56 protein-coding genes (2 of these 56 cut by a window edge) are annotated in these 54,700 nt (G+C 72.4%); 29 read left to right on the top strand and 27 right to left on the bottom strand.

Annotated elements, in window-relative coordinates; genetic code table 11:
• The 5 genes from ACGF1Z_RS19810 to ACGF1Z_RS19790 form a co-directional block, all read right to left on the bottom strand.
• On the bottom strand, positions 1 to 1,251 hold the 5' portion of the coding sequence (locus ACGF1Z_RS19810; protein WP_393005598.1) for an ATP-binding protein. 141 nt of this gene lie to the left of the window's left edge; the window shows 1,251 of its 1,392 coding nt (coding positions 1–1,251); its start codon is at positions 1,249 to 1,251; its stop codon lies off the left edge, out of view.
• A gap of 20 nt (positions 1,252 to 1,271) precedes the next feature.
• Positions 1,272 to 2,825: an SCO6880 family protein gene (locus ACGF1Z_RS19805; protein WP_393005596.1), complete on the bottom strand. Its 1,554-nt coding sequence runs from the start codon at positions 2,823 to 2,825 to the stop codon at positions 1,272 to 1,274.
• Positions 2,822 to 4,186, bottom strand: coding sequence for a hypothetical protein (locus ACGF1Z_RS19800; protein ID WP_393005594.1), 1,365 nt, complete (start codon positions 4,184 to 4,186; stop codon positions 2,822 to 2,824). Before ACGF1Z_RS19800 ends, ACGF1Z_RS19805 begins: the two co-directional genes overlap by 4 nt.
• Complete coding sequence (locus ACGF1Z_RS19795) at positions 4,176 to 4,982, bottom strand: hypothetical protein (protein WP_393005592.1); 807 nt, start codon at positions 4,980 to 4,982, stop codon at positions 4,176 to 4,178. Before ACGF1Z_RS19795 ends, ACGF1Z_RS19800 begins: the two co-directional genes overlap by 11 nt.
• Before the next feature lie 115 nt (positions 4,983 to 5,097).
• The gene (locus ACGF1Z_RS19790) at positions 5,098 to 5,406 is read right to left on the bottom strand and encodes a hypothetical protein (protein WP_046908545.1); all 309 of its coding nucleotides are present in this window, start codon (positions 5,404 to 5,406) and stop codon (positions 5,098 to 5,100) included.
• A gap of 341 nt (positions 5,407 to 5,747) precedes the next feature.
• On the opposite strand from ACGF1Z_RS19790, the gene ACGF1Z_RS19785 reads away from it, so the two are divergent.
• Both ACGF1Z_RS19785 and ACGF1Z_RS19780 read left to right on the top strand, forming a co-directional pair.
• Entirely contained in the window at positions 5,748 to 6,782 is a 1,035-nt protein-coding gene (locus tag ACGF1Z_RS19785; protein ID WP_393005590.1) for an NlpC/P60 family protein, read from the top strand.
• Between the two features lie 201 nt (positions 6,783 to 6,983).
• The gene (locus tag ACGF1Z_RS19780; RefSeq protein ID WP_393005588.1) at positions 6,984 to 7,691 is read left to right on the top strand and encodes a phosphatase PAP2 family protein; all 708 of its coding nucleotides are present in this window, start codon (positions 6,984 to 6,986) and stop codon (positions 7,689 to 7,691) included.
• A 21-nt stretch (positions 7,692 to 7,712) separates the two neighbouring features.
• On the opposite strand, the gene ACGF1Z_RS19775 is transcribed toward ACGF1Z_RS19780, so the two are convergent.
• Positions 7,713 to 7,850, bottom strand: a complete 138-nt coding sequence (locus ACGF1Z_RS19775) for a hypothetical protein (protein ID WP_393005586.1) — start codon at positions 7,848 to 7,850, stop codon at positions 7,713 to 7,715.
• A gap of 100 nt (positions 7,851 to 7,950) precedes the next feature.
• Here ACGF1Z_RS19775 and ACGF1Z_RS19770 point away from each other — a divergent pair, with 100 nt between their 5' ends.
• Together ACGF1Z_RS19770 and ACGF1Z_RS19765 are read left to right on the top strand one after the other, a co-directional pair.
• On the top strand, positions 7,951 to 8,769 hold the full coding sequence (locus tag ACGF1Z_RS19770; RefSeq protein ID WP_393005584.1) for a hypothetical protein: 819 nt from the start codon (positions 7,951 to 7,953) through the stop codon (positions 8,767 to 8,769).
• 144 nt (positions 8,770 to 8,913) lie between these two features.
• Entirely contained in the window at positions 8,914 to 9,081 is a 168-nt protein-coding gene (locus ACGF1Z_RS19765; protein ID WP_393005582.1) for a hypothetical protein, read from the top strand.
• 4 nt (positions 9,082 to 9,085) lie between these two features.
• On the opposite strand, the gene ACGF1Z_RS19760 is transcribed toward ACGF1Z_RS19765, so the two are convergent.
• The gene (locus ACGF1Z_RS19760) at positions 9,086 to 9,457 is read right to left on the bottom strand and encodes a metal-sensitive transcriptional regulator (protein ID WP_393005580.1); all 372 of its coding nucleotides are present in this window, start codon (positions 9,455 to 9,457) and stop codon (positions 9,086 to 9,088) included.
• Between the two features lie 193 nt (positions 9,458 to 9,650).
• On the opposite strand from ACGF1Z_RS19760, the gene ACGF1Z_RS19755 reads away from it, so the two are divergent.
• Positions 9,651 to 10,271 carry a DUF47 family protein gene (locus ACGF1Z_RS19755; protein ID WP_365320741.1) on the top strand — a complete coding sequence of 207 codons (621 nt, stop codon included), beginning with the start codon at positions 9,651 to 9,653 and terminating at the stop codon, positions 10,269 to 10,271.
• Positions 10,272 to 10,276: 5 nt separating this feature from the next.
• Positions 10,277 to 11,275, top strand: coding sequence for an anion permease (locus ACGF1Z_RS19750; protein WP_393005577.1), 999 nt, complete (start codon positions 10,277 to 10,279; stop codon positions 11,273 to 11,275).
• Positions 11,276 to 11,398: 123 nt separating this feature from the next.
• Here ACGF1Z_RS19750 and pstB read toward each other — a convergent pair whose 3' ends face one another.
• From pstB to mshD, 8 genes are all read right to left on the bottom strand, one after another.
• Positions 11,399 to 12,175 (bottom strand): phosphate ABC transporter ATP-binding protein PstB, encoded by a 777-nt coding sequence (pstB, locus tag ACGF1Z_RS19745; RefSeq protein WP_376632657.1) that lies wholly within the window; start codon positions 12,173 to 12,175, stop codon positions 11,399 to 11,401.
• A 25-nt stretch (positions 12,176 to 12,200) separates the two neighbouring features.
• Positions 12,201 to 13,271 (bottom strand): phosphate ABC transporter permease PstA, encoded by a 1,071-nt coding sequence (gene pstA, locus ACGF1Z_RS19740; RefSeq protein ID WP_393005575.1) that lies wholly within the window; start codon positions 13,269 to 13,271, stop codon positions 12,201 to 12,203.
• Positions 13,268 to 14,242 carry a phosphate ABC transporter permease subunit PstC gene (gene pstC, locus ACGF1Z_RS19735; protein WP_393005573.1) on the bottom strand — a complete coding sequence of 325 codons (975 nt, stop codon included), beginning with the start codon at positions 14,240 to 14,242 and terminating at the stop codon, positions 13,268 to 13,270. Before pstC ends, pstA begins: the two co-directional genes overlap by 4 nt.
• A gap of 120 nt (positions 14,243 to 14,362) precedes the next feature.
• Positions 14,363 to 15,496 carry a phosphate ABC transporter substrate-binding protein PstS gene (gene pstS, locus ACGF1Z_RS19730; RefSeq protein ID WP_393005571.1) on the bottom strand — a complete coding sequence of 378 codons (1,134 nt, stop codon included), beginning with the start codon at positions 15,494 to 15,496 and terminating at the stop codon, positions 14,363 to 14,365.
• Between the two features lie 217 nt (positions 15,497 to 15,713).
• Positions 15,714 to 16,184: an NUDIX hydrolase gene (locus ACGF1Z_RS19725; protein WP_393005569.1), complete on the bottom strand. Its 471-nt coding sequence runs from the start codon at positions 16,182 to 16,184 to the stop codon at positions 15,714 to 15,716.
• Positions 16,181 to 17,242: a CHAD domain-containing protein gene (locus ACGF1Z_RS19720; RefSeq protein WP_393005567.1), complete on the bottom strand. Its 1,062-nt coding sequence runs from the start codon at positions 17,240 to 17,242 to the stop codon at positions 16,181 to 16,183. The genes ACGF1Z_RS19725 and ACGF1Z_RS19720 overlap by 4 nt, the downstream gene beginning before the upstream one ends.
• A complete protein-coding gene (locus ACGF1Z_RS19715; protein WP_393005565.1) occupies positions 17,229 to 19,466 on the bottom strand; it encodes an RNA degradosome polyphosphate kinase in 2,238 nt (745 codons plus the stop codon). Before ACGF1Z_RS19715 ends, ACGF1Z_RS19720 begins: the two co-directional genes overlap by 14 nt.
• Before the next feature lie 486 nt (positions 19,467 to 19,952).
• Positions 19,953 to 20,879 carry a mycothiol synthase gene (gene mshD / locus ACGF1Z_RS19710; protein ID WP_393005563.1) on the bottom strand — a complete coding sequence of 309 codons (927 nt, stop codon included), beginning with the start codon at positions 20,877 to 20,879 and terminating at the stop codon, positions 19,953 to 19,955.
• A gap of 147 nt (positions 20,880 to 21,026) precedes the next feature.
• Between mshD and ACGF1Z_RS19705 the strand changes: the two genes are divergently transcribed.
• Both ACGF1Z_RS19705 and ACGF1Z_RS19700 read left to right on the top strand, forming a co-directional pair.
• A complete protein-coding gene (locus ACGF1Z_RS19705; protein WP_393005561.1) occupies positions 21,027 to 22,862 on the top strand; it encodes a bifunctional metallophosphatase/5'-nucleotidase in 1,836 nt (611 codons plus the stop codon).
• 375 nt (positions 22,863 to 23,237) lie between these two features.
• Entirely contained in the window at positions 23,238 to 24,098 is an 861-nt protein-coding gene (locus ACGF1Z_RS19700) for a phosphatidylinositol-specific phospholipase C (protein ID WP_393005559.1), read from the top strand.
• Here the strand turns inward: ACGF1Z_RS19700 and ACGF1Z_RS19695 are convergent.
• From ACGF1Z_RS19695 to ACGF1Z_RS19675, 5 genes are all read right to left on the bottom strand, one after another.
• A complete protein-coding gene (locus ACGF1Z_RS19695) occupies positions 24,063 to 25,496 on the bottom strand; it encodes a sensor histidine kinase (protein WP_393005557.1) in 1,434 nt (477 codons plus the stop codon). The genes ACGF1Z_RS19700 and ACGF1Z_RS19695 overlap by 36 nt on opposite strands.
• Positions 25,493 to 26,236, bottom strand: coding sequence for a response regulator transcription factor (locus ACGF1Z_RS19690; protein ID WP_393005555.1), 744 nt, complete (start codon positions 26,234 to 26,236; stop codon positions 25,493 to 25,495). Before ACGF1Z_RS19690 ends, ACGF1Z_RS19695 begins: the two co-directional genes overlap by 4 nt.
• A gap of 20 nt (positions 26,237 to 26,256) precedes the next feature.
• Complete coding sequence (locus ACGF1Z_RS19685; RefSeq protein ID WP_393005553.1) at positions 26,257 to 27,345, bottom strand: S1C family serine protease; 1,089 nt, start codon at positions 27,343 to 27,345, stop codon at positions 26,257 to 26,259.
• A 143-nt stretch (positions 27,346 to 27,488) separates the two neighbouring features.
• The gene (locus ACGF1Z_RS19680; protein ID WP_393005551.1) at positions 27,489 to 28,511 is read right to left on the bottom strand and encodes a LacI family DNA-binding transcriptional regulator; all 1,023 of its coding nucleotides are present in this window, start codon (positions 28,509 to 28,511) and stop codon (positions 27,489 to 27,491) included.
• Between the two features lie 61 nt (positions 28,512 to 28,572).
• Positions 28,573 to 29,334, bottom strand: a complete 762-nt coding sequence (locus ACGF1Z_RS19675; protein ID WP_393005548.1) for a response regulator transcription factor — start codon at positions 29,332 to 29,334, stop codon at positions 28,573 to 28,575.
• A 234-nt stretch (positions 29,335 to 29,568) separates the two neighbouring features.
• Between ACGF1Z_RS19675 and ACGF1Z_RS19670 the strand changes: the two genes are divergently transcribed.
• From ACGF1Z_RS19670 to ACGF1Z_RS19640, 7 genes are all read left to right on the top strand, one after another.
• Positions 29,569 to 30,387: an alpha/beta hydrolase gene (locus tag ACGF1Z_RS19670; RefSeq protein WP_393005546.1), complete on the top strand. Its 819-nt coding sequence runs from the start codon at positions 29,569 to 29,571 to the stop codon at positions 30,385 to 30,387.
• Positions 30,388 to 30,432: 45 nt separating this feature from the next.
• Positions 30,433 to 30,687 carry a MoaD/ThiS family protein gene (locus ACGF1Z_RS19665; RefSeq protein ID WP_393005544.1) on the top strand — a complete coding sequence of 85 codons (255 nt, stop codon included), beginning with the start codon at positions 30,433 to 30,435 and terminating at the stop codon, positions 30,685 to 30,687.
• Positions 30,623 to 32,008, top strand: a complete 1,386-nt coding sequence (locus ACGF1Z_RS19660) for a hypothetical protein (protein WP_393005542.1) — start codon at positions 30,623 to 30,625, stop codon at positions 32,006 to 32,008. Before ACGF1Z_RS19665 ends, ACGF1Z_RS19660 begins: the two co-directional genes overlap by 65 nt.
• Positions 32,009 to 32,100: 92 nt before the next feature.
• On the top strand, positions 32,101 to 32,793 hold the full coding sequence (locus tag ACGF1Z_RS19655; protein ID WP_393005540.1) for a DUF2993 domain-containing protein: 693 nt from the start codon (positions 32,101 to 32,103) through the stop codon (positions 32,791 to 32,793).
• A gap of 414 nt (positions 32,794 to 33,207) precedes the next feature.
• On the top strand, positions 33,208 to 34,053 hold the full coding sequence (locus tag ACGF1Z_RS19650) for a sulfurtransferase (RefSeq protein WP_393005538.1): 846 nt from the start codon (positions 33,208 to 33,210) through the stop codon (positions 34,051 to 34,053).
• A gap of 132 nt (positions 34,054 to 34,185) precedes the next feature.
• Positions 34,186 to 34,473 (top strand): DUF1416 domain-containing protein, encoded by a 288-nt coding sequence (locus ACGF1Z_RS19645; protein WP_376632701.1) that lies wholly within the window; start codon positions 34,186 to 34,188, stop codon positions 34,471 to 34,473.
• An 81-nt stretch (positions 34,474 to 34,554) separates the two neighbouring features.
• Positions 34,555 to 34,854: a DUF3099 domain-containing protein gene (locus ACGF1Z_RS19640; protein WP_393005684.1), complete on the top strand. Its 300-nt coding sequence runs from the start codon at positions 34,555 to 34,557 to the stop codon at positions 34,852 to 34,854.
• A gap of 65 nt (positions 34,855 to 34,919) precedes the next feature.
• Here the strand turns inward: ACGF1Z_RS19640 and ACGF1Z_RS19635 are convergent, their stop codons facing one another.
• On the bottom strand, positions 34,920 to 35,282 hold the full coding sequence (locus ACGF1Z_RS19635; RefSeq protein ID WP_365347484.1) for a DsrE family protein: 363 nt from the start codon (positions 35,280 to 35,282) through the stop codon (positions 34,920 to 34,922).
• 183 nt (positions 35,283 to 35,465) lie between these two features.
• Here ACGF1Z_RS19635 and ACGF1Z_RS19630 point away from each other — a divergent pair, with 183 nt between their 5' ends.
• The 6 genes from ACGF1Z_RS19630 (at position 35,466) to ACGF1Z_RS19605 (ending at position 40,347) form a co-directional block, all read left to right on the top strand.
• On the top strand, positions 35,466 to 36,248 hold the full coding sequence (locus ACGF1Z_RS19630) for a hypothetical protein (protein ID WP_393005535.1): 783 nt from the start codon (positions 35,466 to 35,468) through the stop codon (positions 36,246 to 36,248).
• A complete protein-coding gene (locus ACGF1Z_RS19625; RefSeq protein WP_393005533.1) occupies positions 36,245 to 37,120 on the top strand; it encodes a hypothetical protein in 876 nt (291 codons plus the stop codon). The genes ACGF1Z_RS19630 and ACGF1Z_RS19625 overlap by 4 nt, the downstream gene beginning before the upstream one ends.
• Complete coding sequence (locus ACGF1Z_RS19620; protein ID WP_393005531.1) at positions 37,117 to 38,034, top strand: hypothetical protein; 918 nt, start codon at positions 37,117 to 37,119, stop codon at positions 38,032 to 38,034. The genes ACGF1Z_RS19625 and ACGF1Z_RS19620 overlap by 4 nt, the downstream gene beginning before the upstream one ends.
• Before the next feature lie 268 nt (positions 38,035 to 38,302).
• Positions 38,303 to 38,875, top strand: coding sequence for an FABP family protein (locus tag ACGF1Z_RS19615; protein ID WP_393005529.1), 573 nt, complete (start codon positions 38,303 to 38,305; stop codon positions 38,873 to 38,875).
• Positions 38,876 to 38,934: 59 nt separating this feature from the next.
• A complete protein-coding gene (locus tag ACGF1Z_RS19610) occupies positions 38,935 to 39,372 on the top strand; it encodes a Fur family transcriptional regulator (protein ID WP_393005527.1) in 438 nt (145 codons plus the stop codon).
• A gap of 9 nt (positions 39,373 to 39,381) precedes the next feature.
• Entirely contained in the window at positions 39,382 to 40,347 is a 966-nt protein-coding gene (locus tag ACGF1Z_RS19605) for a YgfZ/GcvT domain-containing protein (RefSeq protein ID WP_393005525.1), read from the top strand.
• A gap of 157 nt (positions 40,348 to 40,504) precedes the next feature.
• On the opposite strand, the gene dtd is transcribed toward ACGF1Z_RS19605, so the two are convergent.
• Entirely contained in the window at positions 40,505 to 40,930 is a 426-nt protein-coding gene (dtd, locus tag ACGF1Z_RS19600; RefSeq protein WP_128977900.1) for a D-aminoacyl-tRNA deacylase, read from the bottom strand.
• A gap of 127 nt (positions 40,931 to 41,057) precedes the next feature.
• Here dtd and ACGF1Z_RS19595 point away from each other — a divergent pair, with 127 nt between their 5' ends.
• From ACGF1Z_RS19595 to ACGF1Z_RS19580, 4 genes are all read left to right on the top strand, one after another.
• Positions 41,058 to 41,675: an ABC transporter substrate-binding protein gene (locus ACGF1Z_RS19595; protein ID WP_393005522.1), complete on the top strand. Its 618-nt coding sequence runs from the start codon at positions 41,058 to 41,060 to the stop codon at positions 41,673 to 41,675.
• 62 nt (positions 41,676 to 41,737) lie between these two features.
• Entirely contained in the window at positions 41,738 to 42,988 is a 1,251-nt protein-coding gene (locus ACGF1Z_RS19590) for a GNAT family N-acetyltransferase (RefSeq protein ID WP_393005520.1), read from the top strand.
• A gap of 34 nt (positions 42,989 to 43,022) precedes the next feature.
• Positions 43,023 to 43,655, top strand: a complete 633-nt coding sequence (locus ACGF1Z_RS19585) for a TetR/AcrR family transcriptional regulator (protein ID WP_393005518.1) — start codon at positions 43,023 to 43,025, stop codon at positions 43,653 to 43,655.
• A 48-nt stretch (positions 43,656 to 43,703) separates the two neighbouring features.
• Complete coding sequence (locus tag ACGF1Z_RS19580; protein WP_393005516.1) at positions 43,704 to 45,863, top strand: HelD family protein; 2,160 nt, start codon at positions 43,704 to 43,706, stop codon at positions 45,861 to 45,863.
• On the opposite strand, the gene ACGF1Z_RS19575 is transcribed toward ACGF1Z_RS19580, so the two are convergent.
• From ACGF1Z_RS19575 to ACGF1Z_RS19565, 3 genes are all read right to left on the bottom strand, one after another.
• Positions 45,787 to 46,821, bottom strand: a complete 1,035-nt coding sequence (locus ACGF1Z_RS19575; RefSeq protein WP_393005514.1) for a helix-turn-helix transcriptional regulator — start codon at positions 46,819 to 46,821, stop codon at positions 45,787 to 45,789. The genes ACGF1Z_RS19580 and ACGF1Z_RS19575 overlap by 77 nt on opposite strands.
• Positions 46,818 to 48,236: an MFS transporter gene (locus ACGF1Z_RS19570; RefSeq protein WP_393005512.1), complete on the bottom strand. Its 1,419-nt coding sequence runs from the start codon at positions 48,234 to 48,236 to the stop codon at positions 46,818 to 46,820. Before ACGF1Z_RS19570 ends, ACGF1Z_RS19575 begins: the two co-directional genes overlap by 4 nt.
• Positions 48,237 to 48,413: 177 nt before the next feature.
• On the bottom strand, positions 48,414 to 48,902 hold the full coding sequence (locus ACGF1Z_RS19565; protein ID WP_393005510.1) for a MarR family winged helix-turn-helix transcriptional regulator: 489 nt from the start codon (positions 48,900 to 48,902) through the stop codon (positions 48,414 to 48,416).
• Positions 48,903 to 48,984: 82 nt separating this feature from the next.
• Between ACGF1Z_RS19565 and ACGF1Z_RS19560 the strand changes: the two genes are divergently transcribed.
• Complete coding sequence (locus ACGF1Z_RS19560; RefSeq protein ID WP_393005508.1) at positions 48,985 to 49,569, top strand: hypothetical protein; 585 nt, start codon at positions 48,985 to 48,987, stop codon at positions 49,567 to 49,569.
• Between the two features lie 79 nt (positions 49,570 to 49,648).
• Positions 49,649 to 50,014 (top strand): hypothetical protein, encoded by a 366-nt coding sequence (locus ACGF1Z_RS19555; protein WP_393005506.1) that lies wholly within the window; start codon positions 49,649 to 49,651, stop codon positions 50,012 to 50,014.
• A 21-nt stretch (positions 50,015 to 50,035) separates the two neighbouring features.
• Here the strand turns inward: ACGF1Z_RS19555 and ACGF1Z_RS19550 are convergent, their stop codons facing one another.
• Together ACGF1Z_RS19550 and ACGF1Z_RS19545 are read right to left on the bottom strand one after the other, a co-directional pair.
• The gene (locus tag ACGF1Z_RS19550) at positions 50,036 to 50,452 is read right to left on the bottom strand and encodes a VOC family protein (RefSeq protein ID WP_365347506.1); all 417 of its coding nucleotides are present in this window, start codon (positions 50,450 to 50,452) and stop codon (positions 50,036 to 50,038) included.
• 214 nt (positions 50,453 to 50,666) lie between these two features.
• Positions 50,667 to 51,047 (bottom strand): helix-turn-helix transcriptional regulator, encoded by a 381-nt coding sequence (locus ACGF1Z_RS19545; RefSeq protein ID WP_393005682.1) that lies wholly within the window; start codon positions 51,045 to 51,047, stop codon positions 50,667 to 50,669.
• Positions 51,048 to 51,299: 252 nt separating this feature from the next.
• Between ACGF1Z_RS19545 and ACGF1Z_RS19540 the strand changes: the two genes are divergently transcribed.
• Both ACGF1Z_RS19540 and ACGF1Z_RS19535 read left to right on the top strand, forming a co-directional pair.
• Entirely contained in the window at positions 51,300 to 53,660 is a 2,361-nt protein-coding gene (locus tag ACGF1Z_RS19540) for an ATP-binding cassette domain-containing protein (RefSeq protein ID WP_393005504.1), read from the top strand.
• A gap of 126 nt (positions 53,661 to 53,786) precedes the next feature.
• Positions 53,787 to 54,700, top strand: the 5' portion of a protein-coding gene (locus ACGF1Z_RS19535) for a saccharopine dehydrogenase family protein (RefSeq protein WP_393005502.1). The gene runs 118 nt beyond the window's last position; only the first 914 of its 1,032 coding nucleotides appear in the window; its start codon is at positions 53,787 to 53,789; the stop codon falls past the right edge of the window.

The following is a 54,700-nucleotide window of genomic DNA, read 5'->3' as shown; positions in this document are numbered from 1 at the left end:
GGTGATGAGGTGTTTGACGACCTGGACGTTGCCGTTGACGTCCCAGACAGCGATGCCGGGGGTCAGGGTCGGGATGATCTCGACCGCCCAGCGGGGCAGGCCGAGGACCCGGCCGGTGTTGCGGGCCTCGTCCGCCTTCTGGGCGTAGATGGTGCGGGTGGACGCCATCTTGAGGATGGCGGCGGCCTCCTTCGCCGCCGCTCCGTCGACCACGTCGGAGAGGTGGTGCACCACCGCCACGAAGGAGAGGCCGAGGCGCCGGCCGAACTTCAGCAGGCGCTGGAACAGCTGCGCCACGAAAGGACTGTTGATGATGTGCCAGGCCTCCTCGACCAGGAAGATGCGCTTCTTCCGGTCGGGGCGGATCCAGGTGTGCTCCAGCCACACGCCGACGATCGCCATGAGGATCGGCATGGCGATGGAGTTGCGGTCGATGTGGGAGAGGTCGAAGACGATGAGGGGCGCGTCGAGGTCGATGCCCACCGTCGTCGGGCCGTCGAACATGCCGCGCAGGTCGCCGTCGACCAGGCGGTCCAGGACGAGGGCGACGTCCAGACCCCAGGCCCGTACGTCGTCTATGTCGACGTTCATGGCCTCGGCGGACTCCGCCTCGGGGTGGCGCAGTTGCTCGACGATGTCGGTGAGGATCGGCTGCCGGTCGGTGATGTGCTCGTTGACGTAGGCGTGGGCGACCTTGAGCGCGAAGCCGGAGCGCTCGTCGAGGCCGTGGCCCATCGCCACCTCGATGATGGTGCGGAGCAGCGCGAGCTGGCCGGTCGTGGTGATCGAGGGGTCCAGCGGGTTGAGGCGGATCCCGGCGTCGTTGGCGACCATCGGGTCCAGGCGGATGGGGGTTATCCCCAGCTCCTGGGCGATGAGGTTCCACTCGCCGACGCCGTCCTCGCCCTGGGCGTCGAGGACGACGACCTGGCGGTCGCGGAAGCGCAGCTGGCGCAGGACGTAGGTCTTCTCCAGCGCCGACTTGCCGTTGCCGGACTCGCCCAGGACCAGCCAGTGCGGGGCCGGGAGCTGCTGCCCGTACAGCTGGAAGGGGTCGTAGATGTACCCCTTGCCGCTGTAGACCTCCCGGCCGATGATCACGCCGGAGTCGCCGAGGCCGGGGGCGGCGGTCGGCAGGTAGACGGCCTGGGCCTGGCCGGTGGAGGTGCGGACGGGCAGGCGGGTCGTCTCGACCTTCCCGAAGAGGAAGGCGGTGAAGGCTTCGGTGAGGACGGACAGCGGATCTCGCATCGGTCTGTGCCCCTTCGGCCCTAGCGGCGGATGCCGGTCGCGAACGGCAAGGTGTTCACAAAGGCCCGGTGGTGCTCGCGGTCGCACCACTCCAGCTTCAGGTACGACTTGCCGGCGGAGGCCCTGATCGTGCGTTTGTCCCGGGCCAGGGCCTCGGGCGAGCGCGCCGATACGGTGATGTACCCGACGAGGTTGACGCCTGCCGCGCCGCTGGCGAGATCTTCACCCCGCTGGTCGAGCCGTCCGTGGGCGGCGATGTCGCGCGGGTCGACGGTGCGGTTCATCTTGGCGGCGCGGCTGGCCTCCGCCTCGTCGTTGGTCTTCTCGGTGAGCATGCGCTCGATGGCGACCTCGGTGGGCTCCAGGTCCATGGTCACCGCGACGGTGCGGATGACGTCGGGGGTGTGGACGAGCAGCGGGGCGAGGAAGTTCACGCCGACCGGGGTCATCGGCCACTCCTTGATCCAGGCGGTGGCGTGGCACCAGGGGGCCCGGGTGGCGGACTCGCGGGTCTTCGCCTGGAGGTACGTCGGTTCCATCGCGTCGAGTTCGGCCGGCCACGCGTTGCGCTTCGTCATGGCCTGGATGTGGTCGATGGGGTGGTCCGGGTCGTACATGGAGTGGACGAGGGAGGCGAGCCGGGACTGGCCGAGGGGCTGGCGGACGCGGATGTCGGCCTCGGCGAGGCGGGCGCAGATGTCGGTGAGTTCGCGGGCCATGACGACGGCGAGGCCGGCGTCGCGGTCGAGCTTGCGGGCACCGGAGGCGTGGCGGGCCGCGCGGGCCATGGCGTTGGCCTCGGCGGCGAGCTCGCGGGTGTAGTGCATGCAGGCCACGAGATAGGCGCGGTGCTGCTCGCTGGAGGTGGAGACCATCGACTGGAGCTGGTCGTAGGACTCCTGGAGCCAGGGCGGGGCGTGGTGGTCGCCGCGCTGGGCGACGTCCTTGGCGTGGGCGTCGGGGTCGGCGGGGAGGGTGCGGGCGAGCATCTGGAGGCGGGTGACGAAGCCGTCTCCGTTGGCGACGTGCTTGAGGAGGGTGCCGAAGCGGTCGACGAGCGCTTCCTGGTCCTCGGAGTCGCGCAGGCCGACGCCGGGGCCCTCGATCTCGATGGCGGCGGTGACGGTGCGGCGGTCGGCGTGAAGGAGGACGGCGATCTCGTCGGGGCCGAAGGGGGCGGCGAGCCAGCTGATCCGGCCGATGCCGGGCGGCGGGCCGACCTCGACCTCGCGGCCGTCGATGCGGGTGCCGGCCTCGACGGCGGAGGAGCGGTAGGCGGTGCCGCGCTTCAGCATCCGCTTGTAACTGCGGTTGATCTCGAACCACTTGTAGAAGGTGCGGTGCTTGTACGGCACGTAGACCGCGGCCAGGGCGATCATCGGGAAGCCCATGAGGAGGACGATCCGCATGGACAGGACGGGGACGATCAGTCCGCTCATCATGCCGAGGAACGCGCCGGCGATGATGAGCGCGATCTCGCCGGTCTCGCGGTTCTTGCCGACGATCGCGTTCGGCCGGGCGCGGCCGATCAGATACGTGCGGCGGGGCGAGACCGGCTGGGACTGGGTCGTCAACGCCCTGCACCTCCTGTGTTCTTGCTGTTGTTGCTGCTACGGCTGGTGTGCGGGGTGCCTGCGGTGGGATTGGCGCTGCGGGGCGCGGGCGTGGCCGAGGGGCCGCTGCCGGAGGAGCCGCGGCTGCTGTGGGCGGCGACGCCGCCGGAGAGCGGGTTGGCGGGGCGCGGCGCGCTGCTCTGGCCGCCGCCCTGCCCGCCGCCGTCGCCCCGGGTGCTGTGGGTCTTGATGCCCTGGGAGACGAGGGAGGCGGGGGAGGAGATGACGGCGGCCGCGGTGTTCTCGCCGGCGCGGTGCAGGCGGTTGTTGCGGGAGGCGACGATCTCGTCGCCGAAGCCCGGCACGAAGCGGTAGATCATCGCGGAGGCGAAGATGGCGAGCAGGATGATCGCGAGGCCGGAGACGACGGCGGAGAAGGCGTCCGGGCCGGTCCCGGAGGACAGCGCGCCGGCCAGGCCGAGCACGATGACGATCACCGGCTTGACCAGGATCACCGCGATCATGATGCCCGCCCAGCGGCGGACGTGGCCCCACATGTTCTTGTCGACGAGGCCGGAGTAGACGACGACGCCGAGCAGCGCGCCGACATACAGCAGCACGGCGCGCAGCACGAGTTCCAGGTAGAGCACGCCGGCGGCGAGGACGGTCACCAGCGACACGATGATCAGCATGATGGGCCCGCCACCGATGCTGTCGCCCTTCTCCAGGGCCTGCTTGAAGCTGCCGAAGAAGACGTCGGTCTGCTGTCCGGTGCCGGAGGCGATGACCTCGGTGACGGCGTCGGTGGCGTTGACGACGGTGTAGAGGATCAACGGCGTGAACGCGGACGCGAGCACGGTCAGCCAGAGGAAGCCGACGGCCTCGGAGATGGCGGTCGTGAGGGGGACGCCGCGGATGGCGCGCTTGGCGACGGCCAGCAGCCAGAGGAGGAGGGTCAGGAAGGTGGCGGCGGCGAAGACGATGGCGTAGCGGCCGAGGAACTGCATGTTGGTGAAGTCGACGGCCGCGGTCTCCCGGACGGCGCCGGACAGCGTGTCGACGACCCAGGCGGCCGCCTTGGCGCAGCCGTTGGCGAGCGAGGAGAGGGGGTCGAGAGCGGTGGCGGGGTCGTTGAGCCCCGGGTTGCGTGCACCGGTGCCGGGCTGGCCGTTCTCGCAGTACTCCCGGGCCTGCCCCACGATGAGGTCGCAGGGGTTGTTGCTGGCGCTCGGCGACGGCGTGGCGCCCGTCGAGGGCGTGGCTCCCGGCGGGGTGGGTGTCGGGGCCGCGTACGCGCGCGAGGCGAGCAGCACGAGCATGGCGGGCAGAGTGGCCAGGCCGGCACCCAGGGCGCGCAGCGGGAGGCGTGGGCTAACGGGCATAGGTGAAGCCTCCGTATCCCTCGACGGCCTTGGCGATGTCGTCCGCGATGGAGGCGCGGTTGTCGCCGTTCACGGGCGTGGGGCCCTCGGCCTGTGCGGAGCTGACGACCTTCCAGTCGCCGCCGACCCACCTCAGCTTCTCGGTGATGGTGAACCACGTCGTGGTGACCGGCTTGGTCGAACCCTCGCCGGCCAGGCCCACGAGTCCGGTGCACCACACCTCCACGGTGGCGGTGTCGCCCGTGCTGTCCTTCACCTTGGTGCCGACGGGGATCGTCCGGGACACGAACGTCAGCCCCGCAGGGGCGGTTCCGTCGGGGTTGAGGCCGACGTCGGCGAGGAAGCCCGCCGAGTAGGAGTCGTCCAGGCTGCGGACGAGCCCGTCCGCGACCGCGGGGTCGTGGACCGCACGGACGATGGCCGCGCGCGGTCCGCGCTGGAACATGTCGACGGAACCCAACGCCACCGCGTAATTCGCCGCCGCGCTCTGCGCCCCCTGTTCGTCGTGGGCGAAGCCCGTCGGGATCAGGCCGTTCTTGCCCGGGACCGGGCGGACGCCCGTCGCGGCCGTGGGGGCCGCGGAGCGGGCGGGGGCGTCGGGGTTGGCGCCCGCGGACGGGGAGTCGGGGCTGCCGTCGCCGCGGTTGGCGAGGGCGATGGCGCCGACCAGGAGGACCACCACGCCGACGATCGCGATCAGCGAGCGGGAGCTCCGGGCCGGGGGGCGGCCGGCGCCCGGGCCCGGTTCCGGCAGGCGGGTGCGGGTCTGGCCGTCGTGCTCGTCGCCGAGGCTCATGCCGGGTACGCCCCCTCAAGCGTTCGCGGGTACGACGAATACCGTGCTGGTGTCCGCGCGGACGCGGCGTGGTGACTGGGCATCAGGGAACTCGACCTCGGTGGTGGGAAACGGGTTAGACGGCCATCCCGTACACGATGGTGAAGAGCGTCCCCAGAGACCCGATGATGAAGACGCCGGTCAGGCCGGCCACGATCAGGCCCTTGCCCTGCTCGGCGCTGAAGGTGTCCCGGAGGGCGGTGGCCCCGATGCGCTGCTTGGCGGCTCCCCAGATGGCGATGCCGAGACAGAGCAGGATGGCCACGGCCATCACCACCTCGATCATCACCTTGGCCTCAGCGCCCAGGCTCCCGAAAGGCCCCCAGTTCGGGGCGATTCCACCGATGATGGTGGTGATGTCGCCCTTCTCGGCCGCCAGGTACATGTAACTCACCGCCCGTGTTGGGTAGTTCGTCGCCCAGCCTGATGGCATGGGTCGTCGACCCTATCTTCGCTGATGAAACCGCTCGCGTGTGACGGCTTGACGGCTCTCTTTACCCGATCCCCGCACACTTGACCGATCTGACCGTCTTGACCTGGGACGGTGTGGCCGGTTTGTATGCGAGGAAGCGTATGGTCACTCTGTGTATCACGGAGGGTGACTCCGGGCAATGATTGTCGTTGTGGCACCTTTGGGGCGGCGCTCGGAGCCGTCGCGGGGGGCCGCCGAGGGGGGTCGCGCCTAGACTGGCGCGGCGGGGCGTACTGCCATGAGCCGAGGGGTGGTTGACGGTGCGTAAGGCGCGCGGGGCGTGGCTGGTGGCCGGCGGGGCGTTCGGGGTCTGCCTCAGCTTCGTCGCGCTGATCGTCGTCGGGACCTACTCCGCGGCCGCCGGACTCCTCGGCGGGGCCGGGAACGGCAAGAACGGCACGGTCGCGCTCGCCAAGGGCGCCGTGCCGGCCGCGTACCAGGGGCTGGTGCAGCAGTGGGGCAATCTCTGTCCCGCCATCAATCCCGCGCTGCTGGCCGCGCAGCTGTATCAGGAGAGTGGCTGGAACCCCACCATCGTCTCGCCGGCGAACGCCCGGGGCATCGCGCAGTTCATCCCGGGCACCTGGGCCGGCCACGGGATCGACGGGGACGGTGACGGGGACCGGGACGTCTGGGACCCCAAGGACGCGATCCCGTCGGCGGCCTCGTACGACTGCGAGCTCGCCGGGTACGTGAAGAAGGTGCCCGGGGACCCGACGGACAACATGCTCGCCGCCTACAACGCCGGTGCCTACCGGGTCATCAAGTCCGGCGGTGTGCCCCGGATCAGCGAGACGCAGAACTACGTGCGGATCATCCGTTCGCTGGAGAAGAGCTTCGCCCGGCCGGTCGGTCGGGTCGAGCCCTCGCGGCAGGCGGCCGGGGCGATCTACTACGCGCAGCAGAAGCTCGGCACGCCGTATCTGTGGGGCGGTACGGGCACGGCCGCGCAGGGCGGGCGCTTCGACTGCTCGGGGCTCACCCAGGCGGCGTACGACACGGTGGGGATCCAGCTGCCGCGCGTCGCCAACGACCAGTACAACGCCGGACCGCACCCGAGCCGGGACGAGCTGCTGCCGGGCGACCTGGTCTTCTTCTCCGACGACCTGACCAACTCGCGGGCGATCCGGCACGTGGGCATCTACGTCGGGGGCGGCTACATGATCGACGCACCCCGGACCGGGGCGGTCATCCGGTTCGACCGGATCGACACGCCCGACTACTTCGGTGCCACCCGCGTCACCGAGGACGGGGCGGCGGCGCTGCCCACGCATCTGCCGCCGCAGTAGCCGCGTCGACGGGTCCCCGGTGGCCGGAAACGCTCCCTGGGGCGGGGACCCTGAGCTGCGACGGCCCGTCACCTTTCGATAACGTCCTAGCGATCTTGGGTGGAGAGCGGAACGCCGTCCTCGAACGGATCGTTCTCCGATCCGACCACTCTGACCACGGGGGCTGGACACCACCGACACGACAGCAAGGGGCTGCGGCAGATGGCTGGACTCGCATCGGACGGCTCGAACCCCGATGTCAGCCTGCTCTACGACATCAACGGGCTGGCGAAGGCCGCCCCGCCGTGGTTCGACCGCGTCATGGAGTTCGTGGGCGAGTACGGCATCGTCCTGGGGCTCGTGTTCGTGGTGCTGGGCTGCTGGTGGAGCGTGCGCCGGCGCGACGCCGTCGGCGACTCGGTGTCGGGTGTCGTCGCGCTGATCTGGGCGCCGCTCGCGGCCGGCATCGCGCTCCTCGTCAACATCCCCATCCGCGGCTTCGTCGAACGGCCCCGGCCCTTCAGGGACCATCAGGGCCTGGAGGTCCTGGTCGCCGGCAAGACGGACTTCTCGTTCGTCAGCGACCACGCCACCATGGCGATGGCCGTCGCCGTCGGTGTCTTCGTCGCCCACCGCCGTTTCGGGCTCGCCGCCATCGGCCTCGCCCTCGCCGAGGCCTTCTGCCGGGTCTACATGGGCGTCCACTACCCGACGGACGTCGTCGGCGGCCTCGCCCTCGGCACCGCGGCCGCGCTGCTCCTCGCCCCGCTTGCGCTCGCCCTGCTCACCCCGGTGGTCTCCGCCGTCGCCCGCTCCCCGCGCGGCGCCCGCCTGGTGCGCTCGCGACGCCTCGCCCGGGAGCCCGTGGCAGGGACCGTCGGCATGGCCGAGCCCCGGCTCGGCACCGGGGAGAGCGACCTCGCCGCCTAGGGAGACGCCCGAAGCCGCGTTCTAGGCCTCGGGCGACGCCAGGTGCTCCGTCGCGTCCGTACGGGCCCGCTCACGTGATCTGCGGGCCGGCCCCGTCCAGCCGCAGCTGCACCGGGCTATCGCGAACGACCCGCGCTCCGTGGTCTCCGTCTGATGCACGCCCTCCACGGTACTGCGCGTGACGGCCCGTCCCGACCGTCGTTATCCGGTCGGGCGGGATCCGGTCAGGCAGCGGTACGGCGTTGGGGGTTGGCAGGCGATGGTGGTGCGGAGCGGACGCTGGGACACGGGCGCGTGGGCCGTCGCGGCCCTGATCGGGACGGTCGCGGCCGGCGGATGCGCGGCCCCGGGGGCCGGGGCCGAGCCGGGCGGTGATCCGGTGGGCAGCGTGCGAGGCGCGGCCGAGGCGCTCACCCGGGCCGGCTCGTCGAAGGCGAGCACCGCCATGGAGATGGCCTCGGGCGGCACCCGCGTGACCATCCGCGGCGAGGGGACGTACGACTTCCGCCGCCGCACCGGCAGCCTCCAGGTCGTGCTCCCGAAGGACGCGGCGGGGGAGAACGAGCACCGGCCCATCACCGAGCTGCTCGCCCCGGGCGCGCTCTACATGAAGAACCGGGGGGCCGGTGTGCCGGCCGACAAGTGGGTGCGGGTCGACACCACCACCCTCGACGACGGCAATCTGGTCACCGGCGGCGCCACCGACCCGGCCGCCGCCGCCGAGCTGCTGCGCGGTGCTCGCTCGGCGGCGTTCGTCGGGGAGCTCGACCTCGCGGGGGTCAGGGTGCGTCACTACCGGGGGATCGCGGACATCGCGGCGGCCGCCCGGCTGGCCTCGCCGCAGGTGCGGGGTGCGCTCGCCGCCGCGGCGAAAGGGTTCACCACCGACACCGTCCCCTTCGACGCGTACCTCGACCGGGAGGGACGGCTGCGCAAGGTCCGGCACCAGTTCAGCTTCAGCAACCAGGGCCGTACGGTCGCGGTCGCCTCGACCACCCTGCTGTACGGCTTCGGCGCGCGGGTCAGTGTGACGCTGCCGGAACGGGCCGACATCTACGCCGGGAGGATCAGGGCCTGAGGGACGCGGCCCGCCGATCCGGGCCGGAGCCTCCTGCGAGTCATGCGCAAATGGTCCGGACGTGTCATATGCGCTCCGTGCCCCGCTCCCTACGCTGGGAGACCGAAGGCGGGAGACCGACGTCGGCAGGAAGAGGTGAATCGCATGGCTCCGCCCGGTACCGCGACCGCGCCCGGCGACCCCGAGTGCATCGCCCTGGCCGAGATCGAACTGTGCGGGGAGCTGATCATCGCGGCGTCCGCGGCCGACGAGGAGCGGTTGAGCGCCGACCGCATCGACGAGGTGCTCCGGGTCGGCGCCGGACCGCGCTGAGGTCTCAGGTGCGCATCATGCGCGCGATGGCCTTCGTGGCCTCCTCGACCTTCGCCTCGATCTCGTCGCCGCCCTTGGTCGCCGCGTCGGCGACGCAGTGCCGCAGGTGTTCCTCCAGGAGTTGGAGGGCGAAGGACTGCAGCGCCTTGGTGGAGGCGGAGACCTGGGTCAGGATGTCGATGCAGTAGACGTCCTCGTCGACCATGCGCTGCAGGCCGCGGATCTGGCCCTCGATCCGGCGCAGTCGCTTGAGGTGCTCGTCCTTCTGCTTGTGGTAGCCGTGCACACCGTGGTCGTGCGCGGTGGCGGGAGCGTGCTCGGCCGCCGGCTCGACCGGGTCCCCGGAGGTGAGCTGGTCCGCCTCGGTGGTCGTCATCGCGTCCTCCCGTTGTCCATAAAGGGTGTGTATACCCCTCGTGGGTATATGGTATCGAACCCCGCGAACCGGGGCGGGGGCCCGTGCAGATCACTGTGCCTGATGGGCGACACTGAAGGGACGCCGGTTAGCCGTGGCCGGATGATGCGCCTAGCATCAGCCTGACCGAAACCCAGCACCCCGAGGACCCCACGTGCGATTTCGTCTGACCCCCAGGGAGACGAGCTTCTACGACATGTTCGCCGCGTCCGCGGACAACATCGTCACGGGCGCGAAGCTCCTGATGGAACTCCTCGGAGCGGACACCTCCGCCCGGGCCGAGATCGCGGAACGGATGCGGGCAGCGGAGCACGCCGGCGACGACGCGACCCATGCCATCTTCCACCAGCTGAACTCCTCCTTCATCACGCCGTTCGACCGCGAGGACATCTACTCCCTCGCGTCCTCCCTCGACGACATCATGGACTTCATGGAGGAGGCCGTCGATCTGGTCGTCCTCTACAACGTCGAGGAGCTGCCGAAGGGCGTCGAGCAGCAGATCGAGGTGCTGGCCCGGGCCGCCGAGCTCACCGCCGAGGCGATGCCCAACCTGCGCACGATGGCCAACCTCACCGAGTACTGGATCGAGGTCAACCGGCTCGAGAACCAGGCGGACCAGATCCACCGCAAGCTGCTCGCCCACCTCTTCAACGGCAAGTACGACGCCATCGAGGTGCTGAAGCTCAAGCAGATCGTGGATGTGCTGGAAGAGGCGGCCGACGCCTTCGAGCACGTGGCGAACACGGTGGAGACCATCGCCGTCAAGGAGTCCTGAGCTTCGTGGACACCTTCGCTCTGATCGTGACCATCGGTGTCGCGCTCGGTTTCACGTATACGAACGGATTCCACGACTCGGCCAACGCGATCGCCACCTCGGTGTCGACCCGGGCGCTGACCCCCCGGGCCGCGCTCGCGATGGCCGCCGTCATGAACCTGGCCGGTGCCTTCCTCGGCAGCGGGGTCGCCAAGACGGTCAGCGAGGGCCTGATCGCGACGCCGCAGGGCGACAAGGGGATGGGCATCCTCTTCGCCGCGCTGGTCGGCGCGATCCTCTGGAACCTCGTCACCTGGTACTTCGGTCTGCCGTCCTCCTCCTCGCACGCCCTCTTCGGCGGCATGGTGGGTGCGGCGCTCGCGGGCGGCACGGAGGTGATCTGGTCGGGCGTGCTCGACAAGGTCGTCATCCCGATGTTCGTCTCGCCGGTCGTGGGTCTCCTCGCCGGTTACCTGGTGATGTGCGTGATCCTGTGGCTCTTCCGGAAGGCCAACCCGCACAAGGCCAAGCGCGGTTTCCGCATCGCCCAGACCGTCTCGGCGGCCGGGATGGCGCTGGGCCACGGTCTGCAGGACGCCCAGAAGACGATGGGCATCGTGGTGATGGCCCTGGTCATCGCCGATGTGCAGCAGCAGGGCGACGAGATCCCGGTGTGGGTCAAGATCGCCTGTGCCGTGATGCTCTCGCTCGGTACGTACGCGGGCGGCTGGCGCATCATGCGCACCCTCGGCCGCAAGATCATCGAGCTGGACCCGCCGCAGGGCTTCGCGGCCGAGACCACCGGCGCGTCGATCATGTTCGGCTCGGCGTTCCTCTTCCACGCGCCGATCTCCACGACCCACGTCATCACCTCGGCGATCATGGGCGTCGGCGCCACCAAGCGCGTCAACGCGGTGCGCTGGGGCGTGGCCAAGAACATCGTCATGGGCTGGTTCATCACCATGCCGGCGGCCGCCCTGGTGGCCGCGGTGAGCTACTACGTGGTGGCGCTGGTCTTCGGGTAGGACACCCCCGGAACATGGTTGGGCCCGGCTCCCCTGTGGGGGAGCCGGGCCCATTCGTCGTACGGCGGCACCGCCATGCAGCGCCGTACGACCCACGCGGCGCAGCCGCATGGTCTGTGGGGGCTATCCGAAGCGGCCGGAGATGTAGTCCTCGGTCGCCTGGACGCTCGGGTTGGAGAAGATGCGCTCGGTGTCGTCCAGCTCGATGAGCTTGCCGGGCTGACCGACGGCCGCCAGGTTGAAGAAGGCGGTGCGGTCCGAGACGCGGGCCGCCTGCTGCATGTTGTGCGTCACGATGACGATCGTGAAGCGCTCCTTGAGCTCGCCGATGAGGTCCTCGATCGCGAGGGTCGAGATCGGGTCGAGTGCGGAGCAGGGCTCGTCCATGAGCAGGACGTCCGGCTCGACCGCGATGGCGCGGGCGATGCACAGGCGCTGCTGCTGGCCGCCGGAGAGGCCGGAGCCCGGCTTGTTCAGGCGGTCCTTGACCTCGTTCCAGAGGTTGGCGCCCTTGAGGGAGCGCTCGACGATGTCGTTGAGCTCGGCCTTCTTGTACTTGCCGTTCAGGCGCAGGCCCGCCGCCACGTTGTCGAAGATCGACATGGTGGGGAAGGGGTTGGGGCGCTGGAACACCATGCCGACGGTGCGGCGCACCGCGACCGGGTCGACACCGGTGCCGTACAGGTTCTCGTCGTCCAGCATCACCTTGCCCTCGACGCGGCCACCGGGGGTGACCTCGTGCATGCGGTTCAGGGTGCGCAGGAAGGTGGACTTGCCGCAGCCGGACGGGCCGATGAAGGCCGTCACGGAGCGGGGCTCGACGGTCATGGAGATGTCGTCGATCGCCTTGTGGGCGCCGTAGTAGGCGGAGAGGCCGCTGACGTCGATTCGCTTGGCCATCTGAATCACTTCCAGTTCGCCGCGGTCAGCGGCCGGTCTTGGGGGCCTTCCAGCGGGCGATGCCGCGGGCCACCAGGTTGAGGATCATGACGAAGGCGATCAGGACGAGCGCTGCGGCCCAGGCGCGGGCCACGGCGGCGTCGGTGCCGACCGCGTACTGCTCGTACACGTAGAGCGGCAGGGAGGACTGGGCGCCTTCGAAGGGGTTCGGGTTGATGAGCTTCGTACCGAACACCAGGAGGAGTACGGGGGCCGTCTCACCGGTGATACGGGCGACCGCGAGCATGACGCCCGTGGTGATGCCGCCGATCGCGGTGGGCAGGACCACCTTCAGGATCGTGCGCCACTTGGGGACGCCGAGCGCGAGGGAGGCCTCGCGGAGCTCGTTCGGGACGAGCTTCAGCATCTCCTCGGTGGAGCGGACCACGACGGGCATCATCAGGATCGCGAGGGCCATCGCGCCGGCGAATCCCGAGGGCCCGAAGCCCAGCATCAGATTCCAGGTGGCGAGGATGAACAGGCCCGCGACGATCGACGGGATGCCCGTCATGACGTCGACGAAGAAGGTGACGGCCTTGGCGAGCTTTCCGTTGCCGTACTCGACCAGGTAGACCGCGGTGAGCAGACCGATCGGCGCGGCGATCAGGGTCGCGATGCCGACCTGCTCGATGGTGCCGAGGAGCGCGTGGTAGACGCCGCCGCCGGCCTCGGCGTCGAGGACGCCGTTCATCGAGTGGCTGAGGAAGTACGGGTCGAGGACCTCCAGGCCCTTGCTGATCGTGACCCAGGCGAGGGAGAGCAGCGGGACGACGGCGAGGACGAAGCTGACCCAGATGAGGCTGGTCGCGACGCGGTCCTTGGCCTGGCGGGAGCCCTCGACCTTGGTGGTGATCGCGTACGTGGCGATCACGAAGACCAGGGCGGAGACGAGGCCCCACTGGACCTTGCTGTGCCAGCCGGCGGCGAGGCCGATGCCGCAGCCGGCGGCGATCGAGCCGACCGCGACGGCGGCGGGGGTCCAGCGCGGGAGGCGGGCGTGCGAGAGGGAGCTGCGCGGGGTCGCGGCCACCGGGCGGTCCTGTACGGCGTGGCTCATGCGTTCGCCCCCGAGTACTCCTTGCGGCGCGCGATGATCATGCGGGCGGCGCCGTTGACCAGCAGGGTGATGACGAAGAGGACGAGACCCGAGGCGATCAGGGCGTCCCGGCCGAACTCGTTGGCCTCGTTGAACTTCGCGGCGATGTTCTGGGCGAAGGTGCCGCCGCCCGGGTCGAGCAGGTGGCCCGAGAGCACGAAGCTGGGGGAGAGCACGACGGCGACGGCCATCGTCTCGCCGAGGGCGCGGCCGAGGCCGAGCATCGAGGCGGAGATGATGCCGGAGCGGCCGAAGGGCAGCACCGACATGCGGATGACCTCCCAGCGCGTGGCGCCGAGGGCGAGCGCGGCCTCCTCGTGCATCCGCGGGACCTGGAGGAAGACCTCGCGGGTCACGTTGGTGATGATCGGGAGGATCATGATCGCCAGCAGGATGCCGACGGTGAAGAGGTTGCGGGCGACGCCGTCGCTGGACTTGTCGAAGATGTACGTCCAGCCCAGGTACTGGTCGAGCCACTGGTTGAGGCCGTCGAGGTACGGGACGAGGAAGATCGCGCCCCAGAGGCCGTAGATGATGCTGGGCACGGCGGCGAGCAGGTCGACCACGTACGCGAGCGGCTTGGCCAGCCTGCGCGGCGCGTAGTGCGAGATGAACAGCGCGATGCCGATGGCGACCGGCACGGCGATGAGCATCGCGATGAGCGACGAGACGACCGTGCCGAAGGCGAGGACGGCGATGCCGAAGACCGGCGGGTTGGCCGCCGGGTTCCACTCGAAGGTGGTGAAGAAGTTCGTGCTGTCCTTCGAGATCGCGAGGACGGCGCGATAGGTCAGGAAGACCGCGATCGCGGCCATGATCACGAGAAGGGCGATGCCGGAGCCGCGGGACATACCGCTGAAGACGCGGTCCCCGGGGCGGGACGCGCTCTTGGCGCGCCGGCTCCTTCGTATGTCAGGTGATGAGGTAGCCATCTGTTTTCTCCGGTCTGCGGAGCCGGTACGGACGCTCGGTGGCGTGGGTACGGCTCCTGGCGGCGGTGCACCGGATGCCGGGGACGGTCCGTCAGGTGACGGACCGTCCCCGGCCGGGGGTCAGGACAGGGTCGGGACGATCTCGCGCACCTTGGCGGCGATCTCGGCCGGGAGCGGGGCGTAGCCGGCGTCGGAGAGGACCTTCTGGCCCTCCTCGCTGGCGGTGTAGGTGAGGAACGCCTTCAGGGTCGGCAGGGTGTCCGCCTTGTTGCCCTTGTCGCAGGCGATCTCGTAGGTGACGAGGGTGAGCGGGTAGGCGCCCTCGGCCTTGGTCGTGTAGTCGAGCGAGAGGGCCAGGTCCGAGCCGGTGCCCTTGATCTTGGCGGCGGCGATGGCCTTGGAGGCGTTCTCCGTGGTCGCGGCGACCGGGGCGGCGGCACCGGTGTTGATGCTGACCGTGGAGATCTTGTTGGCGGTCGCGTAGGAGAGCTCGAAGTAGCCGATGGAGCCCTCGGCGTCCTTCACCGCGGTGGCGACACCGGAGGAGCCGTTGGCGGCCTGGCCACCCGGGGCGGGCCACGACTTCGTCTTCGGGTCGTACTTCCAGTCGGCGGCGGCCGTGGCGGAGAGGTACTTGCCCAGGTTCTGGGTGGTGCCCGACTCGTCCGAGCGGTGGAAGGCCTGGATGGTGGAGCCGGGGAGCTTGGCGCCCGGGTTCAGCTTGGCGATCGCCGGGTCGTTCCACTTGGTGATCTTCGTGTCGAAGATCTTGGCCAGGGTGGGGGCGTCCAGGACGAGGTTGTCCACGCCCTCCAGCTTGTAGCCGATGGCGATGGGGCCACCGACCATCGGCAGGTTGACGCCCTTGCCGCCCTTGCAGATCTTCTGCGACTCGGCGACCTCTTCGTCCTTGAGGGCGGAGTCGGAACCGGCCATGGCGACCTGGCCCTGGTTGAACTTGGTGATGCCGCCGCCGGAGCCGATGGCCTGGTAGTTCACCTCGACACCGGAGCAGGCGGCCTGGAAGTTCTTGACCCACAGGTCCATCGCGTTCTTCTGCGCGCTGGAACCCGCGGCGAGCAGCTGGCCCTTGGCGCCGTCGCACTTGATGTTCGACGCGGCCGACGACGTCTTGCCGCCGTCCTTGGTGGGCTCGTTGTTGTTGTCCGAACCACACGCCGAGAGGACGAGCGCGCCGGAGACGACGAGGGCACCGATCGCAGAGGCGCGAAGCCCGTTTCGCGAAAGCTTCACTTTCGGGTGTTCCTTCCAGAAGCCGCCTTGCCGTGGACCTGCTGTCCTGAACGTTCTACGGCGGCGCGTGTCGGGGTGGTGGGTGCGGCACTGGGCCGTGCACCTGGTACAGCCGAAATTAGGCAGATCAGGTGAAGCGGTCGACGGGGGAGGGTGAACGGAAAGTGAACCGTGCCGAAAGGTGGGGTGCGGTCCGGCGTGAGGCTGCCGTGACGGCTCAGGGTCTGTCCGTCGGGTGCGCGGGCCGCGCGCCGCGAGCCCCGGACGGCACGCCCCGGTCGGCTCCCGCCGTGAGGAGGGCGGCGAGCAGTTCGCGGTCCCTCGGCTGGGTCAGGCGCTTGCCGGCCTGCGCCGGAGGCAGCCAGAGGAGGACGTCGACCTCGTGCGTGGGGACGAAGGCGCCGCCGAGGGCCCGGGCGGACCAGTAGGTCACTTCCTTGGGGCGGCCGTGCGCCTCGTAGCGGACCGTGGGAAGGCGCCGGCCCAGCTCGCAGGACTGGCCCGTCTCCTCCCGGATCTCCCGCAGTGCGCATTCAGCCACCGTCTCGCCGCGCTTCACCTTCCCCTTCGGATGCGACCAATCATCATATTTCGGGCGGTGGACGAGTGCGATCTCGATGCCCTCGCCCGAGCCGGCCGGGCGCCACAGGACGCCGCCCGCCGCCAGGACGGGGTCGGGGGCGGTCATGGCACCGGGGCCGTCGCGCGGGCCCAGGCGCGCTGGAAGGCGAAGCGGGCCGCCTCCACCTCGTGCCGCTGGTCGGCGTGGAGGACGCCGAGGGCGTAGGCGGTGGCCGGGGCGATGCGCGGGGTACGGGCGGCCGCCGCCGCGGCGGCCGCGGCCTCGGCGGCGTCCCGGTGCCGGTCCAGCGCCCGCCCGGCCTCGTACAGCACGGGGTCCGGTTCGCCGCCGTGGAGGACCTCGCCGGCGTAGCGGTGCAGGCGGAGCAGGCCGCGCGTCTGGTGCCAGGGGGAGTCCTGGGCCTCGCCGGCGGCCAGGGCGAGGGCCTCGGCGTTGTACGGGTGGGCCGCGCGGGCCAGCGGCAGGGCGGCCACCGCGTCGAGGAGCCGGTGCTCGACCACCGCCGCCGGCGCGTCCAGCACCTCGACGGCGCGGGCCGAGCCGGCCGGGCCGAGCGGCACCTCGGAGGCGAGCAGGGCGACGGAGTCGGCGACGGCGTGGAAGCGGGAGGAGCCCAGGGCCTGGAGCGCGGCGGAGTGCGCGCGGGTGCGGGCGAGGGTGAGCTGGCGGTCGAGGAGCGCGCCGGCGCGGGCGGCGCCGACCGTCAGGCCGCGGCTGCTGCTCTCCGTGCCGCGGGCGGCCGGTACGGGGCCGCTCCCGGTGCTCGACAGGCGGGACAGCGCGTCCATCAGGCGGACGAGCCGGGCGGTGCAGGCCTGCTCCAGGGCGAGGGTGCCGGAGAGCCAGGCCAGCTCGGTGCGGAGCTGGTCCGCCCAGGCCGTGTCGAGGAGCGGCCGGAAGGTGTGGAGGGTGCCGCCGATCCGGCGGGCCGCCGCCCGCAGGGTGCGGGCGGCCTCCCCGGCGCCGGTGGTGTCGGCGCCGCTCTCGGTGTGCAGCCGCAGGCCGCGGAGGAAGTCCGCGGCGCGGGCGTGCAGGTAGGGGGCGAGGACCTGGCCCGCCGAGAGCTCGGACGGGACCTCGGTGCGGGCCTCGGAGCGGAGCTCGGGCGGGGCGTCCGGCACGAGGCCCGGCGGGTGCTCCGAGGTGATGTCAGGGTTGTGCACGCCGGCGCCTCCGCGCGTCGATGAGCATCTCCTGGACGTGCCGGAGCGGCTGGCCCTCGGGGTCGGTCGCGTGCCGCGTCCAGTTCCCGTCCGGGCCGAGGTGCCAGGAGGAGGTGGTGTCGGACATGCCCGTTTCCAGGAGCCTGGTGAGGGCGGCCCGGTGGGCGGGGTCGGCGACCCGGACCAGGGCCTCGATGCGGCGGTCCAGGTTGCGGTGCATCATGTCGGCGCTGCCGAGCCAGACCTCGGGCTCGCCGCCGTTGGCGAAGGCGAAGATCCGGGAGTGCTCCAGGAAGCGGCCGAGGACCGAGCGGACTCGGATGTTCTCCGAGAGGCCGTCGACGCCGGGGCGTACGGCGCAGATGCCGCGGACCCAGATGTCGACGGGGACGCCGGCCTGGGAGGCCCGGTAGCAGGCGTCGATGACGGCCTCGTCGACCATCGAGTTGACCTTGATCTTGACGTAGGCCGGCCGGCCCGCGCGGTGGTGGGCGACCTCCTTGTTGATGCGCGAGACCAGGCCGTCGCGGAGCGACTTGGGCGCGGTGAGCAGGCGCCGGTAGGTCTCGCGGCGGGAGTAGCCGGAGAGCCGGTTGAAGAGGTCGGAGAGGTCGGCGCCGACCTGCGGGTCGGCCGTGAGCAGGCCGAGGTCCTCGTAGAGCCGGGCGGTCTTGGGGTGGTAGTTGCCGGTGCCGACGTGCGAGTAGCGGCGCAGCGTCTCGCCCTCCTGGCGGACGACGAGCGACAGCTTGCAGTGGGTCTTCAGGCCGACCAGGCCGTAGACCACGTGGCAGCCGGCCTCCTCCAGCTTGCGCGCCCACTTGATGTTGGCCTGCTCGTCGAAGCGGGCCTTGATCTCGACGAGGACGAGCACCTGCTTGCCGGACTCGGCGGCGTCGATGAGGGCGTCCACTATCGGGGAGTCGCCGGAGGTGCGGTACAGCGTCTGCTTGATGGCGAGGACGTCCGGGTCGGCCGCCGCCTGCTCCAGGAAGGCCTGGACGGAGGTGGAGAAGGAGTCGTACGGGTGGTGCAGCAGCACGTCCCGCTCGCGCACGGCGGCGAAGATGTCGGGCGCGGAGGCGGACTCGACCTCGGCGAGGTCGCGGTGGGTGCCGGCGACGAACTTGGGGAACTTCAGCTCGGGCCGGTCCAGGGAGGCGATGCCGAAGAGGCCGGTGAGGTCGAGCGGGCCGGGCAGCGGGTAGACCTCGGAGTCGGAGACCTTCAGCTCGCGGACCAGCAGGTCGAGCACGTACGGGTCGATGGACTCCTCGACCTCCAGGCGCACCGGCGGGCCGAAGCGGCGCCGCATGAGCTCTTTCTCCAGGGCCTGGAGCAGGTTCTCGGTGTCGTCCTCCTCGACCTCCAGGTCCTCGTTCCGGGTGACCCGGAACATGTGATGGGCGAGCACCTCCATGCCGGGGAAGAGCTCCTCCAGGTGCGCGGCGATGACGTCCTCCAGGGGGACGTAGCGCTCGGGGGAGGCCTCCAGGAAGCGGGACAGCAGCGGCGGGACCTTGACGCGGGCGAAGTGGCGGTGGCCGCTGACCGGGTTGCGGACGACGACCGCCAGGTTCAGGGAGAGCCCGGAGATGTACGGGAAGGGGTGCGCCGGGTCCACGGCCAGCGGGGTCAGCACGGGGAAGATCCGCTGCCGGAACAGGGTGAAGAGGCGGGCCTGCTCCTTCTCGGTGAGCTCGGGCCAGCGGATGAGGTGGACGCCCTCGTCGGCGAGGGCGGGGGCGACGTCCTGCTGGAAGCAGGCGGCGTGTCGGGCCATGAGTTCGCGCGAGCGGGTCCAGATGAGGTCCAGCACCTCGCGGGGCTGCAGCCCGGAGGCCGAGCGGGTGGCGACTCCGGTGGCGATGCGGCGCTTGAGGCCGGCCACGCGGACCATGAAGAACTCGTCGAGGTTCGACGCGAAGATCGCGAGGAAGTTGGCCCGTTCCAGAAGCGGCGTGGTGGGGTCCTCGGCGAGCTCCAGCACCCGCTCGTTGAAGGCGAGCCAGCTGCGCTCCCGGTCGAGGAAGCGGCCCTGCGGGAGCTCTCCGGCGCTGTCGTCGTCCTCGTACGCGTCGAGGTCGGCGTCGAGATCGGGTTCGAGATCGCTCACCACCCCGTTGACGGCGTTCGGGCGGTGGGCGGCTATGGAACCCAGGGACGGCTGAGGGGCCGTCGGGGTGGACGACTGGACCGGGACCTCGGCGGGCTGCTGCTTCATGACCCCATTCTTCCGCGCGAAGGGGTGGTCGGGCGCGTCGGAGCGGGCCGTGGGGGAGGGAAGTCTCCCTTTGGGAAGTCTCCCCGGGGAGAGGGCCCGGTCGGGCGCGGGCACGGAGCGCTTCATTGCGTGAGCGTCGCAAGCGCGTCTGAATGGCTGGTAACGAGGACGTGACGTGCGGGAATCGGTGGCGGGGCCGCATGGACCCCGCCACCGGCCCGCCCGGGGCCTGCCGGGGGCGGGTCCCCCGGTTCGTTCGGGGCCGTTCCGGGGCGGGCCACACCGTCCGTTCGGGGCCCTGCCGGGCGGCCCGTCCGGGAGCAGGAGTTCGGGGTGATCGAGGTGGCGCTCCCGCGGGGTCCGGCGCGCCCGCCTTCCCCCCCCATGGCGCAGCCCGGGGCCCTCCGCCGCCCAGGCGGTCTCCGGCGTCGTGCGTCGTTCCCCGCGACGAAGGGGCGGCGTCAACCGCCCCCTTCGTACGGCCTGTTACGACTCCGTGCGGTACATCAGGTCCACCGTGTGGGTCCGGAAGCCGAGCCCCTCGTACACCCGCACGGCCGCCGTGTTGTCCGCGTCCACGTACAGCATCGCCGTCGGCAGTGTCTGGGCCGCCAGGTGCCGCAGGCCGATCGCGGTCAGGGCCTTGCCGAGGCCGCCGCCCTGGGCGTCGGGCAGCACGCCGACCACGTACACCTCGCCCAGCTGCTCCTCGGCGTGCACCTTGGTCCAGTGGAAGCCGACCAGCTTCCCCTCCTTCTCCGCGAGGAAGAAGCCCTTCGGGTCGAACCACGGCTCCGCCATGCGGTCGTCCAGGTCCCGCTGGGTCAGCGAGCCCTGCTCGGGGTGGTGGGCGAAGGCGGCCGCGTTGACCGCGAGCCAGGCCGCGTCGTCCTGACCGGGCATGAACGTCCGGATCACGACGTCCGCGGGCGGCGTCGGCTCCGGGATGTCGAGCGGCGTCAACGGGCGCCGCAGTTGCCGCAGTTCGCGGAAGAGGGTCAGGCCGAGCACCTGGGCCAGGTGCCGGGCCGCCGACTTCCCGCCGTGCGCCCAGACCCGCAGCCGCTTGCCGGAGGCGTCGAGCAGGGCGGTGCCGAGCGCCCGGCCGTGGCCGCGGCCCCGGTGCGAGGGGTGCACGACCAGCTCGGCCGCCGGGGCCTCGACCGGGTCGGTCTCCTCCAGCTGGGCGTAGCCGTAGAGGTGGGAGCCCACCGTCAGGAGGAAGTGCCGGACGCCCTCGCGCCGGCCGTGGCGCAGATACAGCCGTCCCTGTTCGGACACGGCGTGCGCGCCGTCGGCGCGGTCGGCGGCCTCCAGGAGTTCGAGCACGTCCTGGACCTGCTCGGGGTTCAGTTCTTCGTAGCTGGTGATCTGCCGTCCGGGTTCGAGGGCCGGCGCCGCGTCGGAAGTCATGTGTACGAGCCTACGGCGGGCACGTGCCGCCTCGCGGGAAGACAAAGGCAACCAGCTCGTAACCGGCCAACCCCTGTTGCGCTACGCGCGTTGACTCTAGGCTGCGCTGGCAGACCGGCCATGCGGCGAAGGGGAGAAACAAGCGCGATGGCAGCCAGGAAGAAGAACACGGCGGGGCGGCGGATTCTCGTCGCCGGGGCAGGCCTTGCCACCATCGGGGCGCTCGTCGCCGCGATGCCGGCCGGTGCGTCGCAGGACGGCGTGGACGCCGCGGGTGCTTCGCACGGCACCAACGGCAAGGGGTGGGGGCGGATGGTCGACGTCCAGCTGCTCTCCTTCAACGACCTCCACGGCAACCTGGAGCCGCCGGCCGGCTCCTCCGGCCAGGTCACCCGGGTCAAGCCGGACGGCACCACCGAGAAGGTCGACGCGGGCGGCGTCGAGTACCTGGCCACGCACCTGCGCCAGGCCCGTCAGGGGAACCGTTACTCCATCACGGCCGCGGCCGGCGACATGATCGGCGCGTCGCCGCTCCTGTCCGGTCTCTTCCACGACGAGCCGACGGTCAACGCGCTCAACGGGCTCGACCTGGACGTCACCTCGGTGGGCAACCACGAGTTCGACGAGGGCGCCGCGGAGCTGGCCCGCATGCAGAACGGCGGCTGCCACCCGACCGCCGGCTGTTACGTGGACGGCAAGACGTTCCGTGGCGCGGACTTCCCCTACCTCGCGGCCAACGTGACGAAGGAGAAGACCGGCAAGCCGCTGCTCGACCCGTACTTCATCTGGGAGAAGGACGGCGTCCGGATCGGCTTCATCGGCGTGACCCTGGAGGGCACCCCGAACGTCGTCACCGCCGAGGGCGTCAAGGGCCTGAAGTTCGGCGACGAGGTCGAGACGATCAACAAGTACACCAAGATCCTGGAGCGCAAGGGCGTCAAGTCCATCGTCGCCCTGGTCCACGAGGGCGGCCTGCCGGCCTCGCAGGCCGTCAACTACAACTGCGACGGGGACGGCGACGGCGAGGGCGAGGGCGTCTCCGGCGCCATCGTCGACATCGCGAAGAACGTCTCGCCGCAGGTCGACGCGCTGGTCACCGGCCACACCCACCAGGCGTACGTGTGCAGCATCCCGGACCCGGCGGGCAAGCCGCGCCTGGTCACCTCGGCGTCCTCGTTCGGCAAGCTCTACACCGACACGACGCTGACCTACGACCGCCGCACCAGGGACATCGTCCGCACCGCGGTCGCCTCGGCGAACCACGTCGTCACCCGTGACGTGCCCAAGGCCGCGGACATGACCAAGCTGATCGCGGACTGGCAGACGCTCGCGGCCCCGATCGCCGGCCGGCCCCAGGGCTACATCGCCGCCGACATCAACGGCCGCGGCTCCACGGCGTACGAGAAGCCGCTCGGCGACGTCATCGCCGACGCGCAGCTCGCGGGCCTGTCCCCGGCCGACAAGGGCGGCGCGCAGCTGGCCCTGATGAACCCGGGCGGCATCCGTGCCGACCTGGTCTACAAGCAGGCCGGCGCCGAGGGCGACGGGGTCGTGACTTACGGCGAGTCCTTCACCGTCCAGCCGTTCACCAACATGATGAACGTGGTCGACCTCTCCGGCGCGAACCTGATCGCCGCGCTGAAGCAGCAGGTCAGCGGCTCGAACCTGAACTCCGTCAAGATCCTCCAGGTCTCGAAGGGCCTCACCTACACGCTCGACATGACGAAGGCGGGCGCGGACCGCGTCGTCGACGGCAGCATCAAGCTGAACGGTGAGCCGATCGACCCGGCGAAGACCTACCGCGTCGCGATGAACGAGTTCCTCGCGGGCGGCGGCGACGGGTTCCCGGCCCTGGCGACCGGCACCAACAAGCTGGTCGGCGCCTCGGACCTGGACGTCTTCAACGCCTACCTGGCGGCGAACTCCTCGCCCTCGGCGCCGCTGCAGGTGCCGGCGGCGAACCGGATCACCGTCGTGCAGTAGACGGCGACGCCGCCTCCGGGCGGCAGCCGGACGAACGGAAGGGTGGTGCCCGCCTCGGCGGGTGCCGCCCTTCCGGCGTTTCCGGGACGGCCCGTGGCGGGGCGGCGGGGGCCGGCTCGGCGGGGGCCTCGGCCGCGGGGGGCGGGGCGGGCGAGGGCCGGCCTCGGCTCGGTGCACGGGGCGCTGCCGAGCGGGGTGATGCTGCAGGGGCTGACGGATCCCCAGGCGGCCCCGGACGCCACGAGATCGCCGCCGGGCTGCGCGCGCTCGCGGACCGGATCGCCCCGGCGGAGCGACCGGCTCCGCGTACCCGACGGTAACTGCTCCGCGCAGGGCTATGGCAGGAGCACGTCAAGCAGTGCCATAGTGCCGCCCATGGACCGACGACGCTTTCTCGCGGGCGCCGCCGCAGCCGGTGCCGCCCTCATCGTGGGCACCCCCTCCGCCCGGGCGGCCACCGCCCTCGGGACGCAGGACTGGATGGCTGCCCACGGCGACCCCACCCCGCTCCAGAAGCTCACGATCCCCGGCACCCACGACTCCGGCGCCCGCTTCGGCGGCCTCTGGACCGAATGCCAGAACACCACCATCGCCCAGCAACTGGACAGCGGCATCCGGTTCCTGGACGTGCGGTGCCGGGTGACCGGGGGCTCCTTCGCCGTCCACCACGGGTCCTTCTACCAGAACCTCATGTTCGGCGACGTCCTCGTCGCCTGCGCGAACTTCCTCGCCGCCCACCCCTCCGAGACCGTCCTCATGCGGGTCAAGCAGGAGTACTCCTCCGAGTCCGACGCCACCTTCCGCGCGGTCTTCGACGACTACCTCGACAACCGCGGCTGGCGCCCCCTCTTCCGGATCGGCTCCGGCGTGCCCACCCTCGGCGAGGCCCGCGGACGGGTCGTCCTCCTCGCCGACAACGGCGGCCTGCCGGGCCTGCGCTGGGCGGACGGCACGTACTTCGACGTGCAGGACGACTACCAGGCCGAGCCCTTCGCCAAGTGGCCCAAGATCCGCGACCAGTTCCGCAAGGCCGCCGGCCGGCCCGGCCCCTTCTACGTCAACTTCGTGTCCACCGCGGCCGGACTCCCGCCGCGCTGGAACGCCGACCGCCTCAACCCGCAGGTCCACTCGCTCCTCGACGGCGAGGGAGCCGGCTGGAAGGGGCTGGGGATCGTCCCGATGGACTACCCCCACACCCGTTCAGGACTCGTCGAGTCCCTCATCCGGCACAACTGACCGCCCTTCGTCCACCGCCGGCGGCGGTGTCGGCGCCCCCGGCAGCCGCACCGTCGCCACCGTGCCGCCGCCCTCCGCCGCCGCGAGCTCCACCGAGCCGCCCGCCTGACCGACCGTGCGCGCCACGATCGACAGACCGAGCCCCGAGCCCGGCAGGCTGCGCGCCGACGGGGAGCGCCAGAAGCGGTCGAAGACGTGCGGGAGTTCCTCGGGCGCGATGCCGGGTCCGTGGTCGCGCACGGTCAGCTCCCCGCGCATCAGACGCACCTCGACCGTCCCGCGCGGCGGCGAGAACTTCACCGCGTTGTCCAGGACGTTCACCAGCGCGCGCTCCAGCCCGGCCGGCTCCGCCCGTACGTACCAGGGCGCGAGGTCCGTCTCGAAGCCGAGCTCCGGGCCGCGCAGCCGCGCGCGGTCGAGGGCCGAGCGCAGGATCGTGTGCAGCGGCACCACCTCCAGCGGGCCGGGCGTCACCGCCTCCGGCCGGGACAGCTCCTGAAGGTCGCCGATCAGCGCCGCCAGTTCCGTCATCTGCGCCTTCACCGAGGCCATCAGCGCCCGCCGGTCGTCCGGCGGCAGCGCGCGGCCGGTCTCCTCGCTGCGGGCGAGGAGCTCGATGTTCGTACGGAGCGAGGTCAGCGGCGTGCGCAGCTCGTGGCCCGCGTCCGCGATCAGCTGCGCCTGCCGGTCCCGGGAGGTCGCGAGCGCCGCGGTCATCGCGTTGAAGGAGCGCGAGAGCCGGGCGATCTCGTCCTCGCCCTCCACCGGGATCCGCACCGTCAGGTCCTCGGTCGCCGCCACGTGCTCGACCGCCCCGGTCAGCCGGTCCACGGGCGCCAGACCCGTCCGCGCCACCCACAGACCGGCCGCGCCCGCGCCGACGACACCGATGCCGGAGACCAGGAGCAGCACCCAGCCGAGCGTCGACATCGAGTTGTCCACCTCGGACAGCGGTCGGGCGAGCGAGACGGCCATGGCGGGCCGGTTCGGGTCGGCGTAGGTGAAGACGCGCATCTCGCGCCCGTCCTCGTCCCTCGTCGTGTGCAGCGCGTCCGTGAGCAGCCCGCGGGCCACCGCCACGTCCGAGGTCTGCGCCGGGATCGGCGCCCTGCCGGACGTGCAGACCGTGCCGTCGACCAGGATCACCTGCACCGTGTACGGCGGCAGCGGCGGGGCCTGCCGGCCGTTCCGGCAGCCGGCGAGGACGAGGTTCAGATAGCCGTTGTCCACCTTGCTGTTGCGCAGCGCCGAGTCCAGCTCGTGCTCCAGCTGCGCCCGCGTCACGAACCAGCAGGCCAGCGAGACCGCCGCCACCGCGACGGCCACCGCGAGCGCGGTGAGCAGGGCCAGCCGTGAGCGCAGCGGGCGGGACCGGAACCAGGCGACGGGGCCGGTCATTCCCCGCCTCCACCGCCGCCGCGCAGCACGTAGCCGACCCCGCGCACGGTGTGGACGAGGCGCGGCTCGCCGCCGGCCTCCGTCTTGCGGCGCAGGTACATCACGTACACGTCGAGCGAGTTCGAGCTGGGTTCGAAGTCGAAGCCCCACACGGCCTTCAGGATCTGCTCACGGGTGAGGACCTGCCGCGGATGGGCCAGGAACATCTCCAGGAGCGTGAACTCGGTCCGGGTCAGCTCCACCGGGCGCCCGCCGCGCGTCACCTCCCGGGTGGCCAGGTCCATCCGCAGGTCCTCGAAGGACAGCACCTCGCCCTCGGCGGCCGCCGGGGCGGCGGACGCGCTGTACGAGCTGCGCCGCAGCAGGGCGCGGATCCGGGCGAACAGCTCGTCGAGCTCGAAGGGCTTCACGAGGTAGTCGTCGGCGCCCGCGTCGAGCCCGGTCACCCGGTCGCCGACGGTGTCGCGGGCGGTCAGCATCAGGATCGGCACGGTCGAACCGGCGGCCCGGATCCGGCGGGCCGCCGTCAGGCCGTCCATACGGGGCATCTGGACGTCGAGGACGACCAGGTCGGGGCGGTACGACTCCATCCTGGCCAGCGCGTCGAGTCCGTCGACGGCGTCCTCGGTGCCGTATCCCTCGAAGGCGAGGCTGCGGCGGAGCGCCTCCCGCACCGCGGGCTCGTCGTCGACGATGAGGATGCGTTCGGCGCCTTCGGATGCGTATCGCTGTCCCGTCATGGGCTCAGCGTCCCACGTGCTCAGCCGGCACCGCCCGAGCGCAGGTCGTCGAGGTCGGCCTTGAGGGTGTTCACCGGGATCGCGAATCCGAGACCGACGCTGCCGGCCGAGGAACCGCTCGAGGAACTGGGCGAATACATGGCCGAATTGATTCCGACGATCTCGCCGTTCATATTGATCAACGCGCCGCCGGAATTCCCCGGATTCAGCGAGGCGTCGGTCTGGATCGCCTTGTACGTGGTCTTCGACGAGCCGGTGTCGCCGTTGAACTGCTGTCCGCCGAACTCGAACGGCCAGCCCTGGCGCGGGTCGTACTGCCGCCCCTGGCTCTCGTCCCGGCCGCCGTCGTCCTTGGCGACGGTGACGTCGCGGTCCAGGGCGGAGACGATGCCGCTGGTGACGGTGCCGGTCAGACCCTCGGGGGAGCCGATCGCGACGACCTCGTCACCGACCCGCACCCGCGACGAGTCCCCCAGCGTCGCCGCCTTGAGGCCGGAGGCGCCCTTCAGCTTGACGAGCGCCAGGTCCTTGTCGGGGTCCGTGCCGACGACCTCGGCGTCGTAGGTCTTCCCGTCGGAGGTCTGCACCGTGACCTGGGAGGCCCCGGAGACGACGTGGTTGTTGGTGACGATCTCGCCGTCGCCGGTGATGATCACGCCCGAGCCGGTGGACCTGCCGGCGCTCGAACTCGCGGAGATCTCCACGATGGAGGGCGAGACGGCCTGGGCGACCCCGGCGACCGTGCCCTTGTCGCCCGCCGACACGGTCGTGCCGTTCACCGCGCTCGACGCGCTCGTGCCGCCGTCGGCGGTCCACTGCTGGACGAGGGTCGCGGTGCCGCCGCCGATCACCGCGGCGGCCAGCGCCACGGCGGCCATCAGGCCGACGCCGCGGCGGGCCCGGCGGTGCGGGGTGGGGGCGGCCGGGAAGGCGCCCGCCGGCCCGGCCGGCCCCATGGGCGGCGGGACGTGGGCACCGGACGGTACGTGCCCACCGGACGGCCAGACCGTGGTGCCGGGCTCGGTGGTGATCGGCTGCGCCGGGTCGTACGGCGGCCTCGGCGGGTAGTACGGCTGCTGCTGTGGCTGGGGCTGCGTGTCGTCCGTCATGACCACGACTCTCGGAGCCGTACATGAGAACGGTCTGAGGAGGGGCTGAGAAGCCCGACAGAACCCTGTATGCCCGAAATAAAGACGGGCGCCCGGCCGGGGTGCGAGGGCCTCGCCCCCGCCCCGGGGGCGCCCGGTGCGGCTCAGCCGCAGCCGCAGGAGCGGCGGACGATCAGCGCCGACGGGAACTGCCTGACCCGCTCGCGCCGCGACCCGGCGACCCGCAGCGAGTCGTCGAGGACCAGATCCACCGCCGCCCGGGCCATCGCCGGGCGGTCCGAGTAGACCGTGGTCAGCGGCGGGTCGCTCAGCGCCGCCTCCTTGACGTCGTCGAAGCCCGCCACCGCGAGCTCCGACGGCACGTCGATCCGCAGCTCGCGGGCCGCCCGCAGCACCCCGAAGGCCTGGTCGTCGGTCGAGCAGAAGATGGCCGGCGGCCGGTCGGGGCCCGAGAGCACCTCCAGCGCGATCTTGTACGCGTCGTAGCGGTTGTACGGCGCCTGGAAGAGCCGGCCCTCGATCGACAGGCCGGCCTCCTGCATGGCGCGCCGCCAGCCCTCCTCGTGGTCGGCCACCGGGTCGCCGACGGCCGGGGTGTTCGGGATGCCGCCCATGCAAGCCACGTACGGGTACCCGTGCTCCAGGAGGTGCCGGGTGGCGAGCTGGGCACCGCCGATGTCGTCGGTCACGACGGCGACGTCGTCGATCGCCTCGGGGCGCTCGTGCAGCAGCACCACACGGGCGTCCCAGGCCTCGATCTCGCTCGCCGCCTGCTCGCTCATGCCCTGGCTGACCAGGATCAGTCCGGAGACCCGCATGCCGAGGAAGGCGCGCAGATAGTGGATTTCGCGCTCGGTGCGGTAGTCGGAGTTGCCGACGAGCACCATCTTCCCGCGCTCGGCGGCGGCCTGCTCGACCGCGTGCGCCATCTCCGCGAAGAACGGCTGCCGCGCGTCCGGCACGACCATGCCTATGAGGTCGGTCCGCCGGGACGCCATGGCCTGGGCGACCCGGTCGGGCCGGTACCCCAGCTCCTTGATGGCGGCGAGGACACGCTCGCGCGTGGCCGGGGCGACCGGCCGGGGTCCGTTGTTGATGACGTAACTCACGACCGCGGTCGAAGTACCCGCCAGTCGCGCTACGTCATCCCGCGTCACCTTGGCCACGCGCGGAAGTCTACGCGTGGTGACCTAGCTACCGGCAGGTCGCACTGTGGCGTACGCCACGTTAACGGTCCTCCACGGGAGTGAGTTCCCGCGTGTCCTCCTTGACGCGCGCCTCGGCCCGCGCCTCCGGCCGCCCCTCCGTGCGGTCCGGCTTCTCCGGCGTCACGAAGCGGTAGCCGACGTTGCGGACGGTGCCGATGAGCGACTCGTGCTCGGGGCCGAGCTTCGCCCGCAGCCGCCGGACGTGGACGTCGACCGTTCGGGTGCCGCCGAAGTAGTCGTAGCCCCACACCTCCTGCAGGAGCTGGGCGCGGGTGAAGACCCGGCCCGGGTGCTGGGCGAGGTATTTGAGGAGCTCGAACTCCTTGAAGGTGAGGTCCAGGACCCGGCCCTTGAGCTTGGCGCTGTACGTGGCCTCGTCGACCGACAGGTCGCCGTTGCGGATCTCCATCGGGGAGTCGTCCGCGACGATCTGCTGGCGGCCCATCGCGAGCCGCAGCCGCGCCTCCACCTCGGCCGGGCCCGCCGTGTCCAGCAGCACGTCGTCGATGCCCCAGTCGGCGGTGACGGCCGCGAGGCCGCCCTCCGTCACGACCAGGACCAGCGGACAGCCGGGGCCGGTGGAGCGCAGCAGCTGGCAGAGGGAGCGGATCTGCGGCAGGTCGCGCCGCCCGTCCACGAGGATCACGTCGGCACCCGGCGTGTCCACGAGCGCGGGCCCCTCGGCGGGTGCCACGCGCACGTTGTGCAGCAGCAGACCCAGGGCGGGAAGCACCTCGGTCGACGGCTGGAGGGCGTTGGTGAGCAGCAGCAGAGAGCTCATCGCGTCCCCCCTGCCGGGGTCGCGTGTGTCGTCGGTCGGTCGTGCGTCGTTCGCTCGTCCATGACGTCGGTTCCTCCTCGGTCCCTGCGAGGACGTCTGCGGCACTGCTGGGTCGCTCACGTGTGGCTCTCGCGCCCCGAGAGCGTTTGTTCATCTGCTCGTAACAACGGTCGGAAAACACAAAAGGACCCGGGGGCTGCGTTGCCCGGATCCTCTGACAGCAGAATAGCTCACATGACTTCCGCGGCAGAGGGCCGATTTCACATGGTGGATGTTTCCTCGCTCACTTCCGTCACCCGGCGCGCCATCCTGCGCACTGTTGACCATGTCCGGATCGAGGCGGTCTACGAACCCTGCACGGCCAGTGTCACCGATACGGCGGTCGTGGTGGCGCACGGCTTCACCGGCTCGGTCGACCGGCCCGCGCTGCGGCGCGCCGCCCAGGTCCTGCGCCGCCATGCGAACGTCGTCACCTTCTCCTTCCGCGGCCACGGCCGCTCCGGCGGCCTCTCCACCGTCGGCGACCGCGAGGTCCTCGACCTGTCCGCCGCCGTCCGCTGGGCCCGTGAGCTCGGCCACGCGCGCGTGGCGACGGTCGGCTTCTCGATGGGTGGCTCGGTCGTGCTGCGGCAGGCCGCCCTGGAGCGGGGGACGGACGCCCGCCCGGACGCCGTGGCCGCCGTCTCCGCCCCCGCCCGCTGGTACTACCGGGGGACCCCGGCCATGCGCCGGGTGCACTGGGTGATCACCCGGCCGGTGGGCCGGCTGGTCGGGCGCTACGGGCTCGGCACCCGGATCGACCGCCGGGACTGGGACCCGGTGCCGCTCGCACCGTTCGAGGCGGTGCCGCTGATCGCACCCACCCCGCTGCTCGTCGTGCACGGCGACCGCGACCCGTACTTCCCGGTCGACCACCCCCGGATGCTGGCGGCCGCGGCGGAGGCCGCGGGCACCCCGCTGGAACTGTGGCTGGAGCGGGGCATGGGCCACGCCGAGAACGCCGCCGCCGACGAACTGCTCGACCGCCTCGGGACCTGGCTCACCCGGCCATAGCCCATCATGGGGGGCGGCGCGCACACGAACGAAGGGAGTGCCGTCATGGCAGCGGGAACCATCCGCTACTGGGCCGCCGCGAAGGCCGCCGCCGGAGTCGCCGAGGAGCCGTACGCCGCCGAGACCCTCGCGGAAGCGCTGGCCGCGGCCCGCGAGCGGCACCCGGGCGAGCTGACGCGGGTCCTTTCGCGCTGCTCGTTCCTGATCGACGGCGATCCCGTCGGGACCCGCGCGCATGAGACGGTACGGCTGGCCGAGGGCGGCACGGTCGAGGTGCTCCCCCCGTTCGCAGGAGGGTGAACCGCACACCATGAGCAGTGATCAGCAGTACCCGTACGCGCCGCAGGACGACCCGCACGGGGCCCCGCAGGACGGTCAGCCGTACGACCCCGGCGTCACCCAGACGTGGGAGGGCCAGACCTGGGACACCCAGTACCAGCCCACCGTCCGTCCCCGGCCCGAGGCACAGCGGCCCGCGCCGCCGCCGGCGTCCTACGACACGGCCCACCTGCCGCCGCAGCACCAGTCCGCGCAGCCCCACGCGCCCTCCGCGCAGCAGCCGTACGTCACCGGCGGCCACCCGCTGCCGCCCGAGACCGCCTTCCCGCCCGCGCACGGGACTCCCGCGCACGAGGCGGGAGCCTACGGGACCGCCGCGTACGGGGTTCCCGCCTACGAGGCGCCCGCCTACGGGGCTGCCGCGCACGAGGCGCCCGCTTACGAGGCTCCCGCGTACGGGGCGTACGCGGCTCCGGCACCGGAGCCGGTCACGGCCGCCCAGGAGCAGTCGGCCGCCCACGAGCAGGCAGCCGTGCCGGAGCCCGGCCCCGCCTACTCCACGCCCACCATCGGCGGCAACACCCGGATCTCCGACGCCCAGCGCGCCCGCGCCGAGGGCCGGTCGCCGATCATCGAGCCGGGGATGCAGCCGGCCGCCCTGACGGCGGTGCTCGGCGTGCTGCTCGCCGCGGGCGCGGCCGTCGGCCCGTACGCGCTGCTCGTCCCGCTGCTCCTGCTGCAGGCCGTCACCGCCGCCGGCTGGTTCCGGCTCAACGGCATGTGGCCCGCCCGGCAGGGCATCGCCCTCGCCTTCCTCGGCGGCGTCGTCGCCGACGTGGCACTGCTCGCGGCCGGCCGGGAGCACGCGCCCGCCGCGATCCTCGGCACGCTCGGCGTCTGGGTGCTGCTCACCCTCGTCCTGCAGCTGCGCAGCCACGCCGACCCCGACGAGCGGATGTACGGCCTCATGGCCACGGTCGCCTCGGCGGCCCTCACGGTCCTGGCCGCCGGGCACCTCGGTGCGGAGCCGGACGCCGTCGTGGTCGGGGCCGTCGCGGTCGCCGCCGCCGTCCTCGCCCGGGCGGTCCCGCTGCCCGGCCCGGTCTCCGTGGTCGTCGCCCTGCTCGCCGCCGCGGGCGGCGGCGTCGCGGCCGGCGGCTTCACGGACCTGGGCGTCTCCGGGGCGCTGCTCGGCCTCGGCGCCGGGGTGTGCGCGCTGGTCGGCCTGCGGGCGGCCAGCTACGACTACCCGTCGCGGTTCGTGCACATGACGGCGGGCGTGGCGCTGCCGCTGACCGCCGCCGTGCCCGCCGTCTATCTGCTGGGCAGGGCACTCGCGTAAGTGCTCCCGCGCACCCGGGGGAACCGACCGGCCTCCCGACACGTCGATCTTCGTGTCGGGGGGCCGGACTCGTGATCAGGGGGCAGAAACGCATGCGAGCACTGCGGATGGTGCTGATCCTCGCCGTGGTGCTCGGCGGGTTGCTCGTCGGCGCGGACCGGATCGCCGCGTCGTACGCGGAGTCGGAGGCGGCCGACGCGGTGCGGCTGGGGGCGGCGAAGGCGGAGTCCACCGACGTCGACATCAAGGGCTTCCCCTTCCTCACGCAGGTGGCCGGCCGGCGCTTCGACGAGGTCGAGGTGCGGCTCACCGGGGTCCGGGCGACGGCGGGCGGCCGCCCGGTCAGGATCGGCGAGCTCACCGTCGGGCTGCACGACGTCACCCTGGACGGGGACTACGCGATCGAACGGGCCGGCAGCGCCGACGGCACCGCCCTCATCTCGTACGAGGACCTCGCCGCCGCCTCGGGGCGCGACGCCCGGGTGGGCTACGGCGGCAACGGGAAGGTGAAGGTCACCGGCGGGGTGCGCATCCTCGGCCGGACGATCACCCGCAGCGTGCTGTCCACGGTGACGCTGGTCGGCGGCGACACCCTCCGGGTGCGGGCCGACGAGGTGCCCGGTGAGGGCATCCCGCTCCTGGAGGACAGGGTGCGTTCGGTGACCGACTTCGACCGGCGGATCGAGGGGCTGCCGAAGGGCATGCGCCTGACGGGGGTCGAGGCGCGCGCGGACGGTCTGGCGGTCACGGTGACCGGCCGGAACGTGGCCCTGAAGGCGGGCTGAGAACCCCGCTGATCACATTCTGAGACGCGGGAGTCCGATCCGCAGAAGCCCCGGCGAAGGGCCGGGCCGCGGACGCTCCGGAGGGGATCGGCACCCCCTCCCCATCCCACATCCCGGACGATCGCGTCTCAAAATACGACACGCCGGTGACACGGCCGCCTGTCCGTCCCTACGATCGTGGGCATGAAGCGACAGGCGGATCTCACGAAGCGGCGGGCAGTAGACCTGTGCCGCATCGCCGCCATGCTCTGTCGCACCGTCTGAGCGGGACGCACTGCTCCCGCATTCCTCAGGCCCTACGACGCCATGTCGGGGCCACCCCGCGCAGTCGTACGCGTCATCCCCGCACGAGCCGACGCGTACCCGCACCACCCCTGCACGCACCGCCGCACACTGCCCCGGAGGAGAAACAGCATGGCTCGCAGCGACGTCCTGGTCGACGCCGACTGGGTCGAGGCCAACCTCGACAACCCCCAGGTCGCCATCGTCGAGGTGGACGAGGACACCTCGGCCTACGACAAGAACCACATCAAGAACGCGATCCGCATCGACTGGACCAAGGACCTCCAGGACCCGGTCCGCCGCGACTTCGTCGACCAGGAGGGCTTCGAGAAGCTCCTGTCCGCCAAGGGCATCGCGAACGACACGACGGTCGTCCTCTACGGCGGCAACAACAACTGGTTCGCGTCCTACGCCTACTGGTACTTCAAGCTCTACGGCCACCAGGACGTCAAGCTCCTCGACGGCGGCCGCAAGAAGTGGGAGCTCGACTCCCGCGACCTGGTCGACGGCTCCGAGGTCCCGAACCGCCCGGCGACGGACTACAAGGCCCAGGCCCAGGACACCTCCATCCGCGCCTTCCGCGACGACGTCGTGGCCGCGATCGGCACCCAGAACCTCGTCGACGTGCGTTCGCCCGACGAGTTCTCCGGCAAGCTGCTCGCCCCGGCGCACCTCCCGCAGGAGCAGTCCCAGCGCCCCGGCCACGTGCCGAGCGCCAAGAACATCCCGTGGTCGAAGAACGCCAACGACGACGGCACCTTCAAGTCGGACGAGGCCCTGAAGGCCCTCTACGCCGACGAGAACGTCGACCTGGCGAAGGACTCCATCGCCTACTGCCGCATCGGCGAGCGCTCCGCGCTCACCTGGTTCGTCCTGCACGAGCTGCTCGGTGTCGAGAACGTCAAGAACTACGACGGCTCGTGGACCGAGTACGGCAGCCTCGTCGGCGTGCCGATCGAGCTCGGCTCCGGCAAGTAAGCCCCCGGATCCGGATCTGCCGGAACCTCCCCAGGACCCTCCCGGGACCCCGGACCCCTCCGGGACCCGGGGCCTCCCGGTATCCCCGGATCCCCGTCATCCGGACCCCTCGACCGTAAGGAACCCAAGAACATGTGTGGAGCGCAGCCCGGCGGCCCCGACGCCTCGACGATCAAGCCCGGTGAGACCACGATCCAGGGCTACGTGACCAAGGACGGCGAGCCCGTCACCGGTTACGTCCGCCTCCTCGACTCGACCGGCGAGTTCACGGCCGAGGTCCCGACCTCCGCCACCGGCCAGTTCCGCTTCTACGCGGCCGAGGGCACGTGGACCGTCCGCGCCCTGGTGCCCGGCGGCACCGCCGACCGTCAGGTCGTGGCCCAGCACGGCGGCCTGGCCGAGGTCGCCATCGCGGTGTGACACCGCACCACCGAACGGCCGGAGGGCCGTGCCTCCTGGGGGGTTGGACGCCGACCAGGACTCGGGGCACGGCCCTTCGGTCTGTCCGGGAGCGCGCCGCCGACGTACGCTGAAGGTGTGTACGCACGGCGACGGCGCGTCTACTTCTGGATGATGGGCGTCTGCCTGGTGCTCTTCGTGGGCGCCTGGGCCGTCGTGCGCCTGTTCTCGGTGCCGGCGGCCATCGCGATGTGCGTGGTCGCCATGGTCATCCCGCCCGTCGCGGCCATGGTCGCGAACCGGCGCGGCCCGGACGACCGCTGGTGGGACGACCCGAGCGGCGACCGGCAGTCCGACGAGTGGTGGGACGAACTGGACGGCAGGAAGCCGCCGGACAAGTGAGCCCGCCGGCCCGGCGCCGAAGGGAGCGGGCCCGGGGCGGCCGGAGCCGGTCTTCCGGATCAGGCCTAGTAGACGAGCGCCTGCGTGCCGTCCGCCATCGCCTCCTGGACGAAGACCTGCGCGCCCGCGATGCGGACGCCCTTCAGGACGTCGTCCTCGGTGATCTCGCGGCGGGCCGCGCACTGCGTGCAGAGCGTCACCCGGCCGGCGGACAGGATCGAGTCGATCAGGTCGGGCAGCGGCGCGGCGTGCGGGAGTTCGAACTCGGCCGCGCGGCCCGGGAGGGCGAACCACGAGGACTCGCCGGTCAGCCACAGCGAGACCTCGACACCGCTCGCGACGGCGACGGCGGCCACGGTGAAGGCCTGGGAGCAGCGTTCGGGGGCGTCGGCCCCGGCGGTCACCTTGATCACGAGCTTCTTCGCCATATGCCGAACTGTAATGCGGGGCGAGGCAACCTCGTGCACCCCTCGCGTGTCATCTGGGCGCGCGGGTAACGGAATCCGCGCTTCTCGTCTCGTGGGGGGACTCTTTTGGAAGGCACGGAAGCGGTCGAACCCGCTCAGAACACCCCGGCACCCGCGCCGGATCCCGCACCCATACCCGCACCGGTGCCGGTTTCCGCCCCGGCCCCGGCCCCGGCCCCGGATCCGTCTGCGGCCCCGGACGAGGCGCCGAAGCGCCGCCGTACCGGCCGGACACTCGCCCTGATCGCCGTCGCCGCCGTCCTGGGCGTCGTCGGCGGCACCGCCGTCGGCTACGGCATCCAGGCCGACCGCGAACCGACCGCACTCCCGCCCCTCAACCAGCCCGGCCTCGCCCACCCGGCGAAGCCGCTGCCGGAGGGGCAGAAGCCGGCGCCGCTGTCGGCGGCGGAGGACCGCGGTCTGCGGACCGAGGGGGACCTGCGCACGCTGCTGCTGCCGAAGCCCCCGGGCGCCAAGAAGGTCGGCATCGTTCCGGAGGACGGCTGGCAGGGCCTCGCGGCGTACGTCGATGACTACGACAATCCCTCGGAAGCGTTCGAGTACCTGCTGGACAGCGGCTTCCGCAGGGTCGCCAGCTCGGCCTGGCGCACCGGCGAGTACAAGATCACGCAGATCAACCTGGTGCAGTTCCGCGCGGACAGCGGCCAGGGGGCCGCCGAGCACGCCGAGGACCAGCGCCGGTTCATGGAGGACGAGTCCGGCTACGGCACGCCGGTCAAGGGCAGCAGGGACGGCCGTACCTACCTGCTCCCCGTCGAGCGCAAGGCCGGCTACCGGGACTTCTACCAGGCCCGCGCCTATCTGCACCGCGGCGACGTCATGATCGAGATCTTCGTGGGGGACACCAGGAAGATCAGCCAGGAGGAGATCTCCTCCCTGGCCGAACGACAGCTGGAGCGCCTGTGAGCGAGCAGACGACCCCGACCCCCGGCGCCGCGGCACCGCCCGCCGTGCCCGCGGTCGACGGCGGCACGCCGGTCACGGCCGTCGCCGGACCCGACGCCGTCGTGCCCGCCCCGCGCAGGCCGCGCCGCCTGTTCCCGTACGTCCTCGGCGGTGTGCTCCTGCTCGGCGTCGCGGCCGGCGGGACGTACACCGGCGTGACCGTGGCCGGGGCCGACCGCCATGCGCCGACGTTCGGCTGGGAGGAGCCGGTCGCGGACGGCGAGAGCAAGGACCCGGCGGCGGACACCGCCCTGCGCGGCCGGACGTCGACGCCCCTGAGCAAGCTGCTGCTGCCCGTCCCCGACGGGTACGTGCTCGGCCCGGATGTCGAGCAGTACGGCAACGACGGCGAGCTCTCCTCGCGCGACGCGACCGCACTGCTCAAGCAGCAGGGCAAGGGCCTCGCGGGCAAGAAGCGCCGCGAGTTCGACCAGCGGATCGAGAAGCTCGGCATCCAGGGCATCGCCGTGCGCTCCTACGCCTCCGACGCGGTCGTGGTCGACGTGCAGATCGTGCAGATGAAGGACAAGCGGTTCGGTACGGAGATGCGCAGGATGCAGAGCGAAATCGCGCGCCTCCTGAAGCTTCCCAAGGGACCGAGGATCGAGGGCCACCGGGACGTGTCCTGCTTCGGAATGCCGAAGCCGAAGGACGACGACGAGGCCGAGGACGACGGCGACAGCGGGGTCGACGGCATGGTCTGCAGCGCGTCCGAGTCCGACTACTACGTCTCGGTCCACGCCTCCGGCAGCCGTCCCTTCGACAGGACCGCCGTCGCCGCGCTGGTGAAGAAGCAGCTCGACCACATCAAGTCCCCGGGGGAGTACGTATGAGCGAGACCGAGCAGCAGACGCTCCCCGAGGCGGCCCCGGTGACCGCCGAACCGGCCACCCCGGCCACCGCGGAGCCGGCCGTTCCCGTGGCCGCCGCGGGGCCCGCGACTCCCGTCGTGCCCGTCGAACCCGTCGTTCCCCCGGCTCCCACCGCCTCCCGGCGCTCGCGGCGGGTGCTCGGCGCCGTCGCCCGCTGGACCGCGGCCGTGCTGGTCTGCGGCGGGCTCGGGGCGGGCACCGCAGCCGGGATCACGTCGATGGAGCGCACCGACGTGCCCGGTCTCGCGACCGCGAGCGACGGCCGCTGGGACTACCCGAAGCTGAGTCTCCCCGCGCTGCCGAAGGGCGCACCGCGCCCCTTCACGCCCGGCAACGAGGGCGAGATCCACCACGCCGACCTCCGCGCGCTCGTCCTGCCCGCCCCGGCCGGAGCGACCGTGGATCCGAAGGCCGACGGCGGCTGGGTGAGCGTGGAGCGATTCCTGTCCCTCTATCCGAAGGAGCGGCGCGGTCTCCTGCGGGAGGCCGTGACCGACTCCGCCCTGCGGCACGTCGCGGCCCGCGCCTGGACCATGCCGGACGGCACGAAGAGCGCCGTCTACCTGCTGCGGTTCAAGTCCGTCGGGTTCTCGGAGCCCTTCAAGGACGACGTGCTGAACGTCGGCTCGGCGGACACCCTGCCGCTGGACGGCGTGAACGGCGTCGAGAGCGATGCGCTCGGGACCGGCGTGCGGGTCGACGGCACGGCGCTGTACACGGTCGCCGAGATCGCGCCGTACGGCCCCGAGCAGACCCGCTGGGCCTACATCCAGGCCGGTGACACGCTCGCCGTGGTCGTCCAGTCCCGCAAGGGCGGGGTCCCCGAGGTCCCCTTCCGGCAGACGTTCACCCTGCAGAACCAGCTCCTCGGCTGACCGGCGGGTGGTGACCGCGGCCGGGGTCCGTACGGGACGCGGTGTCACCGAGACCCACCTCACCGAGAGCGCCGGACCCCGGCCCACTAAGCTGGGGTCCGGCCCGTTCCGCCTTCACCGCTCACCGAGGAGCACCAAGTGATCGTCTTTTTCGAAGTCCTGCTGGCGCTCGTCTGTGTCGCGGTCCTCGCCTTCGCCGGTCTGACCGTGAAGAAGCTGTACCAGGGCCAGCGCTGAACCTCCTCCACACAGAACGCCTGAGCTGCTCATGATCGAGATCCCGTCCGACCTCAATCCGGACCTCGTCCCCCTCGCGTTCCTGCTCGGTACGTGGGAGGGCGCGGGCGTCTCCGACTTCCCCGGCGCCGAGAAGTGCAACTTCGGCCAGTCCGTGACCTTCAGCCACGACGGCCGGGACTTCCTCGAGTACCACTCGCACACCTGGGTGCTGGACGCCGACGGCAACAAGGTCCGCCCGCTCGAGAGCGAGAGCGGTTACTGGCGGATCGACAAGGACCGCAAGGTCGAGATCGTCATGGTCCGCGACCAGGGCATCGTCGAGGTCTGGTACGGCGAGCTCGCCGACCAGAAGCCGCAGATCGACATCGTCACGGACGCCGTCGCCCGCACCGCCGCCTCCGGCCCGTACACCGGTGGCAAGCGCCTCTACGGCTACGTCAAGAGCGACCTCATGTGGGTCGGCGAGAAGGCCACCCCCGAGGTGCCGCTCCGCCCCTACATGTCGGCGCACCTGAAGAAGGTCGTCACCCCCGAGGAGGTCGCCGAGATGGCGCGCAACCTCCCGGACATGCCCGACGACGGCATCGCCTTCTTCCGGTAGGCGCAAGTCGGCACCGGCGGAACCTGGGGCAGCTCACCGCGCCCTCCTACACTGGGGGCGTGGTGAGCACCGACTGGAAGAGCGACCTGCGGCAGCGCGGCTATCGGCTGACGCCCCAGCGCCAGCTTGTCCTGGAGGCCGTGGACGCGCTGGAACACGCGACCCCGGACGACATCCTCGTCGAGGTCCGCAAGACGGCCTCCGGGGTGAACATCTCCACCGTGTACCGGACCCTGGAGCTCCTGGAGGAGCTCGGGCTGGTCAGCCACGCCCATCTCGGGCACGGCGCGCCGACCTATCACCTCGCCGACCGGCATCACCATCTGCACCTGGTGTGCCGGGACTGCGGCGAGGTCATCGAGGCGGACGTCGAGGTGGCCGCCGAGTTCACCGGGAAGCTCCGCGAGACCTTCGGCTTCGAGACCGACATGAAGCACTTCGCGATCTTCGGCCGGTGCGGCGACTGTTCGCGGAAGGACGCCGCCCCGGAGTCGTAGGCTTTTCCCATGAAGAGCCCACTGCTGTCCCTGCCCGGCGCCGTCCCCGCCGAAGGCCGTGACGAAGGCGTCGCCGCGCACTACGGCGATCTGTTCCGCGAGCAGCGGACCCTCGCCGACGGCACCGGTTTCGTCGACCTCTCGCACCGCGGTGTCGTCGCCGTCTCCGGCGACGACCGGCTGAGCTGGCTGCACCTGCTGCTCACCCAGCACGTCAGCGAGCTCCCGGCCGGCCAGGCCACCGACGCGCTGATCCTCTCCGCGAACGGTCACATCGAGCACGCCCTGTACCTCGTCGACGACGGCGAGACGGTCTGGGTGCACGTGGAGCCGGGCACGCAGGCCGAGCTCCTCGCGTACCTGGAATCGATGAAGTTCTTCTACCGGGTCGAGGTCGCCGACCGCACGGAGGACATCGCGGTCGTGCACCTGCCGGCCGGTTCGATCGCGGAGGTGCCCGAGGGCGTGGTCGTCCGGGAGACCTCGCACGGGCGTGACCTGTTCCTGCCGCGGGCGGACCTGGAGTCCTTCGCCTCCTCGCACGGCCCGGCCGCCGGCGTCCTCGCCTACGAGGCGCTGCGGGTCGAGGCACACCGGCCGCGGCTCGGCTTCGAGACCGACCACCGGACCATCCCGCACGAGATCGGGGTGATCGGCAGCGCCGTCCACCTGCAGAAGGGCTGCTACCGCGGCCAGGAGACGGTCGCCCGCGTGCACAACCTGGGGAAGCCGCCGCGGCGGCTCGTCTTCCTGCACCTGGACGGCAGCGAGGTGCACCTGCCGGGGCACGGCACCCCGGTGCGGCTCGCGGCGGACGGCGAGGAGGGGCGGCAGCTGGGCTTCGTCACCAGCTCGGCGCGCCACCACGAGCTGGGGCCGATCGCCCTCGCCCTGGTGAAGCGGAACGTGCCGGTGGACGCCGACCTCGTCGCGGGGACCACGGCCGCCGCGCAGGAGGTCGTGGTCGAGCCGTAGGGCGGATTCCCGGGCCGGCTGCTCCTCGCGCCGCCGGCTCGTACGGCCGGCCGGCCGACCGCGGAGCCGGACCCGTACGGCGGGCCGATGGTGCCACCGGCCCGCACCTTCCGGCGTCCGGCCCGCACCTTCCGGCGCCCGGCCGGCGACCGGCCGGTCAGACCTCCAGCAGGACCGTGAACGGGCCGTGGTTCGTGAGCGACACGCGCATGTCCGCTCCGAAGCGGCCCGTCTCCACGCGCGCGCCCAGCTGCCGCAGCTGCGCCACGACCTCGTCGACGAGCGGCTCGGCGACCGGGCCGGGCGCGGCCGCGTTCCAGGTGGGGCGGCGGCCCTTGCGGGCGTCTCCGTAGAGAGTGAACTGCGAGATCACGAGGAGCGGCGCGTTCACGTCGGAGCAGGACTTCTCGCCCTCCAGTACCCGGACGGACCAGAGCTTTCTGGCCAATTGCGCCGCCTTCTCGGGGGTGTCGTCATGGGTCACCCCGACCAGGACGCACAGCCCCTCGCCGACGATCTCCCCGACGGTCTCCCCTGCGACGACGACGCTCGCGCCGTCCACCCTCTGTACCACTGCTCGCATACGGACCAACCTACCGACTGACCCGGGGAGGGCCGAACGGGTGCAGACCGCCTGCGTCGGCCGGGGCGGGAGTGGCACCATGCGGGAAAGGCGGTGCGTTTCCGCACCGGTCGAGGGGACGATTCACATGAGTGCATCTGGCACCGGGCACACGCCGTCCGGTCCCGTACCGCTGACCCGTACCGGCGGCTCCGTCGGCGGTGCCGTCGGGCGGCCGCCCGCGCAGCGGACCACCGAGCCCGACCTGCCGGACCGGCCGCGGCCGGACCTGGCCGGGCTGCGGCTGCCCGAGCTGCGGGCGCTGCGCCGCGACGCGCAGGGCGACGAGGCCGATCTCAGTTACGTGCGGCGGATGCTGCAGGGGCGGATCGACATCCTGCGGGCCGAGCTGGCGCGGCGCAGCGATCCGGAGGCGCCGGTGCTCGACCGCCTGTCGGAGATCCTGGCGGACACTCCGTCGCGGCCGGGGGCGGTGACGCGCTCGGCCCGGCACGTGACGCTGTCGACGCCGCGCAGCGAGGAGTACCGGCGGCTCGCGGCCGAGATGCTGTCGGAGGTCGAGTTGTCGGACCTGACGGCGCGTACGGACGAGGAGCTGCACACGGCGATGGGGCGGCTCGCGGGCTACGAGCAGCAGGTGTCGCGGCGCCGGCAGGAGCTCCAGCGGACCGCGGACGACTGCAGCGGGGAGATCGCCCGCCGCTACCGGGAGGGGGAGGCGCAGGTCGACGACCTGCTCGCCTGACGCGTTCCGACCGGGGCGAAACTCGGGTGCGGAGGCCTCGACGGGCCGCATAGCCTCGGAGGATGAGTCTTGAGGTGCGCGCGATCGACGAGACCGAGTTCCCCGCCTGGCTGCGGGCCAGGCGGGTGGGATTCCTCCGGCCGCCGGTGGTGTCCGACGAGGAGGTCGCCGACCGGCTGCCGCACACCGATCTCTCGCGTACCTACGGCGCGTTCGACCGCGGCCGCATGGTCGCCACCTTCCTCTCCTTCGACCAGCGGCTGAGCACGGTCGGTGGCGCGGACCTGGCGGCGAACGCGGTCAGCGGGGTCACCGTCTCCCCCACCCACCGCAGGCGCGGGCTGCTCAGCCGGATGATGGCCGACGACCTGGCGCTGGCGAAGGAGCGGGGTGACGCCTGCGCGACGCTGATCGCCGCGGAGTACCCGATCTACGGCAGGTTCGGCTTCGGCGTGGCCAGTTGGACCACCGAGTGGGCGGTGGACGTGACGCGGGCCGGGTTCGACCGTCGCCGACCGGGTCCGGCGGCCGAGGACGGCGGGGGCAGGATCGATCTGTCGGACGGTGCCGAGATCCGCAAGGAAGGCCCGGCGCTGCACCGCCGGCTGGCCGCGCAGCGGGCCGGGGTGACCGACCGCACGGCCCGCGGCTGGGACGTCGGCACGGGCAACGCGTATCACGTCGAGCCGTGGACCGAGCCGTTCTACGCCCTCTACCGCAACGACGCCGGAGAGGCCGAGGGCTTTGTCGCCTACACCTCCGACGACAGGTGGAACGACGGCAAGCAGCCGGTGAACACGGCCAGCGTGCGCGACTTCGTCGCCGTCACCCCGGCCGCCGAGCGCGCCCTGTGGCAGTACGTGTGCTCGGTCGACTGGATCACCCGCGTACGGACCGGCTACCGCGCCCCCGACGACCTGTTGTCGCTGCTGCTGCCCGATCCGCGCGCCGCGCAGGTCGTCACGCACGCCGACATGCTGTGGCTGCGGATCCTGGACGTGCCGAAGGTCCTCGAACCCCGGACGTACGCGACCGAGGGCACGCTCGTCCTGGACGTGCGCGACGCGGCCGGGTTCGCCGGCGGGCGCCATCGGCTCGACGCCTCGCCCGAGGGCGGCGCGGTGACGCCGACCGACGCCTCGCCCGATCTGGTGCTCGACGTGGCGGACCTGGCGACCCTGGTGCTCGGCGACGAGTCGGCCGTACGGCTGGCCGCGCTCGGCCGGGTCGAGGAGGCCGCGCCCGGCGCGGCCGCCCGCGCGGACCTGCTGCTGCGGACCTCGCGGCGGCCGTGGAGTATGGACATCTTCTGATCGAGAGCCGGTCGGGGAACGGGCGGAGGGCGTCGTGAGCGGGCTGCGGGAGCGGAAGAAGGAGCGGACGCGGCAGACGCTCTCCGAGGTGGCCATCGCGCTCTTCCTGGAGAAGGGCTTCGACGCGGTGTCGGTCGCGGAGGTCGCGGCGGCGGCCGAGGTGTCGAAGCCGACGCTGTTCCGCTACTTCCCGGCCAAGGAGGACCTGGCGCTGTACCGGTTCGCCGATCACGAGGACGAGCCGGCCCGGGTGGTGGCCCGGGCGCGGGCGGCCGGGGTGCCGCCGCTGGACGCGCTGCGCGACCACGTCCTCGACGGCCTGGAGCGGCGCGACCCGGTGACCGGCCTGAACGACGTGCCGGCGGTGCTCGCCTTCCTGCGGATGCTGTACGGCACCCCCGCGCTGGTGGCCCGGATGTCGGCTTTCCGGTCCCGGTCGGAGGAACTGCTCGCACAGGCCCTGGGCGGCACGGACCCGGTGGCGGCGCGGCTGGCGGCGGCGCAGGTGGTGGCGGTGCTGCGGGTCCTGGCGGAGGAGAACGTCCGGCGGATCACGGAGGGGGAGCCGGTCGAGGAGGTGCTGCCGGGCGCGGTGGCGGCCACGCGGCTCGCCTTCCGGCGGCTGGCGGAGGGGCTGCCGTACGGGGCGGATCCCAACGGTTCGTGACCCGGTAAAAAACGTGACCCGGTAACACTTCTTGTCTATCCTGGTGGCATGAAGTCGCTCCGTCATGACCTCGACCGGGAACGCGCCCATCACGACGCCTGCCGGGCCGCCCTGGTCCGCATGGCCGAGGACGTCGAGGAGCAGGTCGTCATCGGCGAGGACACCGCGGCCTCCGGGGCGGACGCCGAAGTCCTCGGGCACCACCTGCGCAGCCGTGCCAAGGTCTTCCGCGAGATGCCGCCGGGCCCCCTCTTCTTCGGCCGTCTCGACCGCGAGGACGGCCAGGTCCACCACATCGGCCGGCGCCGGATCGCCGAGCATCCGGCCGCCCCGCCGCTCGTCGTCGACTGGCGCGCGCCGGTCTCCCGGGCGTACTACCAGGCGGGTCCCCAGGACCCGCAGGGCGTGCTGCGGCGGCGCCGGTTCGGCTGGGCGCCGGGCAGCCGCGGGGCGTCCGAGGACCTGACGGCGCTGGAGGACGAGCACCTGTCGGGGGAGCGGCCGGCGGCCGCGCCGCCCACGACGTCGGGCACGGGCGGGGCGTCTGCGGGGACGGAGGGGGCGGAGGGGGCCGGGGGGCCGGCGGGGGAGGAGAGGGGCAGGGGTCCGGCGGGCGCTGCCGGGCCGGGGACGGTTCTCGCCGCGGAGATCGAGCGCCCCCGCGTCGGACCCATGCGGGACATCGCCGCGACGCTCCAGCCCGAACAGGACGCCCTCGTGCGCTCCGGGCCCGCCGACTCGCTCTGCGTGCAGGGTGCGCCGGGCACCGGCAAGACGGCCGTCGGCCTGCACCGCGCCGCCTATCTGCTCTACACCCACCCGCAGCGCCTCCAGCGCTCCGGGCTGCTCGTCCTCGGCCCCAACCGCACCTTCCTCTCCTACATCTCCGAGGTGCTGCCCGCGCTCGGCGAGACCGGGGTGCGCCAGTCCACCGTCGACGACGAGATCGCCCGCCACGAGGTGCGCGCCGAGGACGGCCCGGAGGCGGCCCGGATCAAGCACGACGCCCGGATGGCAGAGGTGCTCCGCCGGGCTCTGTACGCGCGGGTCGACCCGGCGCCCGCCGAGGACCTGGCGGTGCCGGACGGCTCGTACCGGTGGCGGGTGCCGGCCCACGAGCTCGCCGCGATCGTCGCGGCCGTACGGGAGGAGGCCCCGCCCTACGCGACCGGGCGCGAGCGGGTCCGGGCCCGGATCGTGCGGGCCCTGCGGCTGCGGGCGGAGCGCCGGGCCGGGGTGCTCGGCGCCGCCTGGGTGCGCCGGGTGGAGCGGGCCCGGCCCGTGTCGGCCTGCGTGGACGCGTGCTGGCCCAGGGTCACCCCGGAGGAGGTGCTCGCCGAGGTCCTGACCGACCCGCGGGACCCGCTGCTCGGCGCGGCGGAGCGGGCCGCGCTGCGCTGGGCGCGGGCCCCCCGCTCCTTCCGCAGCGCCCGCTGGAGCGCCGCCGACCTCGTCCTGCTCGACGAGCTGGCCGGCCTCATCGAGCGGCCCGGGGGTTATGCGCACATCGTGGTCGACGAGGCCCAGGACCTGTCGCCGATGGAGTGCCGGGTGATCGCGCGGCGGGCCGGATTCGGCTCCCTGACCGTGCTCGGCGACCTGGCGCAGGGCACCACCCCGTGGGCGGCCCGCGACTGGCGCGAGCAACTGGCCCATCTGGGCAAGCCGGACGCGCCGGTGGTCCCGCTGACGACCGGCTACCGGGTCCCGGCGGCGGTCGTCGACCTCGCCAACCGGCTGCTGCCGGAGCTGGGCGCGGGCGTTCCGGCCGGGCGCTCGCTGCGCGCGGGCGGCGAGGTGACCGTCCGCCGGGTCGCCGATGTGGCCGAGGGGGTGGGCGCGGCGGTGCGGGCGGCCCTGGCGGAGGAGGGCTCGGTGGGCGTGATCGCGACGGACGCGGCGGTCCCGGAGCTGGCACGAGCGCTGGCGCGGGGCCTGGGCGACGGCCCGGGGGCGGGGCCCGCGACCGTCGTGTCGGAGGGGCCGGGGCAGGGGGCCGGACCGTTCGCCCGGGTCTCCGTCGTTCCCGCGTCGCTCGCCAAGGGCCTGGAGTACGACCACGTCGTGGTCGCCGAGCCGGCCGCGATCGTGGCGGCCGAGCCGCGCGGCCTGCACCGGCTCTACGTGGTCCTCACCCGCGCGGTGTCCCGGCTGGACCTGGTGCACCGGGAGCCGCTTCCGGCGCCGCTGGCGCGTACAGGGCGCTGAGTTCGGCGCCGATCCGGGCGAGGGCGGTGCGGGCCTCGGGCGGGCCGAGGAGTTCGACGCGCGAGCCGAGGCCGGCGAGCTGGGCGGCGACGACCTCGGGGGAGGGGCCCGCCACCTCGATCGCGGTCCAGCCGCCGTCCGGTTCGCGGGCCCCGTACCGGATCCGGCTGCCGAAGAGGCCCTCCAGGAGTCCTTCGGTGCCGGGCGCGGCCCGGCCCCGGACCGTCGCGGCCACCATCCGGTCCTCCATGCGGGCGGCCAGCGCGCGCCAGGCGGTGGCGAGGTCGAAGTCCTCGGGCCGTACGACGGGTTCGCCGGTGACGGTGACGGAGGTGACGCGGCTGACGCGGAAGGTGCGGAGGTCCGCGGGGGAGCCGGGCCCGGCGGTGTCGCCGGTGGCGGCGACGAGATAGGGGACGCCGGTCTTGGCGGCGATGCCGAGCGGGTGGACCAGCCGCTGCCGCGGCTGCTGTCCGGGGCGCGCGTAGCCGATGCGGACCTGCACGCCGTCGACGACGGCCTGGCGGAGTGCGTCGAGGTGGACGGGGCCGGTCTCCGCGCCGGTCCAGTCGGTGGCGTCGGTGACCCCGGCCCGCGCGGCGGCCTCGGCGCCGGGGCGCAGGGGCGCGGGCAGGGCCCGGACGAGCTTGCGCAGCGCGGTACGGGTGCCGGGGCCGGCGTCGGCCTCGGGGCCGGCGAGGAGGAACAGGGCGCGGATCTCGGGGGCGTTGAGGCCGCTGAGGTCGGTCCGGGCGCCACCGACGAGACGCCAGCCGCCGCCCTTGCCCGCCGTCGAGTAGACGGGGACTCCGGCGGCGGCCAGTGCTTCCAGGTCGCGGCGGGCGGTGCGCTCCGACACCTCCAGCTCCGCGGCCAGTTCGGCGGCGGTGACGGGGGCGCCGCCCTGGCCGCGGGTCTGCAGGAAGAGCAGGGTGGCGACGAGTCGGTCGGCTCTCATGCGGCCATTGTCAGCTCACGTCGGGCGGGCCGGTCCGTGCGGAGCAGGAGGAGGGCCGCGGCGAAGGCGGCGACGAGGAGGCCGGCGCCGACGGCGAAGGCGAGGTGGTAACCGCCGGTGAGGGCCTCGGGGGTGGGGCGGCCGGCGGCGGTGAGCGCCTCGGTGCGGGCGGCGGCCAGGGTGGACAGGACCGCGACGCCCACGGCCATGCCGATCTGCTGGGTGGTGTTGAACAGTCCGGAGGCGAGGCCGGCGTCCTCGTCCCGGGCGCCGGACATGCCGAGCGCGGTGAGTGCGGGCAGCGCGAGTCCGAAGCCGGCGGCGAGCAGCATCACCGGCAGCAGGTCGACGGCGTAGGAGGCGTGGACCGGGGTCCGGGTGAGCAGGCCGAGCACGCCGACGAGCAGGACGAGACCGGTGAGCAGGACGTTCCGCTCGCCGAAGCGGGTGATCAGGCGGGCCGAGAGGCCCAGGGAGACAGCGCCGACGACGACGGCGGCGGGCAGCATCGCGAGGCCGGTCTCCGCGGCGCCGTAGCCCTGGACCTGCTGCAGGTAGAGCGCGACGAGGATCTGGAAGGAGAACAGCGCGGCGACCATGAGCATCTGGACGAGGTTGGCGCCCGCGACGCTGCGGGAGCGCAGGACGCGCAGCGGCATGAGGGGCTGGGCGGCGGTGGCCTGGCGGACCAGGAAGCCGGCGAGGAGGACCAGCGCGAGGGCGCCGAGGCCGAGGGTGCGGGCCGAACCGGCCCCGTAATCCTCGATCTTGACGACGGTGTAGATGCCGGTCATGAGCCCGGAGGTGACGAGCAGGGCGCCGAGGACGTCGGCGCCGGCGCGCAGGCCGAGGCCCCGGTCGGCGGGGAGGGCCCGCAGGGCGACAAGGAGGGCGGCCGCGCCGATGGGGAGGTTGATGAAGAAGATCCAGTTCCAGGCGAGGGCGTCGGTGAGGAGGCCGCCGAGGACCTGGCCGATCGAGGCGCCGGCGGCTCCGGTGAAGCCGAACACGGCGAAGGCCTTGGCGCGTTCGCGGGGTTCGGTGAAGAGCGCGACGACGATGCCGAGGCTGACGGCGGAGGCCGCCGCGCTGCCGACGCCCTGGAGGAAGCGGGCGGCGATGAGGACGCCGGGGGAGGTGGCGGCGCCGGCGAGGAGCGAGGCGGCGGTGAAGACACCGGTCCCGGCGAGGAACACGCGCTTGCGGCCGAGGAGGTCGCCGAGCCGCCCGGAGAGGAGCAGCAGCGCGCCGAAGGCGATGAGGTAGGCGTTCACGACCCAGCTGAGGCCGGCGGGGGTGAAGCCGAGGTCGCCCTGGATGGCGGGCATGGCGACGGTGACGATGCTGCCGTCGAGGACGGTCATCAGCATGCTCGTGGCGAGGACGCCGAGGGCGGTCCAGCGGGAGGTACGCATGGCGAGCTCTCCTGTCGAAGGGGGCAACAGGAAGGACGCTAGCAGATAGTTTTGTTGCAGACCATCTATCTCGGTCGTACTTGTCTTCTCGGTCGCGCTTGCTTGTCTTCCCGGTCGCGCAGGTCGCCGGTGGTGCTCCTGGCGCCGGTCGCGCTCCCGGCGGCGGTCGCGCCGCGCTCACCTGGTGGACTGGCGAGCCCTCCGCGCGGTGTGCGCCCCCTCGGCGGGGGTCTCCAGATGCCCGGTGACCAGCCGGTTCAGCGCCCGCAGCAGGACCTCGCGCTCCTCGTCGGGCAGTGAGCCGAGCGCGTCCCCGTGCACCTCGTCGACGATCTTCTGGCTCCGCGCGGCGACCTTCGCGCCCTCCTCGGTCACCGCGATGATCCGGGCCCGCCGGTCGACGCTCGACGGCCGCCGCTCCGCGTATCCCGCCTTCTCCAGCGCGTCCACGGTCACCACCATCGTGGTCTTGTCCATGTCCCCGATCTCCGCGAGCTGGGCCTGCGTCCGCTCCTCCTCCAGGGCGTGGACGAGCACGCAGTGCATCCGCGCGGTCAGTCCGATCTCGCCGAGCCGCGCCGCCATCTGCGTGCGCAGCACATGGCTGGAGTGATCGAGGAGGTAGGAGAGGTCGGGCTCGGTCCGGGTGGGCGCCATGGCAGTCATGTGGCCAGGGTAGCGAGAAAGGTTCCGTTGCGGACGATCGGCGAAGGGACGAGCGGGCGGGCGCGGGTGGCAGGCTGAGGCCATGCTGCCCCTGCTCTTCCTCGACGTGGACGGCCCTCTGATCCCCTTCGGCGGCCCCGGGCCCTACCCCGCGTACGCCCCCGCGCCCCCCGCGGACGCCCATCCGCTGCTCCACCGTGTGGACCCGGCCCACGGCCGGCGCCTCACGGCACTCGGCTGCACGCCGGTCTGGGCGACCACCTGGACCGACGAGGCGAACGACGTCCTGGCCCCGCGGCTCGGGCTGGCGCCGCTTCCCGTCGTGCACTGGCCCGAAGAGGACGAGGGCGAGGGCGAGGACGAGGACCTGAGGGCGGGCGTGGGCGGGGGTCCGGGTGCGGCCGCCGACCCGGGCGCGCGTACGGGGCGGCCCGGCGCGGGGCCGGTGGGCCTGCACTGGAAGACGCGGCCGCTCGCCGCCTGGGCAGCCGGGCGGCCGTACGTCTGGCTCGACGACGAGATCACCGAGGCCGACCAGGCCTGGGCCGCCGCCCGCCACCCCGCTCCCGCCCTCCTCCACCGCGTCGACCCGCGGACGGGCCTCACGGACGCGGACTACGCCGTGGTCGCGGCCTGGGTGGCTGAGTACGGGGCCCGGCGGAGATGAGTGGGGGTGCTCAGGCCCGTGCGGTGGCGCGCCGCCGAGGATGGAGCCGTCACCCCGCATCGCACCCGAGGAGCCGGCCATGAACCCCGAGTCGTACACGGCGCTGTACGGACCCGGCCACCCGCAGCCGGTGTCCCGCCGGGGGCAGACGGGCGCCGCGGTCCTGGCCGGGGTGGTCTGGGCGGTGGTGTCGGTGCTGCTGGGCGGGCAGGCGACGATGGTGCTCGTCGCGGTGTTCGTCGGCGCCGCGGCGGGCGAGCCGGTCGGCGGCCTGCTGCTGGGGAGCACCCTGATCGGGACCGTGGCCCTCGGCGCCCCGGTCGCCCTGACCTTCCTCCCGCCCGCGCGGCGCCTGTCCGTGCCGGCGCGCTTCCTGCTCGCCGGTGGCGTGGCCCTCCCGATCGCGCTCGGGATCGTGGCGTGGGTCGCCACCCGGGGCCGCTGAGGCCCCCGGCGGCGGACGGAATCAGGCGCGCGGCTGGTTGAACCGCAGCATGTTGCCCGCCGGGTCGCGGAACGCGCAGTCGCGCACGCCGTACGGCTGGTCCATGGGCTCCTGGAGGACCTCGCCGCCCGCCGAGCGGATGCGCTCGAAGGTGGCGTCCACGTCGTCCGTGCGGAAGATGACGCCGCGCAGCATGCCCTTGGCGAGCAGCTCGGCGGCGGCCTGGCGGTCGGCGGCGGGGGCGTTCGGATCCGCCAGCGGCGGTTCGAGGACGATCTCGACGTCCGGCTGCGTGGGCGAGCCGACGGTCACCCACCGCATCCCCTCGAAGGAGACGTCGTTGCGGATCTCCAGGCCGAGGGCGTCGCGGTAGAACGCGAGCGCCTTGTCGTGGTCGTCGACGGCGATGAAGCACTGGGAGAGGTTGATGGTGTTCATGGCGACGACGCTACGAGGCGGGGGAGCTTTCCGCTTCTCCGTTCCTGATCCGTTGCCGATCGGCCCCGCGCCGTGCTCTTCGGGGCCGTCCTCCGCCGTGGTCCCATGGCAGTCCTGGACCCGTGGTCTCGGGGCCGTCCTGGGCCCGTGGTCTCAGGGCCGTCCTGGGCCCGTGGTCCCCTGGCCGTCCGCGGCGCCCCCGGGGCCGGCCGTCCTACGCCGTGGTCTCCGGGGCCGCGCTCCTCGGGGGCCGGGTCGGGCGCGTCAGGAACTTCGCCACGCACGCCGGGATCGGCTCGCCCGCCCCGTGGTCCCGCGCCCGGTACGCACTCGGACTCTCCCCGACGAGCTCGGTGAAGCGCGTGCTGAACGAGCCGAGCGACGTACAGCCCACCGCGAAGCAGACCTCCGTCACGCTCAGGTCGCCGCGGCGCAGCAGCGCCTTCGCCCGCTCGACGCGGCGGGTCATCAGATAGCTGTACGGCGTCTCCCCGTACGCGGCCCGGAAGCTGCGCTGGAAGTGCCCCGCGGACATCAGCGCGGCCCGGGCGAGGGCCGGGACGTCCAGCGGCTCCGCGTAGTCGCGGTCCATCATGTCCCGCGCGCGGCGCAGTCGTACCAGGTCGTCGAGGCTCGGCGGCGTCACGGAGCAAGCATGGCACGGCGCGCCCACGACGGGGCCGGTTGTCCACAGGCAGCTCGGTTGTCCACAGGAGAGCAGGAATCGAGAAGCAGCGCCGCCCCGTGCCGCCTAGCCTGGCTCCCAGGACCGCAGCGCAGGGACCGCGGGGCCGTGGGCACCTCGGGCGCCCCGGGAATCGCAGGATCGCAGGGAGAGATGTCAGCCATGAGCAAGTCGCACGCCGCCGACAGCCACGACATGATCCGCGTGCACGGGGCGCGAGAGAACAACCTCAAGGACGTCAGCATCGAGCTCCCGAAGCGCCGGCTCACCGTGTTCACGGGTGTCTCGGGCTCCGGCAAGAGCTCCCTCGTCTTCGACACGATCGCCGCCGAGTCGCAGCGGCTGATCAACGAGACCTACAGCGCCTTCGTGCAGGGCTTCATGCCCTCGCTGGGGCGTCCCGAGGTCGACGTCCTCGACGGACTGACGACCGCCATCACCGTCGACCAGCAGCGCATGGGCGGCGACCCGCGCTCCACGGTCGGCACCGCCACCGACGCCAACGCGATGCTGCGCATCCTCTTCAGCCGCCTCGGCACCCCGCACATCGGCGGCCCCAAGGCCTTCTCCTTCAACGTCGCCTCGATCAGCGGGGCCGGCGCGGTCTCGGTGGAGAAGGCCGGCAGGACCGTGAAGGAGCGGCGCAGCTTCACCGTCACCGGCGGCATGTGTCCGCGCTGCGAGGGCCGCGGCAGTGTCTCCGACATCGACCTCACGGCGCTGTACGACGACTCCAAGTCGCTCGCCGAGGGCGCGCTGACCATCCCCGGGTACACGATGGACGGCTGGTACGGGCGCATCTTCAGCGGCAGCGGCTTCTTCGACATGGACAAGCCGATCCGCCGCTACACCAAGCGCGAGCTGAACGACCTGCTCCACCGGGAGCCCACCAAGATCAAGGTCGAGGGCATCAACCTCACCTACGAGGGCCTGATCCCCAAGCTGCAGAAGTCGATGCTGTCGAAGGACATCGACTCCCTCCAGCCGCACGTCCGCGCCTTCGTCGAGCGCGCGGTCACCTTCGCCGTCTGCCCCGACTGCGACGGCACCCGGCTCAACGAGGGGGCCCGCTCCTCGAAGATCGGTGAGGTGAGCATCGCCGACGCCTGCGCGATGCAGATCAGCGACCTGGCCACCTGGGTCCGCGGCATCGAGGACCCGTCGGTGGCGCCGCTGCTCGCCACGCTCCAGCAGACCCTGGACTCCTTCGTCGAGATCGGCCTCGGCTATCTCGCGCTGGACCGTCCCTCCGGCACCCTTTCCGGCGGCGAAGCGCAGCGCGTCAAGATGATCCGCCACCTCGGCTCGTCCCTGACCGACGTCACCTACGTCTTCGACGAGCCGACCACCGGTCTGCACCCGCACGACATCCAGCGCATGAACGACCTGCTGCTGCGGCTGCGCGACAAGGGGAACACGGTCCTCGTCGTGGAGCACAAGCCGGAGACGATCGCGATCGCCGACCATGTCGTCGACCTCGGCCCGGGCGCCGGCTCCGGCGGCGGCAGCGTCTGCTTCGAGGGCACCGTGGCCGGGCTGCGCAGGAGCGGCACCGTCACCGGCCGTCACTTCGGCGACCGCGCCTCGCTCAAGGAGGCGGTGCGCAAGCCGACCGGCACCCTGGAGATCCGCGGCGCGACGGCGAACAACCTGCGGGACGTCGACGTCGACATCCCGCTCGGTGTGCTCGCCGTCGTCACGGGCGTCGCCGGCTCCGGCAAGAGCTCGCTGGTGCACGGCTCGATCCCGGGCGGCGCGGGCGTGGTCTCGGTCGACCAGGGCGCCATCCGCGGCTCGCGGCGCAGCAATCCGGCGACGTACACGGGGCTGCTCGACCCGATCCGCAAGGCCTTCGCGAAGGCCAACGGCGTGAAGCCGGCCCTGTTCAGCGCCAACTCCGAGGGCGCCTGCCCGACGTGCAACGGCGCCGGCGTCGTCTACACCGACCTGGCGATGATGGCCGGGGTCGCGACCCCGTGCGAGGAGTGCGAGGGCCGGCGGTTCCAGGCCTCCGTTCTCGAATACCACTTCGGCGGGCGGAACATCGCCGAGGTGCTCGCGATGTCCGTGGGCGAGGCCGAGCAGTTCTTCGGAGCGGGCGACGCGCGCACCCCTGCGGCCCATCGGATCCTGGAGCGGCTCGCGGACGTCGGCCTCGGCTACCTCAGCCTGGGCCAGCCGCTCACCACGCTCTCCGGCGGCGAACGCCAGCGCCTCAAGCTGGCCACGCACATGGGCGACAAGGGCGGCGTGTACGTGCTCGACGAGCCGACGGCCGGTCTGCACCTCGCCGACGTGGAGCAGCTGCTCGGGCTGCTCGACCGGCTGGTCGACTCCGGCAAGTCGGTGATCGTGGTCGAGCACCACCAGGCGGTGATGGCGCACGCCGACTGGATCATCGACCTCGGTCCCGGCGCCGGACACGACGGCGGCCGGATCGTCTTCGAGGGCACCCCGGCCGACCTGGTGGCCGACCGCTCCACCCTGACGGGGCAGCACCTCGCGGAGTACGTGGGCGCCTGATTCCCGGTCAGCCGCCCGGAGCGCCCGCCGGCCCTCCGCGGGGTCCGGGGAGGCTGTCCGGAACTGTGCGGGCCACGTCGTTTCCGACACTCACGGTGGGTGGCGGGCCCGGCCCAGGATGAGGGCATGACCTCAGGACAGACAGTGGTGGTGTACGGCGCGTACGGGCACACGGGCCGTTTCGTGGTGGCGGAGCTGCGCGAGCGCGGCTTCGTCCCGGTGCTCTCGGGCCGCGACGAGCGGAAGCTGAAGGAGATGGCGGAGGGCGGCGGGTGGGACGTCCGCCCGGCGCCGGCCGACGACCCGGCGGCCCTCGACCGGGCGCTGGCGGGCGCGGCGGCGGTGGTGAACTGTGCCGGACCCTTCGCCACGACCGCCGGACCCGTCATCGAGGCGGCCCTGCGGGCGGGCCTCCCGTACGTGGACGTGGCGGCCGAGATCGAGGCCAACGTGGACACGTTCGAGCGCTTCGCCGACCGGGCCGTGGCGGCGGGGACGGTCGTCCTGCCCGCGATGGCCTTCTTCGGCGGACTCGGCGACCTGCTCGCCACGGCCGCGATGCGCGACTGGACGACGGCCGACGAGGCGCACGTCGCCTACGGCCTGGACAGCTGGCACCCGACGGCGGGGACGCGCGCCGCGGGCGTGGTCTCGCGCGAGCGGCGCGGCGGCCGGCGCCCGGTCTTCACGGACGGCCGCCTCCGATACCGGGACGACGCCCCGCCGGCCCTGGAGTGGGCGTTCCCGGAGCCCATGGGGACGCGGCGGATGATCGGCGAGTTCACGATGGCCGATGTCGTCACGCTGCCCAGCCATCTGGCGATCCCCGAGGTGCGGACCTCCATGGCGGTCGAGGCGGCGGGCGACCTGGCCGCCGCGGACACCCCGGCGCCGACCCCGGCCGACGGGAGCGGGCGCTCGGCGCAGACCTTCCTCGTCGACGTCGTCGTCCGCTCCGGAGCACGGGAGCGGCGTGCGACGGCGGCGGGCCGGGACATCTACGCCGTGACGGCGCCCCTCGCGGCCGAGGCCGTCGCGCG

It is taken from the genome of Streptomyces sp. NPDC048018 (assembly GCF_043202995.1).
GTDB lineage: Bacteria > Actinomycetota > Actinomycetes > Streptomycetales > Streptomycetaceae > Streptomyces.
This window is presented reverse-complemented; position numbering and strand designations above follow the sequence as displayed.

Coding starts and splice junctions, on each gene's coding strand:
- ACGF1Z_RS19595 (WP_393005522.1), top strand. CDS start 41,058: ATGAGTGCATCTGGCACCGGGCACACGCCGTCCGGTCCCGTACCGCTG.
- ACGF1Z_RS19655 (WP_393005540.1), top strand. CDS start 32,101: ATGCGAGCACTGCGGATGGTGCTGATCCTCGCCGTGGTGCTCGGCGGG.
- ACGF1Z_RS19605 (WP_393005525.1), top strand. CDS start 39,382: ATGAAGAGCCCACTGCTGTCCCTGCCCGGCGCCGTCCCCGCCGAAGGC.
- ACGF1Z_RS19790 (WP_046908545.1), bottom strand. CDS start 5,406: ATGTACCTGGCGGCCGAGAAGGGCGACATCACCACCATCATCGGTGGA.
- pstA (WP_393005575.1), bottom strand. CDS start 13,271: ATGAGCCACGCCGTACAGGACCGCCCGGTGGCCGCGACCCCGCGCAGC.
- ACGF1Z_RS19780 (WP_393005588.1), top strand. CDS start 6,984: ATGGCTGGACTCGCATCGGACGGCTCGAACCCCGATGTCAGCCTGCTC.
- ACGF1Z_RS19615 (WP_393005529.1), top strand. CDS start 38,303: ATGATCGAGATCCCGTCCGACCTCAATCCGGACCTCGTCCCCCTCGCG.
- ACGF1Z_RS19700 (WP_393005559.1), top strand. CDS start 23,238: ATGGACCGACGACGCTTTCTCGCGGGCGCCGCCGCAGCCGGTGCCGCC.
- ACGF1Z_RS19550 (WP_365347506.1), bottom strand. CDS start 50,452: ATGAACACCATCAACCTCTCCCAGTGCTTCATCGCCGTCGACGACCAC.
- ACGF1Z_RS19560 (WP_393005508.1), top strand. CDS start 48,985: ATGCTGCCCCTGCTCTTCCTCGACGTGGACGGCCCTCTGATCCCCTTC.
- ACGF1Z_RS19645 (WP_376632701.1), top strand. CDS start 34,186: ATGTGTGGAGCGCAGCCCGGCGGCCCCGACGCCTCGACGATCAAGCCC.
- ACGF1Z_RS19555 (WP_393005506.1), top strand. CDS start 49,649: ATGAACCCCGAGTCGTACACGGCGCTGTACGGACCCGGCCACCCGCAG.
- ACGF1Z_RS19800 (WP_393005594.1), bottom strand. CDS start 4,186: ATGCCCGTTAGCCCACGCCTCCCGCTGCGCGCCCTGGGTGCCGGCCTG.
- ACGF1Z_RS19665 (WP_393005544.1), top strand. CDS start 30,433: ATGGCAGCGGGAACCATCCGCTACTGGGCCGCCGCGAAGGCCGCCGCC.
- ACGF1Z_RS19650 (WP_393005538.1), top strand. CDS start 33,208: ATGGCTCGCAGCGACGTCCTGGTCGACGCCGACTGGGTCGAGGCCAAC.
- ACGF1Z_RS19575 (WP_393005514.1), bottom strand. CDS start 46,821: ATGAGAGCCGACCGACTCGTCGCCACCCTGCTCTTCCTGCAGACCCGC.
- ACGF1Z_RS19670 (WP_393005546.1), top strand. CDS start 29,569: ATGACTTCCGCGGCAGAGGGCCGATTTCACATGGTGGATGTTTCCTCG.
- ACGF1Z_RS19760 (WP_393005580.1), bottom strand. CDS start 9,457: ATGACGACCACCGAGGCGGACCAGCTCACCTCCGGGGACCCGGTCGAG.
- ACGF1Z_RS19620 (WP_393005531.1), top strand. CDS start 37,117: ATGAGCGAGACCGAGCAGCAGACGCTCCCCGAGGCGGCCCCGGTGACC.
- ACGF1Z_RS19580 (WP_393005516.1), top strand. CDS start 43,704: ATGAAGTCGCTCCGTCATGACCTCGACCGGGAACGCGCCCATCACGAC.
- pstC (WP_393005573.1), bottom strand. CDS start 14,242: ATGGCTACCTCATCACCTGACATACGAAGGAGCCGGCGCGCCAAGAGC.
- ACGF1Z_RS19565 (WP_393005510.1), bottom strand. CDS start 48,902: ATGACTGCCATGGCGCCCACCCGGACCGAGCCCGACCTCTCCTACCTC.
- ACGF1Z_RS19795 (WP_393005592.1), bottom strand. CDS start 4,982: ATGAGCCTCGGCGACGAGCACGACGGCCAGACCCGCACCCGCCTGCCG.
- ACGF1Z_RS19695 (WP_393005557.1), bottom strand. CDS start 25,496: ATGACCGGCCCCGTCGCCTGGTTCCGGTCCCGCCCGCTGCGCTCACGG.
- ACGF1Z_RS19675 (WP_393005548.1), bottom strand. CDS start 29,334: ATGAGCTCTCTGCTGCTGCTCACCAACGCCCTCCAGCCGTCGACCGAG.
- ACGF1Z_RS19590 (WP_393005520.1), top strand. CDS start 41,738: ATGAGTCTTGAGGTGCGCGCGATCGACGAGACCGAGTTCCCCGCCTGG.
- ACGF1Z_RS19715 (WP_393005565.1), bottom strand. CDS start 19,466: ATGAAGCAGCAGCCCGCCGAGGTCCCGGTCCAGTCGTCCACCCCGACG.
- ACGF1Z_RS19660 (WP_393005542.1), top strand. CDS start 30,623: ATGAGACGGTACGGCTGGCCGAGGGCGGCACGGTCGAGGTGCTCCCCC.
- ACGF1Z_RS19690 (WP_393005555.1), bottom strand. CDS start 26,236: ATGACGGGACAGCGATACGCATCCGAAGGCGCCGAACGCATCCTCATC.
- ACGF1Z_RS19545 (WP_393005682.1), bottom strand. CDS start 51,047: ATGATGGACCGCGACTACGCGGAGCCGCTGGACGTCCCGGCCCTCGCC.
- dtd (WP_128977900.1), bottom strand. CDS start 40,930: ATGCGAGCAGTGGTACAGAGGGTGGACGGCGCGAGCGTCGTCGTCGCA.
- ACGF1Z_RS19635 (WP_365347484.1), bottom strand. CDS start 35,282: ATGGCGAAGAAGCTCGTGATCAAGGTGACCGCCGGGGCCGACGCCCCC.
- ACGF1Z_RS19765 (WP_393005582.1), top strand. CDS start 8,914: ATGGCTCCGCCCGGTACCGCGACCGCGCCCGGCGACCCCGAGTGCATC.
- ACGF1Z_RS19540 (WP_393005504.1), top strand. CDS start 51,300: ATGAGCAAGTCGCACGCCGCCGACAGCCACGACATGATCCGCGTGCAC.
- ACGF1Z_RS19770 (WP_393005584.1), top strand. CDS start 7,951: ATGGTGGTGCGGAGCGGACGCTGGGACACGGGCGCGTGGGCCGTCGCG.
- ACGF1Z_RS19570 (WP_393005512.1), bottom strand. CDS start 48,236: ATGCGTACCTCCCGCTGGACCGCCCTCGGCGTCCTCGCCACGAGCATG.
- ACGF1Z_RS19705 (WP_393005561.1), top strand. CDS start 21,027: ATGGCAGCCAGGAAGAAGAACACGGCGGGGCGGCGGATTCTCGTCGCC.
- ACGF1Z_RS19685 (WP_393005553.1), bottom strand. CDS start 27,345: ATGACGGACGACACGCAGCCCCAGCCACAGCAGCAGCCGTACTACCCG.
- mshD (WP_393005563.1), bottom strand. CDS start 20,879: ATGACTTCCGACGCGGCGCCGGCCCTCGAACCCGGACGGCAGATCACC.
- pstB (WP_376632657.1), bottom strand. CDS start 12,175: ATGGCCAAGCGAATCGACGTCAGCGGCCTCTCCGCCTACTACGGCGCC.
- ACGF1Z_RS19725 (WP_393005569.1), bottom strand. CDS start 16,184: ATGACCGCCCCCGACCCCGTCCTGGCGGCGGGCGGCGTCCTGTGGCGC.